Source organism: Arthrobacter sp. 05T45 (assembly GCF_056395875.1).
Genome location: NZ_JBFTKI010000032.1, coordinates 1 through 49923 on the forward strand (window position 1 = coordinate 1; position 49923 = coordinate 49923).

The 49923-nt window shown below is 67.4% G+C and carries 46 protein-coding genes, 1 tRNA gene and 2 riboswitches; of the genes, 28 read left to right on the forward strand and 19 right to left on the reverse strand.

Going from position 1 to position 49923, the window contains the following annotated elements; all coding sequences use genetic code 11:
* Positions 1-159: L-serine ammonia-lyase, iron-sulfur-dependent, subunit alpha (locus AC1DGD_RS20210; protein ID WP_476858039.1), on the forward strand; the 159-nt coding region annotated here is incomplete at its 5' end.
* A 108-nt stretch (positions 160-267) separates the two neighbouring features.
* On the opposite strand, the gene AC1DGD_RS20215 is transcribed toward AC1DGD_RS20210, so the two are convergent.
* Positions 268-837 (reverse strand): TspO/MBR family protein, encoded by a 570-nt coding sequence (locus tag AC1DGD_RS20215; protein WP_476858011.1) that lies wholly within the window; start codon positions 835-837, stop codon positions 268-270.
* Positions 838-951: 114 nt separating this feature from the next.
* On the opposite strand from AC1DGD_RS20215, the gene AC1DGD_RS20220 reads away from it, so the two are divergent.
* Together AC1DGD_RS20220 and AC1DGD_RS20225 are read left to right on the forward strand one after the other, a co-directional pair.
* Positions 952-2025: a lipid II:glycine glycyltransferase FemX gene (locus AC1DGD_RS20220; protein WP_476858012.1), complete on the forward strand. Its 1074-nt coding sequence runs from the start codon at positions 952-954 to the stop codon at positions 2023-2025.
* A gap of 30 nt (positions 2026-2055) precedes the next feature.
* Positions 2056-3552 carry a threonine/serine exporter family protein gene (locus AC1DGD_RS20225; protein WP_476858013.1) on the forward strand — a complete coding sequence of 499 codons (1497 nt, stop codon included), beginning with the start codon at positions 2056-2058 and terminating at the stop codon, positions 3550-3552.
* A 166-nt stretch (positions 3553-3718) separates the two neighbouring features.
* Here the strand turns inward: AC1DGD_RS20225 and AC1DGD_RS20230 are convergent, their stop codons facing one another.
* Positions 3719-4558, reverse strand: coding sequence for a siderophore-interacting protein (locus tag AC1DGD_RS20230; RefSeq protein WP_476858014.1), 840 nt, complete (start codon positions 4556-4558; stop codon positions 3719-3721).
* 51 nt (positions 4559-4609) lie between these two features.
* On the reverse strand, positions 4610-5416 hold the full coding sequence (locus AC1DGD_RS20235; RefSeq protein WP_476858015.1) for a uracil-DNA glycosylase: 807 nt from the start codon (positions 5414-5416) through the stop codon (positions 4610-4612).
* A 203-nt stretch (positions 5417-5619) separates the two neighbouring features.
* Between AC1DGD_RS20235 and AC1DGD_RS20240 the strand changes: the two genes are divergently transcribed.
* From AC1DGD_RS20240 to AC1DGD_RS20265, 6 genes are all read left to right on the forward strand, one after another.
* The gene (locus tag AC1DGD_RS20240) at positions 5620-5883 is read left to right on the forward strand and encodes a DUF3263 domain-containing protein (RefSeq protein WP_476858040.1); all 264 of its coding nucleotides are present in this window, start codon (positions 5620-5622) and stop codon (positions 5881-5883) included.
* 93 nt (positions 5884-5976) lie between these two features.
* On the forward strand, positions 5977-6612 hold the full coding sequence (locus AC1DGD_RS20245) for a LytR C-terminal domain-containing protein (protein ID WP_476858016.1): 636 nt from the start codon (positions 5977-5979) through the stop codon (positions 6610-6612).
* A 158-nt stretch (positions 6613-6770) separates the two neighbouring features.
* On the forward strand, positions 6771-6974 hold the full coding sequence (locus AC1DGD_RS20250; protein ID WP_230008017.1) for a cold-shock protein: 204 nt from the start codon (positions 6771-6773) through the stop codon (positions 6972-6974).
* 59 nt (positions 6975-7033) lie between these two features.
* On the forward strand, positions 7034-8302 hold the full coding sequence (locus AC1DGD_RS20255) for an ABC transporter substrate-binding protein (protein ID WP_476858041.1): 1269 nt from the start codon (positions 7034-7036) through the stop codon (positions 8300-8302).
* 295 nt (positions 8303-8597) lie between these two features.
* On the forward strand, positions 8598-10235 hold the full coding sequence (gene groL, locus AC1DGD_RS20260) for a chaperonin GroEL (protein ID WP_079555368.1): 1638 nt from the start codon (positions 8598-8600) through the stop codon (positions 10233-10235).
* A gap of 135 nt (positions 10236-10370) precedes the next feature.
* Positions 10371-11441 (forward strand): RNase H family protein, encoded by a 1071-nt coding sequence (locus AC1DGD_RS20265; protein ID WP_476858017.1) that lies wholly within the window; start codon positions 10371-10373, stop codon positions 11439-11441.
* Positions 11442-11454: 13 nt separating this feature from the next.
* Here the strand turns inward: AC1DGD_RS20265 and AC1DGD_RS20270 are convergent, their stop codons facing one another.
* The 6 genes from AC1DGD_RS20270 to AC1DGD_RS20295 all read right to left on the reverse strand — a co-directional run bounded on the left by AC1DGD_RS20270 (position 11455) and on the right by AC1DGD_RS20295 (position 18570).
* Positions 11455-11742 carry a WXG100 family type VII secretion target gene (locus AC1DGD_RS20270; protein WP_026538909.1) on the reverse strand — a complete coding sequence of 96 codons (288 nt, stop codon included), beginning with the start codon at positions 11740-11742 and terminating at the stop codon, positions 11455-11457.
* Positions 11743-11932: 190 nt separating this feature from the next.
* The gene (locus AC1DGD_RS20275; protein ID WP_476858018.1) at positions 11933-13399 is read right to left on the reverse strand and encodes a sensor histidine kinase; all 1467 of its coding nucleotides are present in this window, start codon (positions 13397-13399) and stop codon (positions 11933-11935) included.
* Between the two features lie 2 nt (positions 13400-13401).
* Entirely contained in the window at positions 13402-14112 is a 711-nt protein-coding gene (locus tag AC1DGD_RS20280) for a response regulator transcription factor (RefSeq protein WP_018775770.1), read from the reverse strand.
* Between the two features lie 78 nt (positions 14113-14190).
* A complete protein-coding gene (locus AC1DGD_RS20285) occupies positions 14191-15837 on the reverse strand; it encodes a DNA repair helicase XPB (RefSeq protein WP_476858019.1) in 1647 nt (548 codons plus the stop codon).
* The gene (locus tag AC1DGD_RS20290) at positions 15834-18326 is read right to left on the reverse strand and encodes a helicase-associated domain-containing protein (protein ID WP_476858020.1); all 2493 of its coding nucleotides are present in this window, start codon (positions 18324-18326) and stop codon (positions 15834-15836) included. Before AC1DGD_RS20290 ends, AC1DGD_RS20285 begins: the two co-directional genes overlap by 4 nt.
* Before the next feature lie 10 nt (positions 18327-18336).
* A complete protein-coding gene (locus tag AC1DGD_RS20295) occupies positions 18337-18570 on the reverse strand; it encodes a hypothetical protein (RefSeq protein WP_079555362.1) in 234 nt (77 codons plus the stop codon).
* A gap of 177 nt (positions 18571-18747) precedes the next feature.
* Here AC1DGD_RS20295 and AC1DGD_RS20300 point away from each other — a divergent pair, with 177 nt between their 5' ends.
* The 3 genes from AC1DGD_RS20300 to AC1DGD_RS20310 are packed head-to-tail and all read left to right on the forward strand — an operon-like array spanning position 18748 to position 21103.
* A complete protein-coding gene (locus AC1DGD_RS20300; protein ID WP_018776003.1) occupies positions 18748-19131 on the forward strand; it encodes a cold-shock protein in 384 nt (127 codons plus the stop codon).
* Positions 19132-19139: 8 nt separating this feature from the next.
* Complete coding sequence (locus AC1DGD_RS20305; RefSeq protein WP_476858021.1) at positions 19140-19739, forward strand: DUF3027 domain-containing protein; 600 nt, start codon at positions 19140-19142, stop codon at positions 19737-19739.
* Positions 19740-19783: 44 nt separating this feature from the next.
* On the forward strand, positions 19784-21103 hold the full coding sequence (locus AC1DGD_RS20310; protein WP_476858022.1) for an MFS transporter: 1320 nt from the start codon (positions 19784-19786) through the stop codon (positions 21101-21103).
* A gap of 60 nt (positions 21104-21163) precedes the next feature.
* Here AC1DGD_RS20310 and serC read toward each other — a convergent pair whose 3' ends face one another.
* On the reverse strand, positions 21164-22294 hold the full coding sequence (serC, locus tag AC1DGD_RS20315; protein WP_476858023.1) for a phosphoserine transaminase: 1131 nt from the start codon (positions 22292-22294) through the stop codon (positions 21164-21166).
* Positions 22295-22653: 359 nt separating this feature from the next.
* Here serC and AC1DGD_RS20320 point away from each other — a divergent pair, with 359 nt between their 5' ends.
* From AC1DGD_RS20320 to AC1DGD_RS20360, 9 genes are all read left to right on the forward strand, one after another.
* Positions 22654-23349, forward strand: a complete 696-nt coding sequence (locus AC1DGD_RS20320) for an iron-dependent transcriptional repressor DtxR (RefSeq protein WP_476858024.1) — start codon at positions 22654-22656, stop codon at positions 23347-23349.
* A gap of 150 nt (positions 23350-23499) precedes the next feature.
* Positions 23500-23714, forward strand: a riboswitch (cyclic di-AMP (ydaO/yuaA leader).
* A 4-nt stretch (positions 23715-23718) separates the two neighbouring features.
* A complete protein-coding gene (locus tag AC1DGD_RS20325; RefSeq protein WP_476851273.1) occupies positions 23719-24540 on the forward strand; it encodes a M23 family metallopeptidase in 822 nt (273 codons plus the stop codon).
* 136 nt (positions 24541-24676) lie between these two features.
* Positions 24677-24846, forward strand: a riboswitch (cyclic di-AMP (ydaO/yuaA leader).
* 295 nt (positions 24847-25141) lie between these two features.
* The gene (locus AC1DGD_RS20330; protein ID WP_230009730.1) at positions 25142-25900 is read left to right on the forward strand and encodes an NlpC/P60 family protein; all 759 of its coding nucleotides are present in this window, start codon (positions 25142-25144) and stop codon (positions 25898-25900) included.
* Positions 25901-26119: 219 nt separating this feature from the next.
* The gene (locus AC1DGD_RS20335) at positions 26120-26620 is read left to right on the forward strand and encodes an HNH endonuclease (protein ID WP_026266867.1); all 501 of its coding nucleotides are present in this window, start codon (positions 26120-26122) and stop codon (positions 26618-26620) included.
* Positions 26621-26714: 94 nt separating this feature from the next.
* On the forward strand, positions 26715-27386 hold the full coding sequence (mobA, locus tag AC1DGD_RS20340) for a molybdenum cofactor guanylyltransferase (protein ID WP_476858025.1): 672 nt from the start codon (positions 26715-26717) through the stop codon (positions 27384-27386).
* Positions 27387-27407: 21 nt separating this feature from the next.
* The gene (locus AC1DGD_RS20345) at positions 27408-27695 is read left to right on the forward strand and encodes a DUF6457 domain-containing protein (protein WP_079555354.1); all 288 of its coding nucleotides are present in this window, start codon (positions 27408-27410) and stop codon (positions 27693-27695) included.
* Positions 27692-29263 (forward strand): molybdopterin molybdotransferase MoeA, encoded by a 1572-nt coding sequence (locus AC1DGD_RS20350; protein WP_476858026.1) that lies wholly within the window; start codon positions 27692-27694, stop codon positions 29261-29263. Before AC1DGD_RS20345 ends, AC1DGD_RS20350 begins: the two co-directional genes overlap by 4 nt.
* A 134-nt stretch (positions 29264-29397) precedes the next feature.
* Complete coding sequence (gene fdhD / locus AC1DGD_RS20355) at positions 29398-30270, forward strand: formate dehydrogenase accessory sulfurtransferase FdhD (protein ID WP_223914284.1); 873 nt, start codon at positions 29398-29400, stop codon at positions 30268-30270.
* Between the two features lie 90 nt (positions 30271-30360).
* On the forward strand, positions 30361-33396 hold the full coding sequence (locus AC1DGD_RS20360; protein WP_476858027.1) for an alpha-mannosidase: 3036 nt from the start codon (positions 30361-30363) through the stop codon (positions 33394-33396).
* A gap of 258 nt (positions 33397-33654) precedes the next feature.
* Here AC1DGD_RS20360 and AC1DGD_RS20365 read toward each other — a convergent pair whose 3' ends face one another.
* The 3 genes from AC1DGD_RS20365 to AC1DGD_RS20375 are packed head-to-tail and all read right to left on the reverse strand — an operon-like array spanning position 33655 to position 35916.
* Positions 33655-34398 (reverse strand): hypothetical protein, encoded by a 744-nt coding sequence (locus AC1DGD_RS20365; RefSeq protein ID WP_476858028.1) that lies wholly within the window; start codon positions 34396-34398, stop codon positions 33655-33657.
* Positions 34399-34441: 43 nt separating this feature from the next.
* Positions 34442-35173, reverse strand: a complete 732-nt coding sequence (locus tag AC1DGD_RS20370; RefSeq protein WP_476858029.1) for a hypothetical protein — start codon at positions 35171-35173, stop codon at positions 34442-34444.
* Positions 35170-35916 carry a hypothetical protein gene (locus tag AC1DGD_RS20375; RefSeq protein ID WP_476851279.1) on the reverse strand — a complete coding sequence of 249 codons (747 nt, stop codon included), beginning with the start codon at positions 35914-35916 and terminating at the stop codon, positions 35170-35172. The genes AC1DGD_RS20370 and AC1DGD_RS20375 overlap by 4 nt, the downstream gene beginning before the upstream one ends.
* Positions 35917-36194: 278 nt before the next feature.
* Here AC1DGD_RS20375 and AC1DGD_RS20380 point away from each other — a divergent pair, with 278 nt between their 5' ends.
* Positions 36195-37862 carry an ABC-F family ATP-binding cassette domain-containing protein gene (locus tag AC1DGD_RS20380; RefSeq protein WP_476858030.1) on the forward strand — a complete coding sequence of 556 codons (1668 nt, stop codon included), beginning with the start codon at positions 36195-36197 and terminating at the stop codon, positions 37860-37862.
* Entirely contained in the window at positions 37859-39772 is a 1914-nt protein-coding gene (locus AC1DGD_RS20385; RefSeq protein WP_476858031.1) for an ABC transporter ATP-binding protein, read from the forward strand. The genes AC1DGD_RS20380 and AC1DGD_RS20385 overlap by 4 nt, the downstream gene beginning before the upstream one ends.
* Before the next feature lie 46 nt (positions 39773-39818).
* On the opposite strand, the gene AC1DGD_RS20390 is transcribed toward AC1DGD_RS20385, so the two are convergent.
* The 3 genes from AC1DGD_RS20390 to AC1DGD_RS20400 form a co-directional block, all read right to left on the reverse strand.
* Complete coding sequence (locus tag AC1DGD_RS20390) at positions 39819-40226, reverse strand: NUDIX hydrolase (protein ID WP_223914278.1); 408 nt, start codon at positions 40224-40226, stop codon at positions 39819-39821.
* The gene (locus AC1DGD_RS20395) at positions 40223-40840 is read right to left on the reverse strand and encodes a DUF6314 family protein (RefSeq protein WP_476858032.1); all 618 of its coding nucleotides are present in this window, start codon (positions 40838-40840) and stop codon (positions 40223-40225) included. Before AC1DGD_RS20395 ends, AC1DGD_RS20390 begins: the two co-directional genes overlap by 4 nt.
* Position 40841: 1 nt before the next feature.
* Positions 40842-40914 (reverse strand) — tRNA-Arg (locus tag AC1DGD_RS20400).
* Between the two features lie 82 nt (positions 40915-40996).
* On the opposite strand from AC1DGD_RS20400, the gene AC1DGD_RS20405 reads away from it, so the two are divergent.
* Positions 40997-41794 (forward strand): DUF998 domain-containing protein, encoded by a 798-nt coding sequence (locus AC1DGD_RS20405; RefSeq protein WP_476858033.1) that lies wholly within the window; start codon positions 40997-40999, stop codon positions 41792-41794.
* Between the two features lie 75 nt (positions 41795-41869).
* On the opposite strand, the gene AC1DGD_RS20410 is transcribed toward AC1DGD_RS20405, so the two are convergent.
* The gene (locus tag AC1DGD_RS20410; RefSeq protein ID WP_476858034.1) at positions 41870-43471 is read right to left on the reverse strand and encodes a chitinase; all 1602 of its coding nucleotides are present in this window, start codon (positions 43469-43471) and stop codon (positions 41870-41872) included.
* A gap of 519 nt (positions 43472-43990) precedes the next feature.
* On the opposite strand from AC1DGD_RS20410, the gene AC1DGD_RS20415 reads away from it, so the two are divergent.
* From AC1DGD_RS20415 to AC1DGD_RS20425, 3 genes are read left to right on the forward strand one after another with little or no spacing between them, the layout of a single operon-like run.
* On the forward strand, positions 43991-46024 hold the full coding sequence (locus AC1DGD_RS20415; RefSeq protein ID WP_476858035.1) for a glycosyltransferase family 2 protein: 2034 nt from the start codon (positions 43991-43993) through the stop codon (positions 46022-46024).
* The gene (locus tag AC1DGD_RS20420) at positions 46021-46530 is read left to right on the forward strand and encodes a DUF7793 family protein (protein ID WP_476858036.1); all 510 of its coding nucleotides are present in this window, start codon (positions 46021-46023) and stop codon (positions 46528-46530) included. Before AC1DGD_RS20415 ends, AC1DGD_RS20420 begins: the two co-directional genes overlap by 4 nt.
* On the forward strand, positions 46520-48043 hold the full coding sequence (locus AC1DGD_RS20425; RefSeq protein WP_476858037.1) for a putative bifunctional diguanylate cyclase/phosphodiesterase: 1524 nt from the start codon (positions 46520-46522) through the stop codon (positions 48041-48043). The genes AC1DGD_RS20420 and AC1DGD_RS20425 overlap by 11 nt, the downstream gene beginning before the upstream one ends.
* Positions 48044-48144: 101 nt before the next feature.
* Here AC1DGD_RS20425 and AC1DGD_RS20430 read toward each other — a convergent pair whose 3' ends face one another.
* The gene (locus tag AC1DGD_RS20430; protein WP_223914272.1) at positions 48145-48294 is read right to left on the reverse strand and encodes a hypothetical protein; all 150 of its coding nucleotides are present in this window, start codon (positions 48292-48294) and stop codon (positions 48145-48147) included.
* A 217-nt stretch (positions 48295-48511) separates the two neighbouring features.
* On the opposite strand from AC1DGD_RS20430, the gene AC1DGD_RS20435 reads away from it, so the two are divergent.
* Positions 48512-49534, forward strand: coding sequence for a tetratricopeptide repeat protein (locus AC1DGD_RS20435; RefSeq protein ID WP_476858038.1), 1023 nt, complete (start codon positions 48512-48514; stop codon positions 49532-49534).
* Positions 49535-49774: 240 nt separating this feature from the next.
* Here the strand turns inward: AC1DGD_RS20435 and AC1DGD_RS20440 are convergent.
* Positions 49775-49923 (reverse strand): integrase core domain-containing protein (locus AC1DGD_RS20440; protein WP_476857091.1); only part of this gene is annotated, 149 nt, incomplete at its 5' end.

Consider the following 49923-nt stretch of genomic DNA (forward strand, 5'->3'; position numbering starts at 1 on the left):
GCCATCAACGCCGCCAAAATGGCGCTCTGGGGCGACGGCACGCACCGGGTCTCCCTGGACGAAGTCATCGTGACCATGCGCGAAACCGGCAAGGACATGAGCTCCAAATACAAGGAAACCGCAATGGGCGGCCTCGCCGTCAACGTCGTGGAGTGCTAGGAAGCTGACCGCCGCCGGCCGGGGCTGACGTGGCGCTGGCCGGCTGCTCCGGCCATGCGGCCTACAGCCATGCGGCCTACAGTTGTGCGGCCTGCAGCTGTGCAGGCGCTAGTTGTGCAGTGCCGCCCACAGGTTCAGCGAGGATGCGTACACGATCCACGACAGGTAGGGCAGCATCAGCAGTCCTGCCGCCCGGCTGATCGGTCCGAAGAGCACCACCGTCACGGCCACGGCCACGGCCAAAGCCACGATGATCCCGAACGCGATCCACAGCGCCGGCGTCCCGAGCGCCGGGTACAAGGCGAAGAAGACCGGCGTCCAGAGCAGGTTCAGCCCCAACTGCACGCCGTAGGCTGTCAGGGCCGCTTTGGACCCCGGGGCGCGGCTGCGCCAGACCAGCCACGCCGCGACGGCCATGGCGGCGTACAGGACCGTCCAGACGGGCCCGAAAACCCAGTTCGGCGGGGACCACGGGGCCTTGTCCGCGGTGGCGTACCAGCCGTTGACGTGGTTGGCCGTGGCCAGGCCGCCCAAGGCCGCAACGAGCGCCGACGCGCCGAGGAACAGCAGCAGCGCGACCACGTGGGAGAAGCCGCTGCCCGCGCCGCTTCCAACGCCCTTAGAGTGGCCGCCGGGCGCCCCGGGACGGCCTTCCAGCGGTTGTTGCTGAGCCTGCATGAGACCAGCCTAACCGCCTGACCCGGACCGGCGGCAGGGTGCGGACCGATAGACTTGGGGCTGCATGTCCGCATGCCGCCGAAGCTCGTACCGCAATGATTGGATACCGCACCCTTGCGAGAATTCACTGCCCGTTTTGCCTCTGCCGAAGAGATTGCCAACTGGGATGCCCACGTCACGGCGAACCCCAACGGCGGCAATCTCCTGCAATCGGAAGCCTTCGCCGAGGTCAAACAGCACTTTGGCTGGAAGCCCTTGCACCTGGTGTACGAGTCGGCCGATTACACGAGCTACAACCTGATCCTGGAGAAGTCCTTTCCGGTCCTCGGCAAGCTCTGGTACCTGATCAAGGGACCCGACGTGGCGTCGGTCGAGGACATCCCCGGGATCGTCGCGGCGAACGCGGACTTCGTCAAAAGGGCCAAGCTGGGCGTCTTCGCGATCAAGATCGAACCGGATGTTGTCTTGTCCGACGACGCCGCGCGGATCCTTGAGGCCGCCGGACTGGTCAAGACCCACAACCTGCAGCCGAACGACTCCACGGCGCTGCTCGATATTGCGCCCGAGGAAAACCAGCTGCTGCGCAACCTGCACTCCCGGGGCCGCAACGCCGTGCGCCGCGCCATCCGCGAGGGCGTGGAAGTCCACAACGTCGAGCCCACGGAAGAGAACTTCCGGGCCATGTATGCCCTAATGACCACCACGGTGGAAGCCAAGTCCCAGGTCCGGGTGCGCGAGTACGAGTACTACCGCCAGTTCTGGACCAACTTTCTGAAGCGGGATCAGGGCAGGCTGCTCTTCGTGTACGAAAACGGGGTGCCCTCGGTGGGCGCATTCGTGATCAACTACGGCCGCAAGGGAACGTACAAGGACGGCGGCTCCCTGCAGAAGCGTGGCCAGTACGGCGACTCGCACCTGGTGCAGTGGACCGCAATCAACCAGGTCAAGGACCTTGGCTGCACCGAATACGACTTCTGCGGCACGCCGCCGAGCGACAAGCTCAAGGACACCTCAAACCCGTTCCATGGCCTGGGCCTGTTCAAGACCAGCTTCAGCAAAACCGTGACCGACTTTGTCGGCTGCTATGACCAGGTCCTGAGCCCGCTGAAGTACAAGGCCTGGATGATGGCGGGGGAGCGCGTGGCCCGCCAGGTCTACACCCGGCGCACGGGCCAGCAGTTTTACTAAACAGCCGACGAGGACAGTGAGGAGGCCGGAATGAATAACGGATACAGCGGCCACCGCAGGCCGCCCACGGACGGCCTGCCCCGAACGCAGCCGATGTCGCCGGTGGAGGTGCGCCAGAACGCCGCCGCGAAGCGCATGTTGCGCAGGTTGGTACAGGGCGAGAACCCGCCGACGGCGCCCATGAGCATCGTTGACCGGCTCGCCGGCAGCCCCTATGCGAACCCGATGATCCAGGTCGGCGGCGTCGACGCCTCGGCCCGCAAGACGATCGACTTTGCCTTGCATCTGGCGGAATCGATGTTCCGTTACGGCGCCGGAGCCCTGGAAGTTGAGACCAGCATCATCGCCATCACGGCCGCCCTGGGACTGAAGAACATCGAAGTGGACATCACCAACCAGTCGGTGGCCATCAACTATGCCCCCAAGGACCAGACGCCCATCACGTTGCTTCGTGTCGTGCGGTCCTGGACCAACAACTACGCGGGCTTGGCCAAGGTGCACCAGCTCGTCACGGACATCGTCTCCGGCGGCGTGGGACGTGAGGAGGCTGTGCGACGGCTTGAGGACATCACCCACAGTTCCAAGCCATTCCCGCGCTGGATGGTCACCGTGGCATTCGGCGTGTTCTCGGCCGTCTTCGTCGGTGTTCTCGGCGGCGACCTCGGAGCCTCTGCGGTCGCTTTCGTCTCCAACCTGCTGGTGAGCCTGCTGGCCAGGCAGCTAGGGCGGTGGCGCACACCTGACTTCTTCGTCACCGCCTCGTGTTCCTTCCTGGTCACCTTCATCGCCCTGCTGTTATGGCGTTTCGGCGGCATGGTAGGAATCCAGATACCGCCGGCCATCGTGGTGGTCGGCGGAATCCTGCTGCTACTGCCGACCGGCCGGCTCGTCTCCTCGGTGCAGGACGCGATCAACGGCTTCCCCGTCACGGCGGCCGGCCGTTTCCTCTCCACCATGCTGACCTTCGGCGCGCTCGTTGCCGGCATTGCCGTCGGCTTCGTAGTCGGGGATATGACCGGCATGGAGGCGATCAATGTCACCGAAACATTCCCTCCGGCGTATCCGTGGTGGGCCGTGGTCATCCTGATCGCCATCGCGGTGCTGATGATCGGCATCACGGAACAGACCAGCTGGAAGCTGCTGCTGCCGACGGCGGCCGTGGGGGTGGTGGGCTACCTGGTCCTCATCGGCGGCGACGCCCTGGGCATCGGATCCCGCTTCGCCCCGGCCCTCGCTGCCGTGGTGATCGGCCTGCTGGCCCGCGTCGTGGCCCTCCGGATGGGCGCCCCACAGTTGGTTGTGGCCGTTCCCGCCGCGCTGATTCTGCTCCCGGGGCTCACTATATTCCGGTCGATGTATGTATTGACCATCGAGGAATCGGAGATTCTCATGGGCGCCGGCGGCATGCTCAACGCCGGGGCCATCGTGCTCGGTGTCGCTGCCGGCGTCGTGCTCGGCGACACCCTGGCGCGGCCCCTGACGCGGAGCCTGGCGAGCAACGAACGGCGCAGGGCCCGCCGCCGCTAGACCTTGCGAGGAATGCCCGTCCGGCTCCCCTAAGGCGCCGGGTTTCCCCACTTTTGCCGGGACGCGACGGCGTGTCAGCCCGCCGCGCCGGCGTGTCCCGGCGTCGTGGTGGCAAAGGTGGGGAAACTCCGCAGCGCCAGATCTTGCCCCGCTAGATCTTGCCCCGCTAGATCTTGCCTATCGGCAGCTTCTTCTCCGCCTGGAAGTCGTCCTCCATCCGGCCCTTGGCCCAGTAGCCCGAGAGGGACACCTGGGCCCGCTCCAGCCCGCGCTGCACGTGGAACACGTCCCGGAGGCCCTTCATGTAGCCCCGCTCGCCGTGGGCGAAGACCTGCACCCGGCCCTCGGGCCACTCGGCGTCGCGCACCGCCGTGACCAGCAGTTCGCTCTCACCGGCGGGTGCGCCGCCGCGCAGCAGCCAGCGCAATTCGACGCCGGCCGGCCCGGCGATGGCCTGGACGTCGGCGTCGCTGTGCACTTCGAGCAGGGCGAGGCCGCGGGCATCTTCCGGCAGGGATTCGATCGCCGCGCCGATGGCCGGCAACGCTGATTCATCGCCGGCAAACAGGTACCAGTCCGCGGCCGGATCCGGGTTGTACCCGCCGCCGGGGCCGGTGAAAGTCAGGCGATCGCCGGGCTGGGCCGAGGCCGCCCAGGGGCCGGCGAGCCCCTCGTCGCCGTGGATCACAAAGTCAATGGCCAGTTCCTGCGCCTCCGGGTCCACCCAGCGGACCGTGTAGGTCCGCGTATGCGGCCACTGACTGCGCGGCATGGTTTCCCGGATGGCCCACAAATCCAGCGGATCCGGGTATTCGACGCCGGGTTGCGGAAAGACGATCTTGACGTACCGGTCCACATAGTCGTTGTTGACGAACCCGGCGAAGCCGGGGCCCCCGGCGATGATCCGGACCATGTGCGGGGAGAGCTGCTCCCTGCGCAGGACCGTCAGATCGGTCTGGGGGCGCGAGTTCCGGGTGGCGGTGGTGGCTGCGGGGACGGATGTCATGCAGCTAAGCCTAACCAAGAACCCCCGGCGGGAGCTTTGCGCGGGGGCCTGTTACGGCAACGGCGGAAGCTCCCAGTCGACCGTCCCGTTGCCTTGTTGCAGCAGCAGGGCGTTGGCCCGGCTGAACGGCCGGGACCCGAAGAAGCCGCGCGAGGCCGAGAGCGGGCTGGGGTGGGCGCTGGCGATCACGGCTGCGGACCCCAGCAGCGGCCGCACGGACTCGGCATCCTTCCCCCACAGGATCGCCACCAGGGGGGCATGGCCCGCGCCGGATACGGACGAGCGGCCGGCGACTGCCCGGATGGCCGCCGCCGTCACAGCCTCCCAGCCCTTGTTCCGGTGCGAGCCCGCCGCGCCGGCACGGACGCTGAGCACCCTGTTGAGCAGCAGTACGCCTTGGTCCGCCCAGTGGCTGAGGTCCCCGTGGACGCGCGGGGGGAAGCCGAGATCGGCCTGAAGTTCCTTGTAGATGTTTGCCAGGCTGCGGGGGATCGGCCGGGTGGCGCCGTCCACGGCGAAGGACAACCCCACGGCGTGCCCCGGCGTCGGATACGGGTCCTGGCCCACCACCAGCACGCGGACGCCGGCCAGGGGCTGCCGGAAAGCCCGCAGCAGGTTTGCCGGCGATGGCAGAACGCCATGCCCGGCGGCCACTTCGCCCGCGACAAAGGCGAGGGCTTCGCGCAACTGCGCCTCCACCGGCGCCAGCGGTCCCGCCCAGTCCGGAGCAACCAGCGCGTCCAGCGGCCTGCGTGCCAGGTCCGCGAAGCTAAGGGTGTCCGCGGCTGCGGGCTCCAGCTCGAACAGCCCGTCGGGTTCACTGGCGGGGTCAAACTCGGCATCAAACACAGCACCCATTCTTCCCCAGCTAAGGCCCGTTTCTGCGCCCGCCCGAATGACAACCCTGTCATTCGGCCGTAGCATTGGGACTGACTTTTTAACGGATACCAGCCAGGTTTTTCGGAATCAACCAGGAGTGTGTCGTGGCCGAAACAGCGCAAGAGCACGTGCTCGCGGGGGATTCTGCCGGATTCCCAACCGCCGGCGCGGGCCCGGACGGGGTGTCCGCGGAGTCTGCGCTGAGCGCCCGCGACCAGCAGATGCTGGCCTTGGAGCGGCAATGGTGGAAGTACGCCGGGGCCAAGGAACAGGCCATCCGTGAGCTGTTCGATCTGTCCGCCACGCACTACTACCAGATCCTCAATGCCCTCATCGATACCGAGGATGCGCTGGCCCAGGATCCCATGCTGGTCAAGAGATTGCGTAGACTACGTACATCACGCCAACGTGCCCGCACTGCCCGTCGTCTGGGAACAGATTCGTAAAGTCGCGTCACGAGCAGCCGGATGCGCACGTCCTGTTGCGTCCGTTCCGGCCTCGGGCACCCCGTATGAAATCAGCAAGGACGTCGTTTTACCATGACCAAATACGCTCGGGATGAATTTGATCGGGTCCCGGAGACCTCTACCCGGCAGGGAGTCCACCGGGCCGTCGCGGCATCGCGGCGGCGGAGTCTGGCGCCGATCCTGGCGGCCGGCTGCGTAGCCCTGGCCATCGGCCTGGTGGCCTTCCTGATCCTGCCGAAGCTCGGCTTCTCCGCAGGCCAGGCCGCGGCAGTGACCGCCGGTGGCAGCGCGTCCGCATCTGCCAGCAGCAGCCCGTTCGCCACGAGCACCGTGAGCCCCAGTCCCACGCCGACGAGTCCGGAGCCGGCCGGCACGGACGCCGCCGCGCCGGCGGCTTCGCCGTCAGCTACGCCGGGCGCCACAGCCGCCGCTGTCGACAAGACGCAGCCGGTGACGATCTACAACGCGACCACCACCGCCGGCCTCGCCACCCGCGTCGGCGGCACCGTCACCTCCGACGGCTGGGTCCTGGGCGAGACCGGCAACTGGGGCGGTGTCCCGCAACAGACGTCGGTGATCTTCTACAGCGGCGTCGAGCAGAAGGGCAATGCGGAGGCACTCGGAGCCCTCCTCGGCGTCGACACCCTCGTGGACTCTGCCGAGTTCAACATGCCCCTTGTCGTCGTGCTCGGCCCCGGCTACCAGTAGCCAATCCGGTTACGCCTCAATAACTATTAGGCGGGGGCCCTGCCCGCCGCCGGCGTTCCTGGGGGACGCTGTGGGTACAGTATCTGCGGATTTCTTTTCGCAGTCCGCGGCGCACATCGAGGTGGGCCGCACGCAAGCTAGCTGAAAGTGTGGACACCATGGCACTGGGAACCGTCAAATGGTTCAACGCCGAAAAGGGCTACGGCTTCATCGCCGTGGACGGTTCCGAGAACGACGTCTTCGTGCACTGGTCCGCGATCGTCGGGGAAGGCTACCGCGCCCTGGACGAGGGCCAGCGGGTGGAACTGGAAGTCGGCGAGGGCGAAAAGGGCCCGCAGGCCGAAAGCGTCCGGCCCGCCTAGTGGTACTGGCTGCCGTCACGAACGCCCCAAGGAACGCGGCCGGGCGCCGCGGAGGACATTTGCCGCTGGGCCGCGCCCTGGCGGCGGGCACCGTAGCGGCCCTGGCCCTGACGGGCTGCCTGGGCCCCGCGGGCAGTGCCCGCGTGGCCAGCGCCGACGCCAGCGGTGACGGCACCCTGCGCATCGGCCTGATCCTGGACAACACGGGCAAGCAGAACTTCCTCAACGCCTCCGAGCTCGCGGCGGCCAAACTTGCCGTCAAGGAGATCAACGCTGCCGGCGGGCACAAAGGCAAACCGGTGGAGCTGCTGCCGGAAACCATCAGCACGGACACCGCCGCCCAGGCGAAAGCGCTGGTTGCCGCCAAGGCCGACGTCGTGATCGGCCCGACCGATTCCAGCCGTGCCCCGGCCGCCATCGACGTGCTCGCCAACGCCAAGGTAGCCGTGATCTCCCCGGCCAACACCGCCGCCGCGCTCAGCAACTACAAGAGCGGCGGCTACTATTTCCGCACCTCGGCCGCCGACATCGCCCAGGCATCCGTCCTCGCCAAACTGGTCAAAGACGGCGGCGCCAGGACCCTGGCCGTCCTGCATGAGGAAGGCGACTACGGCAAAGACGTCGCCGCCGCCGTCGGCGGCGCGGCGAAACAGTCCGGACTGGAGGTCGTGGCGGACTCGGAGTTCACCCCCGGCCAGGCGCAGCAGGCTGTCGCCGCCGCTAAGGCCGCCAACCCCGACGCCGTCATCCTGGTCTCGCGCGACGGCGCACAGGGCGCCATCGCCGAGCTGAACAACGCCGGCCTCGCCGGCAAGAAGCTGGTCCTCAGTGACGGAGCAGTCAGCAAGTACGGCTCTGGCCTGGGCGCCCGGGCGCTCGAGGGTGCACGCGGGATCCTGCCCGGCGTGTTTCCCTCCGCAGCCTTCCAGGCGGACCTCGTGGCCGTTGATCCCGGGCTGAAGGACATGGTGTTCGCCGCCGAGACGTACGACGCCGTCGTCCTGGCCGCCGTCGCCGCCGCCGCCGCAGAGGACGACGCCGGCACCTCCATCGCGGCGTCCCTCGTCGCGGTCTCCGGCGGAACCCCGGCAGCAGGCGGAACCGGGGCCGCCGGCAGCCAGCCGCCCAGCGAGTCATGCACGAGCTACAAGGACTGCGTCGGCGTCCTCCGGGCAGGCCAGCGGCCGGACTACGACGGCCAGTCCGGACGGATCAACTTTGATGCCCACGGCGACATCACCGAAGCGAACTACATGGTTTCGACCTACGGCGAGGACAACCTGCCCACGGTGGACGGCAAAGAAGCCGCGAGCAGCAGCGGCGGCTGATCGCTCGTAGCGTATTGTGCCCGCGTGGCGGCCGGTTCCGGCCGGCCACTGCTTGCACTCTCCCCGGGGGAGTGCTAATTATTGATTTAGCACTCCAGCGCACTGACTGCTAACACGACGCCCGGTCCGCCCGGCCGCGAAGTGGGGCAGTCGGTCCAGGAGCTAAAGAAACACCTTGCTGGGGTGAGATCCCGGACCCGGCGGCATACAGAGGCCGCGGGGTTGGGATCGTCCGTCGCGGGCACCACAGCGAAGGTTCATTCTTAACGACTGTCCCGAAAGGACTACTGCCGTTATGGCCAAGATCATTGCATTTGATGAAGAGGCACGCCGCGGTCTTGAGCGGGGCCTGAACATCCTCGCCGACGCCGTCAAGGTCACCCTCGGCCCGCGGGGACGCAACGTCGTCCTCGAAAAGAAGTGGGGCGCCCCCACGATCACCAACGATGGTGTTTCCATCGCCAAGGAGATCGAGCTGGACGATCCCTACGAAAAGATCGGCGCCGAGCTGGTCAAGGAAGTTGCCAAGAAGACGGATGACGTCGCAGGCGACGGCACCACCACGGCAACCGTGCTGGCACAGGCCCTGGTCAAGGAAGGCCTGCGCAACGTCGCGGCCGGCGCTGACCCGCTGTCCCTCAAGCGCGGCATCGAGAAGGCTGTTGACGCGGTCACCGTCGAGCTCCTGGCCTCCGCCAAGGAAATCGAGACCAAGGAAGAGATCGCCGCCACCGCGTCCATCTCCGCCGGCGACAACGAGATCGGCGCCCTGATCGCCGAAGCCCTCGACAAGGTCGGCAAGGAAGGCGTCATCACCGTCGAGGAGTCGAACACGTTCGGCCTCGAGCTGGAGCTGACCGAAGGCATGCGCTTCGACAAGGGCTACATCTCCGCCTACTTCGTCACCGACGCTGAGCGCCAGGAAACGGTCCTTGAGGATCCGTACATCCTGATCGTCAACTCCAAGATCTCCAACGTCAAGGAACTGGTTGCTGTCCTGGAAAAGGTCATGCAGTCCAACAAGCCGCTGCTGATCATTGCCGAAGACATCGAGGGCGAGGCCCTGGCCACTCTGATCGTCAACAAGATCCGCGGCACCTTCAAGTCCGTCGCCGTCAAGGCTCCGGGCTTCGGCGACCGCCGCAAGGCGCAGCTGGCCGACATCGCCATCCTCACCGGTGGCCAGGTCATCTCCGAGGAAGTCGGCCTCAAGCTTGAGACCGCCGGACTCGAACTCCTTGGCAAGGCCCGCAAGGTTGTTGTCACCAAGGACGAGACCACGATCGTCGAGGGTGCAGGCGACGCCGACCAGATCGCCGGCCGCGTGTCCCAGATCCGCGCCGAGATCGAGAACTCCGATTCCGACTACGACCGCGAGAAGCTGCAGGAGCGCTTGGCCAAGCTGGCCGGCGGCGTTGCAGTCATCAAGGCCGGCGCCGCAACCGAGGTCGAGCTCAAGGAACGCAAGCACCGCATTGAGGACGCCGTCCGCAACGCCAAGGCTGCTGTCGAAGAGGGCATCGTCGCCGGCGGTGGCGTTGCCCTGATCCAGGCCGGTGCCAAGGCATTCGCGAACCTGCAGCTCTCCGGTGACGAAGCAACGGGCGCGAACATCGTCCGCGTTGCCATCGACGCCCCGCTGAAGCAGATCGCCTTCAACGCCGGCCTCGAGCCCGGCGTCGTCGTGGACAAGGTCCGCGGCCTGCCCGCAGGCCACGGCCTCAACGCCGCCACCGGCGAGTACGTCGACCTGCTGGCCGCCGGCATCAACGACCCGGTCAAGGTAACCCGCTCTGCCCTGCAGAACGCGGCTTCCATCGCCGGCCTGTTCCTCACCACCGAGGCCGTTGTAGCCGACAAGCCCGAGAAGGGTGGCGCCCCGATGGGCGGCGGCGACGACATGGGCGGCATGGGCGGCATGGGCGGTTTCTAACCACCCGCGCCAGCCATCATCGGCTGTTCGACGACGGCGGTCCCACCTTCGGGTGGGGCCGCCGTCGCCGGTTAAGCGCGGCCCCTGTCCAAGGGGGCGTCGGTGGGCGTCGGCGGGTTCTGGCAGGATGGGTCAGTGACGATTACAGCAGCGGCCGACGGTTCGGCCTTAGGAAATCCTGGCCCGGCCGGCTGGGCCTGGTACGTGAATGACGACTGCTGGCGGGCCGGGGGGTGGCCCCACGGCACGAACAACCAGGGCGAACTGATGGCGGTGCTGGACCTGTTCCGGGCAACGGCGCACATGCCCGGGGAAGACCTGCTGATCCTCTGCGACAGCCAGTACGTCATCAACGCCGTGACCAAGTGGATGCCCGGCTGGAAACGCAAGGGCTGGCGCAAAGCCGACGGCAAGCCGGTGCTGAACGTGGACCTCCTCAAGGACATCGACCAGGCGCTCGTGGGCCGCAAGTACACCTTCGAGTGGGTGCGGGGCCACGCGGGGCACGAGCTCAACGAGGCGGCGGACGTCCGCGCCCGGGCTGCGGCCACGGCGTACCAGCAGGGCGTGGCCGTCCGGCAGGGTCCCGGGTTCGGCACCCCGGAGGGCGAACCGCCAGCGGGCGAACCGCCAGCGGGCAAAACACAGCAGGACATGACACAGCAGGGCATGACACAGCAGGACAAGATGCAGCCCGCCGCCCAGTCCGCCGCCCCACCCGCAGCCGCCCCTGCGGCCGCGACCCGGCCGCAGGCAGCCCCGGCGCCAGCCGGCCAGCAGGAACTCTTTGGCGCGCCGGGGACCTACGACGAACCGGACCTCTTCAGCGAACTCGAAGAAGAACCTGCCGTAGACCGGGCGGGGGCCAGCGCCGAAGCCGTCGTCGAGTCCCTCGAACGCGAACTGCTCCGCCCCGAAACCCGGGCGGATCTTGGCCGTACGGGCGTGCTGCTCCATCCGGACTTCACCGAAATCGGCAGCTCCGGCCGGATCTGGACCCGCGACGCCATGATGATGTCACTCGAGGACAACCCGGGCGGAGCCGTGGAGCTGGAACTGTTGGGCGCGGACCGGCTGGGTGAGAAGACCATCCTGCTGACCTACCGCAGCCACACCCGTGAGGGATCAGCCCTGCGCAGCTCCCTGTGGGTCCTTGAAGGCGCCCAATGGCGCTTGCGCTTCCACCAGGGCACACCCGAGGCCTGAGGGCGCGTGCGGCTCACGTGAAGCGCTGCGCATTGCCCAGTTCCGCCTGCGCATAGGTGGCGGCAGCGGAGTTCAGCGCGAGGTTGATGGACGCCAGGGACGCCTCGACCCTGCCCTGGGTCAGCGTCCACTCGGCCACGAGGGTTTGGAAATTAGTCGCCGCGGAGCCCCGCCAGCTGCCCTGGAGCTCGTCCAGCCCCCGTTTCATGGCGTGGACGTCCGCGCTGATCCTCTCCACCGTGGCCTGCACGTTGGCGGACTTTAGCTGGAGGAGTTCGGTATCGACGGAGATGATGCTCATGGAAATGCCTCTCGAATGCTCGGGAGGCGGCCGCGGCCCGGCGGAGCACGGTGAACGTCAGCGGGTCTGCGGTGAGGTATTGCGGTGACATTTTCGGTGAGAGCTTGCGGGGAGCGGCTGCCTCATCCGGATCTTCCGGACACCTCGAGCGTAGGCGGGCGGCGTGCCGGCCGGACACCGCCGTCGGCCCCTATGTGGATAAGTCCGCTGTGGACCGTTCCGTGGCCTCTTCGTCCAGGAGCGGGATGCTGACCACCAGCGTGGCACCGCCGCCGTCGGTCTTCCCGACCCGCACGGACCCGGAATGCGAGCCGACGATGGCGGCCACGATCGCCAGGCCAAGTCCGCTGCCGCCGGTCTCTCTGGTCCGGGAGGTGTCGGCCCGGTAGAAGCGCTCGAAAATACGGGCCGCCTCCTCATCCGGAACCCCCGGTCCGTGGTCCCGGACCTCGATCACGGACTGCCGTGTTCCGTCCGGTGCGGTCCGGACCCCGACGCCAATTTCGACTGGGGTGCCCTCCGGCGTGTAGCGCAGGGCATTGCCGACCAGGTTGCTGACCACTTGGCGCAGTTTGGCTTCGTCGCCCAGCACCGGGGCGGCGGCCGGGGCCGCGCCGTCAATCCCGGTGAGGGTGATGGTGCGGCTGCGGTCGCTCGCCTGGGTGTCCACCACGGCGTCGTTGGCCAGCAGTAGCAGGTCTGCGGGCTTCTGCTGCAACGGCCGCTGTTCGTCGATCCTGGCCAGCAGCAGCAGGTCTTCGACCATGGCTCCCATGCGTTTGGCTTCGCTTTCGATCCGCCCCATCGCCGTGGCCACGTCTTCCGGGGTGGACAACGCCCCGTGCCGGTACAGCTCGGAGAACCCGCGGATGGTCACCAGCGGGGTTCTCAGTTCGTGCGAGGCGTCGGCGGCGAAGCGCCGCATCCGCGCCTCGGACGCCATCCTGGCGGCGAAGGCCGTCTCAATGTGCGCGAGCATGGCATTGAGCGAGCTCCCAAGCCGGCCCACCTCAGTGCCCGGGTTCTCCACCTCCACACGCTGGGACAAGTCTCCCGCGGCGATCGCGGCGGCCGTCTTCTCCACCCGGGCCAGCGGCCGGAAGGACCGCGAAACAGTCCAGGTGGCAATGAAGAACGCCAGCACGAGCGTCAGCAGGCCCACACCCACCACCACCAGGGCAGCGTGTTCCATCACCGAATCCACGGGGTCCAGCGGCAGCCCGATCACGACGACGGCGCCGCGGTTGTTGTTGTCCACCACGCTGACGGCCACGACCCGCCAGCTGCCGCCCTCGGATCCGCGGACCTGGAAGGGCATCTGCTGGCGTTCCCGGGCCTCGACCGAGGAAAAGGTGCTGAGCGCGGGGTGGGATTCCTTGTCGCCGCCGAAGGTGTAGGGCGGAAGGCCGGGGCTGAAGAGCATCAGCGAGTAGTCGGTGGGAACGGTGGAGTTGGTCTCCTGCAACTGGCTGAAGGACTGCTGCTGCCGCGCGGATTCGACGGCGGCCCGGAGCTTGTCATCCACCTGGCCCTGCAGGAAGCTGTGCAGCAGCGTCAGCGTGCCCGCCCCGGTAGCCGTGAGGGCCACCAGCATGAGCGCCATCATGATGGCCACGAGCTGCGAGCGCAGCGACGCCGATTTCCAGCGGTTCAGCAAGATCAGCGCTTCTCGGCAGTCCGCAGAACGTAGCCGACGCCGCGCTTGGTCTGGATCAGTGCCGGGGCATCGGGATCGATATCCACTTTGCGGCGCAGGTAGGAGATATAGGACTCCACGATCGAGGCGTCGCCGTTGAAGTCGTACTCCCATACATGGTCGAGGATCTGGGCCTTGGACAGGACCCGGTTCGGATTGAGCATGAGGTAGCGCAGGAGCTTGAATTCCGTGGGCGAGAGCTCGATCACGGTCCCGCCGCGGCGGACCTCGTGGGCGTCGTCGTCGAGCTGTAGGTCATCGACCCGGATCACGGCGTCGTCGTCGACCTGGGGTTGCGTGCGCCGGAGTACGGCGCGGATGCGGGCCACCACCTCGTCGAGGCTGAACGGTTTGGTGACGTAATCGTCCCCGCCCACGGTCAAACCGGTGACTTTGTCCTCGGTGTCGTCCTTGGCCGTGAGGAACAGGACGGGGAAGTGCTTGCCGGCGGCGCGCAGGCGGCGGGTAACGGTGAAGCCGTCCATGTCCGGCAGCATGACGTCCAGCACCGCCAGATCGGGGGAGTGCAACTCAGCAGCAGCCAGTGCCTCGCGTCCGCTGCCGGCCGAGACGACTTCAAAACCAGCGAAGCGCAGGGACGTGGAGAGCAGCTCGCGGATGTTCGGTTCGTCATCGACGACGAGGAGCTTGGCTTCGGGACCGTTCTTCTTCATGTTCCCATGATGCTCCCAGACTCTGGGAGTTTTCTGAATGGAGGTTGTGTGTTGCATGGCCGCATCCCCGGCACCCGCCTAGCCCGCGGTGCCGACGTCCTTGGCGTCCATGATCCGGTAGGCGTACCCCTGCTCGGCGAGGAACCGCTGCCGCTTCGCGGCGAAATCCTGGTCCAGGGTGTCCCTGGCCACGAGCGAATAGAACCGGGCGGAGCGGCCGTCCTTCTTCGGGCGCAGCAGCCGGCCCAGGCGCTGGGCCTCCTCCTGGCGGGACCCGAATGAACCGGAGACCTGGATCGCGACCGACGCCTCGGGCAGGTCGATGGAGAAATTGGCGACCTTGGACACCACCAGGGTCTGCACCTCGCCGGCGCGGAACGCGTCGAACAGCCGCTGGCGCTCCTTCACCGACGTGTCGCCCTTGATCACGGGCGCGCCCAGGCGCTCGCCGATCTCGTCGAGCTGGTCGATGTACTGCCCGATCACCAGGAGCTGTTCCCCGGCGTGTTCGGCGACGAGTTCTTCGACCACCCGGGTCTTCGTCTCGGAGGTGGCACACAGCCGGTATTTGTCGGCGTCCTCGGCCATGGCATAGGCCACCCGTTCGTCGCGGGGCAGGTCCACCCGGACTTCCACGCAATCGGCCGGGGCGATGTAGCCCTGGGCCTCGATGTCCTTCCACGGCGCGTCGTAGCGTTTCGGCCCGATCAGGCTAAAGACCTCGCCCTCCCGGCCGTCCTCCCGCACCAACGTGGCGGTCAGCCCGAGCCGCCGGCGGGCCTGCAGGTCCGCCGTCATCCGGAAGATCGGCGCGGGCAGCAGGTGGACCTCGTCGTAGATGATCAGGCCCCAGTCGTTGCCGTCCACGAGCTCCAGGTGCGGGTACAGCCCGCCGCGCTTCGTGGTCAGGACCTGGTAGGTGGCGATCGTGACCGGCCGGACTTCCTTGACGGAGCCGGAGTACTCGCCGATCTCCTCCTCGGTCAGCGACGTGCGTTTGAGGAGCTCGTCCTTCCACTGCCGCGCGGCGACGGTGTTGGTCACCAGGATCAGTGTGGTGGTGGAGCTGGTGGCCATGGCGGCCGCGCCGACCAGCGTCTTGCCGGCGCCGCAGGGAAGGACGACGACGCCGCTGCCGCCGGCCCAGAAGTTCTCCGCGGCCAGTTGCTGGTAGGGCCGCAGCTTCCAGCCCGATTCGTTGAGCATGATGGGGTGCGGGGTGCCGTCCACGTAGCCGGCCAGGTCCTCGGCCGGCCAGCCAAGCTTGAGCAGCAGCTGCTTGAGCTGGCCGCGCTGGGAGGAATGCACCACCACCGTCTCGCCGTCGATCCGTGGCCCGAGCAGCGGGGCGATCTTCTTGGCGCGGCTGATTTCCTCGAGCACCGGGTAGTCGGAGGTGCGCATGACCAGGCCGTGCTGCGGGTCCTTCTCCAGCCGGAGCCGGCCGTACCGGGACATGGTCTCTTCGACGTCGATCAGCAGGGAATGGGGCACGGGGAAACGGGAGTACGTGAGCAGGGTGTCCAGCACTTTTTCGGCGTCCAGCCCGGCCGCCCGGGCGTTCCAGAGCCCCAGCGGCGTCAGCCGGTAGCTGTGCACATGCTCCGGGGCCCGTTCCAGCTCGGCGAACGCCGCGATGGCGTGCCGGGCCTCCGTTGCGAGTTCGTGGTCGACCTCCAGCAGGATGGTCTTGTCACTCTGGACGATCAGGGGCCCGTCATTCACTGGAACAATTCCTCTGTAGCTTCTACGTCGATAATGCGGTGGATGGACAGGACCCGCTCGATTTCCTTGTCCGGATCGAACACCCGCACCCGCCCGCCATTCACAGCTACCGGAACAACCGTCTCGCGGGTGGCATTCCCCATGCTGTCCACGACGTTCATGATGACCCGCTGCCTGAGGCGGATCGCCTTCAGCAGGGTCTCGAGGCCCAACTGGGTCGCTTCCTCGCTGCCCGGTGCCGCGGGCGGGTGGGCGCCGGAGCCCGGCGCCCGGGACCCGTTGGTGCGCAGCACGGCGAGCTGGGCCTCGATGTCGGCCTCCGGCGGAGCGGTCCGCGGGGCGGTGTAGACCGGCCGGCCGCTGCCGGGCGCAGGGGTGCTGCGGCGCAGCCGGACGATGGCGGAGGCAGCTTCCTCCAGGACCGGGGCGAGCCCCAGACCCCGGAGGGCCTGGGCGGTTTCCCGGGGCGCGGCGTGGGAGACGACCACGGTGGGCGCGATGCGCACCAGCCCGAGGCCAGCCGCGGCCGGGGCGTTGAGCAGTTCCAGCAGGGCAGCCTCGTCCTCGCTTTGGATAAAGCTGGCCGCGGCCCCCACCCGGAGCCGGGAATGGCGCGCGGCGGTGTCTTCGATGAGGTACTGGAGGGGCTGCGGGATGGCGGTGGCCGAATGCTGGCGCAGGAAGTCCAGCATCGCCGCGGCGTCCTGGCCGGTGTCGAGGGCCCGGCGCACGGAGGTGACGGAGAACCGGTAGATGGTGGCCGGTCCCTGCCCTTCGGCCGTGGCCATGGTCAGGAGCCGTTCGCTCAGTTCGGGGTCGAGGTAGCCCGGCGCCACCGCCGTCAGGTCCGCCTGCAGCAACACGTGCTGCAGGGCCGCCGGCAGGTGTTCGCCCAGGATCCCCAGGGCGTCGTCCGGCTGCTCGGCGGCGATCGCGGCGCCCAGCTGGCTCAGCGCCCCGGAGCCGATCAGGCCAAGCATCTCGGCCTCCGCGAGGATGCCGCGGATCAGCGAGCTGAAGCGCCTGGCCATCCGGGGCTGCGTCCACTCGGCACGCTCCAGCACGGCGGCGGCATCGAGGACGGGGGCCTGCCCGTCGGGCGCCACGGCCTCAAGGGTGAGTTCGTGCAGGATTTCCAGGACCCTTTTCCGGACCACCGGGGCGTCCGGCCGCTGCGCCTCGGCGGAGAGCGCATTGATGGTGGTCCCGGCCGGGCCCCGGTGCCCGGCCGGGCCCGGGGCGGCAGCATTCACCGGCTGGCCCACGAGGGACGGTGCGCGCTCGCTGGCCAGCCAGGCGTTGACCAGCCACAGCCACTGCTCCTGCCGCGGCAGCGACAGCCACTCCAGCTGCGGCGGCTGCACCCACGCAGAACTGTCGACGTCCAGCCGCAGCAGACCGGCCATTCCGCAGAGCTCCGCGAGGACGCCGGCCTCGTGCACGTCCATCCGCAGGGAATCCGCCAGCCGCTTCATCTCCCGGACCCCGACGCCCCCGCTTCGCAGCGTCGCCAGCGGCTGTTCGCGCACGGTGTAGAGCACTTCGCCGACGAGCCGCAGCGTCTCGGCGATGGCGCCCAGCGCGGCGTTTCGGCGCAGCCCCGCGCTCGTGTTGCCCAGCCGGGGGACGGGCGGCGTGAGCGAAAAGTTCTCGATGACAAACCCGCCGCGCAGCGACACTCCGACGCTGTGCGGCAGTTCGACGTGCGCGGCGTCCAGCGGTACCAGCAGCCCGCGCGCCAGCAGCCAGTCCACGGGGCCGACGTCGGCGCCTTCGTGGAGCACGGACGCCCGGCGCTGCGCCTGCGGGACGGCGCCCATGGCCCAGTTCCCGAACCGGGCCAGAAGGGCGGCGGTCCGGTCCGGTGCGGTGGCCAGGATTTGCTGGAGCGATTCGGGTGTTGCCGTCCAGTGCTGCAGGGACAGGGCGGCTTCCATCGGCGTCGGGGCGGGGGAGATGGACGCCCCGGCGCGGTGAAGTTCCCCCACCAGCTGCACCACGCGCTGTGCAAAAGCAGGCTGGAGCCGCACCAGCTCGGTGTAGCTGCGCCCCAGCCCGGCAGGGTAGATGCCAATCACGTCCTTGAGGCTGCCGACCGGAAGGTAGTGGCGCTGTTTGGCGGCGGCGGGGGTCGCGCCGTGCGGCGGATCTGCGCGGTGGACGAGGGCCAGTTCCTGCAGGGAATGGAGGAGCCGGTCGACGGCGGCAACCGAGGAGCCGTTGATCAGTTTCTTCAGCATCGCCGCCGACGCGCTGTGCCCGGTATCGGCGTTGGTGCACAGGTGCAGGGTTTCCAGGACCTGCATCTGCGGGCGGTTGAGCCGTTCGAGTGCCCGCTGGACGCTGACGCGTCCGCTGGCGCGGGCGGCGAGGGCGGCGAAGTCCGGGACGCCGGGAGAAATCAGGTCCGGCCGCGCGGAGAACAGGGCCCGCAACGATTCGTCGCTTCGTGCCTGAAGTTCCTTGCTGAGCGCGCGGATGAGGGACATCGCTCCAACGTTACCTTTCGCCGGGCCCGCGCGGGCGGCGCCGGGCTGCCACCGCGTCGACAACGAGGGCCAGCATGAGCAGGAATGCCACCGGGAGGCCGTAGAGGGCCGTCGAGGTAATCCAGGCGGGCGCCACGGCATTGTTGAAGGCCATCGCCATGACAGCGCCGACGGCAACGAGGGACAGTACAGCAAGGGTGGCCGCTACGATCATCAAAGGCCGCCGGTAACGCGTCAGTGTCATGGGGGCAACGCTAACAGTCCGGCATCGCCCGCGCCTCAAGCCGTTAAAGTGAACCAGGCAGGATAACCTTGGAGATACAGACCAACACGGTCCGGGCAGTCATACCCTGAACCCGCGTATCCATGCGGATGCGGTGACCGCCGGCCGTGTCCCCGCAGAACGAAGAAGGTTGATTACGTGCCTACCGGCAAGGTCAAGTGGTATGACAAGGAAAAAGGCTTCGGATTCCTCGCGGGCGAGGACGGCCAGGAAGTCTTCCTGCCCAAGTCCGCGCTGCCCGAAGGCATCACGGAGCTCAAGGCCGGCACGCGTGTTGAATTTGGTGTAGCCGACGGACGCAAGGGTGCCCAGGCCCTGGGCCTGCGCGTGCTGGACAAGACGCCGTCCATCGCCAAGGCAAAGCGGCCCAGCGCCAGGGACCTTGCCCCGCTGGTCCAGGACCTCGTCAGCGTGCTGGATAACCTGTCCGGGACCCTGTCCGCGGGCAAGTACCCGGAAGGCAACAAGGGCAAGGCGATCGCAGCGGCCCTCCGTAAGGTTGCCGACGAGCTGGACGTATAAGGCTTTTGATGACTCAGGAACCTGATCAGTTGCCGGCGCCGGATGCCGGAACCGCAGCGCCCGCCGGGGCCAAAGCAACCGGCTCCAAGCAGGGAATCCGCCCGCGCGCCGGCGTGCCCGTCTGGCGCACCGGTAAGCCTGACGCCTTCCTGGCCGCCGCCGTCGACGTCGCCCGCACCGCGGTGGAGGGCATTGCCCCCGCCGAGCAGATCGGCGAGCACATCGGTGCCCGGAGCGAGGGCGACCGCCTGGTGACCCACCTGTTCGAATCCAGGCTCCCCGGATACCTGGGCTGGCAGTGGTACGCCGTGCTGACACGCAACTCGCGCTCCAAGGTGGTCACGGTGGACGAACTTGGGCTCCTGCCCTCCGAGGACTCCATCCTGGCACCGGCCTGGGTTCCGTGGGCCGAACGGGTCCGCCCGGAAGACGCGCAGGCTGACGAGGCTGCCGAGGCTGCCGAGGCTGCCGAGGCGCCGTCCGGTTCCGAAGCGCCGTCCGGTTCCGAAGCGCCGTCACAGGCGTCCGACGCCGACCAGCAGGATGACGCCGACGACGCTGACACCGACGACGACGAGCGCGAACGCTCAACGGGCGAGGCCGACTAGCGGTTGGAAGCGTCCGGGAGCGTGTCTGGGGAGGGCTGGGGCTGATGTCCACGTTCAAATCCCTGCACATCCTGAACTACCGGATCTGGTTCGTCGGCGCCCTCATTTCCAACGTTGGCACCTGGATGCAGCGCACAGCCCAGGACTGGCTGGTGTTCGCCCACCTGACGGCGCACGATGCCGGGGCGGTGGGAATCACGATGGCCCTGCAGCTGGGCCCGCAACTCTTCCTGGCACCCGTGGCCGGACTGGTCGCCGACCGGTTCAACCGCAAGCGGCTCCTAGTGCTGACGCAGTCCGCCATGGCGCTACTGAGCGCGGGGCTGGGCATCCTGGTGGTCACGGGCGCGGCGCAGCTCTGGCACGTCTACGCCTTTGCCCTGATGCTCGGGGTGGTCTCCGCCCTGGACGCCCCCGTCCGGCAGACCTTCGTCTCGGAACTCGTCCAGGACGACTACCTGCCCAACGCCGTGGCCCTAAACAGCGCGTCTTTCAATGTTGCCCGGATGATCGGTCCGGCCGTCGCCGGCGTGCTCACGGCCGTCGTCGGGCCCGGCTGGGTCTTCCTCATTAATACGCTCACCTTTGTGCCCCTGTTGCTGAGCCTGGCGAAAATCCCGTCGTCGTCGCTGCGCCGGCTGCCGCGGGCACCGGCGGGCAAGGGCAGGATCCGGGAGGGGCTGCGCTATGTGAGGTACCGTCCGGATTTGGTCGTGGTGCTGGTGGCGATCTTCATCGTGGGAACCCTGGGGCTGAATTTCGCCCTGTTCATCGCGGCCATGGTGGGGACCGAATTCGGCCTGGACGCGGGGGCCTTCGGCCTGATGAATTCGATCATGGCCATCGGATCCGTCGCCGGGGCCCTGCTGTCCGCCGGGCGCGGCAAGCCACGGCTGCGGGTCATCTTCGGGGCGGCCGCCGCCTTCGGAGTAACCTCGGGCATCGCAGCGATGGCCCCGAACTACTTCTGGTACGGCGTCGCACTTGTGCCCGTGGGGCTGTTCGCGATCACCATGATGACGAGCGCCAACGGGTACGTCCAGACCACCACAGAGCCCGTAATGCGGGGCCGGGTGATGGCCCTCTACATGGCGATCTTCATGGGCGGAACCCCCCTTGGTGCGCCGCTCGTCGGCTGGGTGGCAAACACCGCCGGCCCCCGCTGGTCCATGGCGGTCGCGGCGGGCGCCGGCCTGCTGGCGGCCCTGATCGGGCTGGTGTGGATCATCCGCGCGAAGCACCTGCGGCTCCACTTCAACCGCCGCGCCCACGGGATGCGGTACTTCCGCGTCGAAAGCCGGACCGGGGCGGCCGGTGCCGGCAGGGACGCGCTGCCGGAGGCACAGCAGGGCGGACGGACCTGAAACGACGATGGCGCCGTCACGGCTTAGGTTCTCAGGGCCGTGACGACGCCGGACGCGGGGCTACTTCTTCAGTTCCGCCACGACGAAATCGATGCACTCGAGCAGTGCCGAGACATCGTCGGGCTCGATCGCCACGAAGGTGGCGATGCGCAGCTGGTTGCGGCCCAGCTTGCGGTACGGCTCGGTGTCGACGACGCCGTTGGCGCGGAGCACCTTGGCGATGGCCGCGGCGTCGATCGAGTCATCGAAGTCGATCGTGGCGATCACGTTCGAGCGGTCCTCGGCCTTGGCCACGAACGGCGTGGCGTATTCGGACGCTTCGGCCCAGCGGTAGATGCGGCCGGCAGAATCCGCGGTCCGGCCGGCGGCGAAGTCCAGGCCGCCGTTGGCGTTGAGCCACTGCACCTGGGCGTCCAGGGTCACCAGCGTGGCCAGTGCGGGGGTGTTGTAGGTCTGGTTCAGCCGGGAATTGTCGATCGCCGTCTGGAGGTCAAGGAAGTCGGGAATCCAGCGGTTGCCGGCCTTGATCCGTGCCGCCCGTTCCAGCGCGGCCGGGGAGAACAGGCCCAGCCACAGGCCGCCGTCGGACGCGAAGTTCTTCTGCGGCGCGAAGTAGTACACGTCCGACTCCGCCACGTCCACGTCCAGCCCGCCCGCGGCCGAGGTCGCGTCCACGAGCACCAGCGACCCCTCGTCGGCGCCGGCCACCCGCTGGACGGGGGCGGCTACGCCGGTTGAGGTCTCGTTCTGCGGCCACGCATAGACGTCGACGCCGGCCTCCGCCCGGGCGGTGGGGCGGGTGCCGGGTTCGGCCTTGATGATGGAGGACTCGGCAAGGAACGGCGCCTTGTTGGTGGCGGAGGCGAACTTCGAGCCGAACTCGCCGAAGGACAGGTGCTGCGCTTTGTTCTCCACGAGCCCGAAGCCGGCAATGTCCCAGAACGCGGTAGATCCGCCGACGCCCAGCACGACTTCATAGCCTTCCGGTGCCCGGAAGAATTCGCTGAGGCCGCTGCGCACCGAGCCGACCAGGTTCTTCACGGGTGCCTGGCGGTGCGAGGTCCCCAGCAGCTTCGACGATGCCGCGGCCAGGGCGTCCATCTGTTCCGGCCGGACTTTGGACGGGCCGGCGCCGAACCGTCCGTCCTTGGGCAGGAGGTTGGCGGGGATCGTGATGCTGGTGTCGCTCACAGTGGCTCCAATTTTCGGCTGGTTCGTAGCGTGGCTGGGAGGTGGCGGGCAGGGATGGCTACCACGGACACCCCTTTTCATTCTGCCTGTTTCATTCTGCCGGTTTTATTTTGCCTGACAGCTCCCGGCGATACGGAAAAAGGCCTGTCATAGTCCGGTCATTGAGACGCCGGGGACGGCCGGCCGGCTGGGGCTGGGACAATAGCTCCAGATCGACCGAAAGATTATCCGGAGTAATTCAAAATAGGCTAGGCTGGCATGCGAACGTACGGCGGTTCCCGCCTGGGCGCATCCTGCATGCAGCCCGCACGCGGTACGGTGGGAATGACGCTAGGACTGCGCTCGAGGAGCTGAGCTGAATGACGGATCTGATCGACACCACGGAGATGTATCTTCGGACCATTCTGGAACTTGAAGAAGAAAACATCGTTGCCCTCCGCGCCCGCATCGCCGAACGGCTCCGCCACTCCGGCCCCACTGTGTCCCAGACGATCGGCCGGATGGAGCGCGACGGGCTTGTGGTTGTTTCCGGCGACCGGCACCTTGAACTGACGGAAACCGGACGGAAACGTGCAATCGGTGTCATGCGCAAGCACCGTCTGGCCGAACGCCTCCTCGCGGACGTGATCGGGCTCGACTGGGCCTACGTCCACGAGGAAGCGTGCCGCTGGGAACATGTCATGAGCGAACGCGTCGAGCGCAGAATCTTCGAGATGCTCAACCACCCGACGGTCTCGCCCTACGGAAACCCTATTCCGGGGCTTGCGGATCTTGGCGGCGTGCCCAATGGCGCCCCCGTGGACAGGCCTGTGAACCTGCTGGAGGCCATGGCCGGCTACGGGGTAAGTTCCCGGGTTACGGTCAACCGGCTCGCGGAGCCGATCCAGGTCGAGCCGGAGCTTCTGGCCCAGCTCGACGAGGGCGGAATCAGGCCTGGCGCGCTTGTCTCGCTGGAGCGGGTGGGGGAGTACATCTCGGTCCGCGTCCCCGATATCGAAGGTGCCCTGGAACTGCCGCCCGAGGTTGCCGCGCACGTCTTTGTAACAGTCGCCTGACCAGCCACTACGCGCCGGTCATGGGACGACCCATGAGTTGTCCACAATTGCGGTTACGGATTTATTACCGGGCGGCTTAATCGCCTATAGTTAGTGCCCAGTACCGATACCAAAGCGTTACCTGATCCGAAGCCGAGCCCTGCCAGCGGATCAGTCGCAGAACTACCTCCTGGCAGGGGCGGGGGAACCACTTTCGGCTGCTACTTCGGCAGCCTTGGGGTGAAGTCCGTCAGCGGCAAGCAGCTTCCACCGAAGGATCCCCTGGGGATGCATCTGTGCGTGGCTGCTTGCAACGGCGGACCGGGTCTTTGATCTCTCTGACCCGAATCCGACAGCTAACTTCGCAGGCCATCCAGAGAGGAACCGTTCTTGACCACCCAGACCTCGAGGGGCCGTCGCCGCGCGACCGGTCCCGCTCCGGAGCCGCGTCCCGTCGTCGCACACACGGCCGAACGCCCGCGGGACGTGCACCGGGATGAACGCCGTCGCCGTCGCAGTCCGTTCCGCCAGGTCACGGACTTTGCCGCGGCCAGCGGGGTCGGGCAGAAGGCCGGGATCGCCCTGGCCGCAACTGGTCTGGTTCTGACCGTGACGGTCCCCGTCACGAGCCCGGTGATGGCTTCGAATCCGGGCGGGTCCGGCGCACTCTCCGCTGCCGTGCAGCCGGATGTCACCGCTGCTGCCGCCGCCAAAGTCGACTTCAACCGCACGGCCGTCACCACGAAGGGCGATCCGGACGGGAAACTCAAGCAGCTGCTGAGCGCCCAGTCTGTGGGCACCATCACCCGCGCGGCATCGGCCGGCACCCTGGGTGCGCCGCTCGACCAGCTGGTCACGGCCTCGCCCTTCGGCTACCGTGTCAGCCCCATTACCGGGGGCGCGGGGGAGTTCCACCGCGGCCAGGATTTCGCCGCCCAGTGCGGCACGGCGGTCCACGCGGCCGCCAGCGGCACCGTGACCTTCAACGGCTGGCATCCCTTCGGCGGGGGGAACCGCGTGGTCATCGATCACGGCAACGGCCTGGAGACCACGTACAACCACCTGTCCTCGGCCTCGGTCAAGGTCGGCCAGAAGGTTTCCCGCGGTGACGTCGTCGCCATGAGCGGAACCACCGGCGCCTCCACGGGCTGCCACCTCCACTTTGAAGTGATGGTCAACGGCGATGTCGTTGACCCGCTCGGCTGGCTCTAAAAAGCCGATGGGCTGCTCTCAACTTCCTGTGACACGCCGTGATCTGAATGTGACATTGGATCCGGACTGCTGTAGGGTTTGAAGCACGCCAACTTTTCCGAAGTTGGCGCTCTTGAGTGGATTGCCTAGCTCTGCCACCGCTCAAGGTCCGTTCGCATTACATCGTCTGGCAGGGGCGGGGGAACCAATTTTGGCCTTCGAAAGAAGGCCTTGGGGTTAAGTCGTAAAGCTTCCCAGGAAGCAGCGCGGCCGGGTGACTCCCATCCGAATCCGACAGCTCACCTCGTAGGCATTGGGAGAGGCTACTTTCGTGTCTTCACGCCACAATTCTGCGCGCATGCGCACCGGCGAGGCTCTGTCGAGCCCGCTGGAATCCACATCACGTGCCGCCCTTGCCGGCGCCCGGATTGGATCACGTTCCGCAGGCTCAATCTCTAGCGAGCCCGGACAGCATGCAGTTTCCGCTTTTGGCGCGTCTTCGCAGTACACCCTTCGCTAAGTAACCCATTTCGGGGCGATCCGGCGTACCCCCAAGATGCCGGAGCGTCCTCAGTCCGTGCCCGAAAGCGCGCGGTCCAAGGATCACGAAAGAGAGAACTTAATGACTACTCGTGCAAACGTTGCACGGCACCGCGCCGAGGTCACCAAGACCAACTCGCTGGCTGTTATTGCTAAGGCTGTCGGCGACAACGCCGGCGGCGTGGGCCGTCAGGCTGCGGTCATCGCCGCAGCTTCCGGTCTGGTTCTGACCAGCGGAATCGCAGCCAACGCTGCTGAAACCAATGTTCAGCGCGAATCCACCTCCGCTTCGGCCCTGGAAGTCCAGTCCGCAGCTCCGGCCACCATCTCGGCCGCTTCCACCATCGCGATCTCCTACGAGAAGCCCGCCGTGACCACCACGCCGGCTCCCGTCGTCGAGGCTCCCAAGCCCGTCGTCAAGGTCCAGGACGCCACGGCCACCCGCGCCGGCGGCACCGAGCTTGGCGTCAGCGGCGGCGTCGCTGCCCAGGCCCCCGCCGGCATCGGAAGCGGCGCAGGCGCGACCATCGCCGCCGCTGCCTACGCACAGATCGGCGTGGCGCAGGACTGCACCGCCCTCGCCACCAACGCCCTGGCCGCGGCAGGCATCCACTACCACGGCTGGCCGGCAGGTTACCTGTCCCTGGGCCGCACCGTGAGCGCCGCCGAGGCACGCCCGGGCGACCTCGCTTACTACCAGAACGGCGGCGTGGGCATGGCTCACATCGCGGTCTACGTCGGCAACGGCATGGCAGTGCACGGCGGCTGGAACGGCGGCACCACCGCGCTGTACAGCGTCAACGTCGGCTCCGGCCCGGTCTTCATCCGCGTCGGCGCCTAAGCACCAACCCCAGCATTCCGAAAGACCCCCGCCTGCAGGCGGGGGTCTTTTGCGTTGCCGCGCAGTGAACTTTCCGCGCCGGGGACCGCGCCGGTGAAAAAATATTCGGTGATCCGGCACTTGAGTGTTTACTCTTGTGTTGTCGATCCATAGCCCGACCATGCAGAGGGCAGCCGGCCCTCGTGCCGCTGGCGGGTGCGGCCGTGAAGAGGTATGCGGATGCGCACTCTCGTTCTGAATGCTGGATATGAACCGCTGGCGGTCATCACCTTCCGCCGGGCGCTCGTCCTTGTCCTGACCGGAAAGGCCAGCGTGGTGGCCGAAGGGGACGACCCCGTGGTCGGCCCCCAGGACATTTTGGGCCGCCCGTCCGTGATCCTGCTGAACCGCTACATCCGGCCCAGGTACAACACGATGACTGCGGTGAGCCGCCGCGGCGTGCTGCGCCGGGATGCCCACCGCTGCGCGTACTGCGGCAAGGCTGCCCACACCATCGACCACATCCAGCCCAAATCGCGGGGCGGGGCCGACTCCTGGGAGAATCTGGTGGCGGCGTGCCTGCGGTGCAACAACGCCAAGAGCGACCATACGCCGGCGGAGATGGGCTGGAAGATCGGTTTTGTTCCGGGCCCGCCAAAGGGTGCCATCTGGCAGATCAAGGAACTCGAGAAGCCGACGCCGGCCTGGGATCCGTTCCTGCTGCCTGAATCGGCTGCCTGATCTGCCCCCTTGCTGATTGATCAGCCGGTGAAGACGCTGCCGGCGCACGTGACGGCTTGTTCGGTGGCCGCTGGCGCCGCGCTAGGCTGAAACGATGGAGTTCGATGCCATCATTCTCGCCGGGGGCCGGTCCTCACGCCTCGGCGGCGTGCCCAAATCCGGGCTGGTCTACGACGGCGCCACCCTCCTGGAGCGGTCACTGCGGGCCGCCGGCGCGGCGGGGCGCACCGTCGTCGTCGGCCCCGACCCCGGGGGCCTGCCCGGCGGCGTCCTGACCTGCCGGGAAGAGCCGCCCTTCGCGGGTCCGGCCGCAGCCATCGCGGCGGGGCTGGCCGCCCTGGCCGCCGATCACGCGAGCCGGCACGCAGCAGCCGCGCCCTATACCCTCGTCCTGGCGTGTGACATGCCCCGGTCGGAAGGCGCGGTCCATGCCCTGGCCGAGGCGCTGGCCGCGTCCGGTGCAGGCACGCCGGAAAGGGACGCGGCCGACGGCGTCATGGCCGTCTCGGCCGACGGCCGGAAACAGCCGCTCGCGGGCTTTTATGGCACGGCCGTGCTACATCGTTCTGTCGCGGACGCCGCGTCCCGGGACCGGCTGGAAAACGCGTCGGTGTTCGCCCTTCTTGCTAGGCTGGACGTGCGGGAAGTTCGCGTTCCCCCGGGTTCCACGGATGACGTCGACACCTGGGATGACGCGTCCGCACTGGGGGTATCCGGCAGGATTCCCGACGGCGGTCCGGGCTCCGGCCCGGCTCTGCACAGCTGAACTCGACCATGGAGGCAAACGGTGAAAAGCCAGGACGAAACACTGGAAGACTGGTGCCGTGCCCTGCTCCAGGCCCTGGAGCTGGACGACGTTGAGATTGACGTGAATGAGGTCCTCGCCCTGGCCGGCGTGGCCGCCCATTCCGTGGTGCGCCCGGCGGCACCGCTGACCACATTCATTGCCGGCTTTGCGGCCGGCCTGGCCTCAGGCTCCGGGCAGGCCACGGACTCCGTGTCCATGGAGTCCGCGATGGCCGTGGCCCGCCGGCTCGCCAAGGACTACGCAGCCGCCGAAACTTCCGGGGCATGACGGCTGCGGCCCCGGACGGCAACGGCCCCACCACCGCCGCAGGTGGAGATGGCGTCAGAGATGGCGGTGAAGATGGCGTCAACGATACCGGCGGAAATGGCGTCGGAACTGGCGATGGAGAGGCTCCCGTAGACGGCCCTGGTGGCCCTCACATCGCGGCGCACCAGGATGCAGCGGGCGAAGACACTGCGGACCAGGATGCAGCGGACGAGGAGGCAGGGGACCAGGGCGCCGCGGACCAGGACGCCGCGGAGCCGCACAGGCACCTGGCCCACACGTGGCAGGAGGCCCGGCAACTCGCGTTCGAGTGCGCCGTTCCCATCCCGGCCGCCCCTGTTCCGCTGCGGCAGGCGCTCGGCCGGACGCTCGCGGCGGACGTCGTTGCCCGGCAGGACATGCCCCATTACGCTTCCTCTGCCATGGACGGCTGGGCCGTCAACGGCAGCGGCCCCTGGATCCTGGCCGAACCCGGCCAGCGTCTGGCACCACATCAGGCCAGCCCGATTGCCACCGGCGGCCTCATCCCGCCCGGGGCCAAGGCCGTGTTGCGCAGCGAAAGCGGCATCATCGACGTCGACGAGGACGGCCTGCCCGTCCTGAAGCTGGGCGGCACCGCGAAGCCGGGAGACCCGCGCAACGGCGACCACATCAGGAAGGCCGGGGAGGAAGCCGCCGCCGGGGACGTACTGATCAAGCGCGGCACGGTCCTGAACCCGGCCCATCTGGCCCTCGCCGCGCTGGCCGGAAGTGACACCCTTCCCGTGCTCGGCAAGGCCGTGGTCCGCCTCGTTTTCACTGGCTCCGAGGTCGTGACGAGCGGGATACCGGCACCCGGGCAGGTCCGCGACACCTTCGGACCCCAACTGGCCGCCGTGGTGGGAATGCTCGGCGGGATCTGTACCGAAGAAGTGAAAGTCGGCGACACCTACGCCGAGTGGCTCGCCGCCCTCGAGGACACCGATCCTGCCGGTGAAAACCTGCCTGCCGACGTCGTGGTCACCACCGGCGGCACGGGGCGCTCCGGGACAGACCACCTCAGGCGCTCGGTCGCCGAGCTCGGCGGCCGCCTTCTGATCGACGGAATCGCCATGCGCCCGGGCCACCCCGCCGTGCTGGCCGAGCTGCCGGACGGCCGTTACATCCTCGGCCTGCCAGGAAACCCGCTAGCGGCCATGATGGCGCTGTCCACGATCGGTGCCCCACTCCTGGCGGCACTCGGGCACAGCGCGATCCCCCCGCTCAGCGAGGTGCCCTGCGGCTCGACAATTGACGCCGACCCGGGCCGGACCCGGCTCATGCCCTTCCGGCTGCTCTATGGCATGGCATCGCCGGCGCAGCACACCGGCCCGGGAATGATGCGGGGGCTGGCCGCCGCCGACGGTGTGCTGGTGGTCCCGCCCCATGGCGTGCAGCTGGGGGAACTGGTCCCCGCCTTCGCCCTCCCATGGGGTGCGCCGTTGCCTGACGCGTCGGCAACGGCCGCCGAACAGAAGCCGGCGGCGAAGCGGACCGCCAGGAAAACCTCGGCCAGTGACGGGCCGGTGGACTGGAGTGCCCTTTTGGGCTGAGTCCTGGCCCGCTGCGCCGGCGCGGAGACAAGGCACGCCGCCAGGATCAGGCACTTACAATGATGGAACCAGCCAAAGATTCAAACAGCCGCTAGCTTCAAACAGCGGCACACTATGTTGCTTAGGAGCACCGGATGGGCCGTGTGACACAGCGCCGCAAGGTGCACAAGATCGTCCTGGACGGGTCCCCGCAGGCCCTCGAATTCCCGGTCCGGCACCGAGAGGACGTCCTTGCCGTCGAGGAACCGCTGGAAATCCGGCTCGGCAACATGTCATTCTCCGTCACCATGCGAACGCCGGGCAATGACTTCGACCTCGTCGCAGGCTTCCTCGTCTCGGAGGGGATCATCTGGGCTCCCGAACAGCTGGTCTCGCTCAGGTTCTGCGCCGGCGAAGACGCCGACGGCATGCAGACGTTCAACGTGGTGGAGGCGCAGCTCAGGCCCGACGTCGTACGACCCGATACCGGACGCAACGTCTTCACCTCCAGTTCCTGCGGCATCTGCGGCACTGACTCGATCGATGCCGTACGGAAGTCCTCGCACTACAGCCCGGCACACGATCCGCTGACCGTCCCCGTCGAAACACTCGCGGCCCTCCCGGACGCCCTGCGGTCCGCCCAGGAGGTCTTCGAAGTCACCGGCGGCGTGCACGCCGCCGGGCTCTTCAGGATCTCCGACGACGGCTCGGCCGAATTGCTGTGCCTGCGCGAAGACGTGGGCCGGCACAACGCGGTGGACAAGGTGGTGGGCTGGGCGCTCCGCGAAGGCCTGCTCCCGCTCCGGGGCACCGTACTGCAGGTGTCCGGCCGTGCATCGTTCGAGCTCGTCCAAAAGGCTGCCCTCGCCGGCATCCCGGTCCTCGCCGCTGTCAGTGCCCCCTCCAGCCTGGCCGTCGAGCTCGCCGAGGCCAGCGGGATGACACTGGCCGGGTTCAGCCGCGGGACCAGCCTGAACGTGTACGCGGGCCAGCAACGCGTAGCCGTTCCGGCGCCCGCGGCCGGCTAGGGGCAACAGTTGGCCAACGGGTTCTCCGCGGCGTAAGTTTTATCCATCGATTGGAGTCGATCGGACCCCCCAGCGCTGAAGAGGATCACATTGCACGACGACCGCCGTCTTACGGAAGTCCGGCTGGACCGCTTTCTGCGTGACCGGATCGGCCCGGCCGTCTACCCGCGCAGCGTGCCGCTGACGCTAAGCAACTGGGACGCGCCGGACGAACCCGTGGCAGTGCTCGAGGCCCTGCGGCAGGAGTTCACGCCCCAGGAACACGGCGTGGCCTGGGGCCGGCCCTGGAGCACCAAGTGGCTCCGGCTCCGGGGTGAGGTGCCGGACGCCTGGGGAACCGCGGTCGGAACCTCCGTGGAAGTCCTCGTGGACCTCGGCTTCAGCGGCGACCTCCCGGGATTCCAGTGCGAAGGCATTGCCTGGCGGTCCGACGGGACCATCATCAAGGCGATCTCGCCGCGGAACCAGTACATCCCGCTCAAGCTCCTGGGCAGTGGCATGGCCGTTGACTTCTACGTCGAAGCCGCGGCCAATCCCGACTTGTCCCAGAACTGGACTTTCGCCGCCACCCCCTACGGCGACAAGGCGACGTCGGGCAGCGAGCCGAAGTACCGCCTCGGCAGGATCGCCATCGCCGAACGCAACCAGACCGTCTGGGAACTGCAGCAGGACATCCTCACGCTCAGCGGGCTGATGCACGAACTGCCCATGGACCTGCCCCGCCGCCACGACATCCTGCGGTCGCTCGAACGCATGCTGGACATCATGGACCCCGACGACGTTGCCGGGACCGCGGAGGCCGGACGGGCCGCCTTGGCCGGAGCCCTGTCCCGGCCGGCCTATGCCTCGGCGCACCAGCTCGTGGCCACGGGCCACGCCCACATCGATTCGGCCTGGTTGTGGCCGGTCCGGGAAACCATCCGCAAGTGCGCCCGGACGTTCTCCAACGTCGTCGCCCTGATGGACGAGAATCCCGATTTCATCTTTTCGTGCTCCTCCGCCCAGCAGCTCGCGTGGATGAAGGAGTACTATCCGGAGCTCTTCGGGCGCATCCGGGACAAGGTCCGCGCCGGCCAGTTCGTTCCCGTCGGTGGGATGTGGGTCGAATCCGACTCCAACATGCCCGGCGGCGAGGCCATGGCACGGCAGTTCCTCGAGGGTAAAAGCTTCTTCCTGGCCGAATTCGGGGTCGATTGCCAGGAGGCGTGGCTGCCGGACACCTTCGGGTATTCCGCCGCCCTGCCGCAGATCATCAAGGCCGCAGGCAGCCGCTGGTTCCTGACCCAGAAGATCTCCTGGAACCAGGTCAACAGGATGCCTCACCACACCTTCAACTGGGAAGGAATCGACGGCACCCGCATCTTCACCCATTTCCCACCGGTGGACAGCTACAACTCCGACCTCAGTGCCCGGGACCTGGCGCACGCAGAACGGAACTACCGGGACCACGGACGCGGAGGCACGTCGCTGGTTCCGTTCGGGTACGGCGACGGCGGCGGGGGCCCAACCCGCGAGATGCTGGCCGCAGCGCAGCGAACGGCGGATCTGGAAGGATCCCCGAAGGTGCGGGTCGGCTCGGCGGCCAGCTTCTTCAGCCAGGCCCAGGCCGAGTATGAGCCCCTTCCGGTCTGGGTGGGGGAGATGTACCTGGAACTGCACCGCGGCACCTACACCAGCCAGGCCAAGACCAAGCTGGGGAACAGGCGCAGCGAGCACCTCCTCCGGGAAGCCGAGCTCTGGAGTGCCACCGCGGCTGTGCGGACCGGGCACCGCTACCCGGCTGCGGAGCTCAAGCGCCTCTGGCGGCTGGTCCTGCTGCAGCAGTTTCACGACATCCTGCCGGGAAGTTCCATCGCCTGGGTCCACCAGGACGCCGAACGGAACTACGCCGCCGTCGAACGGGGACTGGAAGCGATCATCACGAACGCCGCGGCGGCGGCCCTCGGCACCGGCAGCCGGAAATTCCTGCTCAACGCCGCCCCGCACGAGCGCCTGGGCGTGCCTGCCCTGGCGGCTGCTGAACCGGTCCGGCCCGGGCAGCCGGTAGAGGTCACTGAGGACGGCGGCGGCTACATCCTGGACAATGGCATCATCCGTGCCGTGGTGGATGCCCGCGGACTGCTGGTCTCCCTCACGGACCGGGCCACCGGACGCGAGGCGATTGCTCCCGGCGAGGTGGGAAACCTCCTGGAGCTGCACCGGGACACGCCCAATGAATGGGACGCGTGGGACATCGACGCCTTCTACCGCAGGAACGTCGTCCGTCTGGAACAGGCGCTTTCGGTGGCGCTGGAGCGCGACCCCCGGGGCGAAAACCCGGCCGCCGTCGTGGTGGTGGAGCGGATGGCCGGGTCCTCCGCGGTGACCCAACGGATTACACTAGCGCCGGGTGCAGACTCGCTCGCGATCACTACGGCCGTGGACTGGCAGGAGAGCGAAAAGCTGCTCAAGCTGGGTTTTGCATTGGATGTCAGGGCCGACCGGTCGGCGGCGGAGACGCAGTTCGGGCACGTGTTCCGCCCGACCCATGTCAACACGTCCTGGGAGGCCGCGAAATTCGAAATCTGCGCCCACCGCTGGATCCACGTCGCCGAGCCGGGCTATGGGGTGGCGATCTCCAACGCTTCCAGCTATGGCCACGACGTCACCCGCAATGTCCGGGAGGACGACGGCGGCACCACCACCACAGTGCGGCTCTCGCTCCTGCGGGCACCGAAGTTTCCGGATCCCGGCGCGGACCAGGGCAGGCACGAGCTGCACGTCACGGTCCGTCCGGGCGCCACGATCGCCGACGCCGTCGAAGAGGGCTACCGCACCAACCTGGCGCCGCGGATGGTGCACGGGGCGCACGGGGTGGAACCGCTGGTCACGGTGGTCAATCAGGCCCTTGTCATTGAAGCGGTCAAACTCGCTGAAGACGGTTCCGGGGATGTGATTGTCCGGTTCTACGAAGCACTGGGGGAGCGGTCCACCGGCGCGGTGAAGGCCAATTTCCCGGTCCGCGGGCTGCACGCCGTGGATCTGTTGGAACGGCCCGTCGATGCCCCGGGAGTGACGGCGGGCGGCAATTCCGCCGAGCTGACGTTGCGGCCCTTCCAGCTGGTCACGCTGAGGTTTGTGCGCTAACAGGCAGGGCCGCCTGACGCCGCCTTTCCCGCAGGGGAATCCGGCCGGCAGTGTCGGGGAATCCGAATACTGTCGGGAACAACCGGAAAACCCCTTAAACAGGCTGAGTGGGAGCGGTCCTACCGGACCGCTACCACTCATCCCCCCAATGGCGCTTGGACGGCTGCCTCTGCTTCGCACGGCTGACTTCCGTACACGAAGCGATTGCCGCATTCACACATTCATGATTCTCTCACGGTCTAATGATTTTGTGAATGCCTACTTTTGGTTCTTGCGAAATGTTGCGCGAGCGTTATGAGATTCTTTGGCGGCGAGCCCGGAAGCCCAGAACAGTCCCAGGCCCAGGACATAGCCCAGGACGGCCAAATAGTTGACCGTCTGCTGAGCGAGGGTCCACGCTTTCGGGGCGAAGGAGGCAGGTACGCTGCAGGCGGTGGCGAGGGCGCCGAGGCATGTCAGGAGGGCCGCGGCACGCACCAGCCGCGGCAGCTGGCTCCTGGTGGTGGCCACCAATGCCGGCAGCAGGGCGAGGGAGACGAAAGCAGGATAGGTGCGGCCGGCCGCGGCGTAGAACGGCGCCAGGGCGGCATTGCGTCCCCCGTTGTCCGCGATGTCCAGCATGCCGGCCGAGGACCCGCGGGTGTCCATGAAGAAGAAGGTCACCGCCACGACGACGGCGCTGAGGGCCAGGGCCCAGCGCCCTGCCGGCCCAGCGATGAGGCGGTAGCCGGGCTCGTCTGCCAGGCCCCGCGCCACGCGCAGACCGACCAGCAGGACCGCGGCGAATACGAGGAAGCGCAAGATCAGGTGGGCGAGGTTCCATCCCCCCAGCGCCCCATCGATCGCCTCATAGGGGCCGGGCACCGAGAGCAGGCTGCACAGGGTCGCGAGCACCAGGATCCAGAAGACGGTCCTGTTCCGCCCCTGGAACGCATCCGGAACGCGGAGGAGGAGCACCACGGTGCAGATGATCAGCGTGCCCCACTGGAGGGTTGCAATCATTCCCGGTTCTCCCACATCGCTTGCCTGCTCAGCCCCAAAGTGGTCAGATCATGCCAGCATGCTTCTTCGGCGCACGCTTCGCAAGCGTCTTAGCCAGCCAGATCATGCACAGTCCCAGGACCAGGCACAGGACCGCCGAGTAGTTGATGACGAACCGCATGAACCCGAGGGGCGGAGGGATGACCGGGGAGAGCAGGCTGAGGCAGATGGCCACGGTGCCCACGGCCAGCAACCCGGCGCTGGACCGGACAAGGGCCGGAAGTCCGCTGCGCAGGGTCCGCAGCATCGCCGGAAACAGGGCCGCGGTGATGAACGCGGGGTACAGGCGCCCGGCGGCCCCGTAATACTCCACCAGGGCGGCATTGCGGCCGTCCTTGGCGAACACGGCGACCAAACCCGCCGAGGAGCCGGCGGTATCCATCATGAGGAAGACCACCACCACCACAGCCGAGGCGGCAGCGGCTACTGCGATGCCGATGGGGCCGGTGATGAGCCGCAGGGCGTCACACGCGCTGAAGCCCCGGGCCATCCGGAGACCAAGGAAGAAGATGACGGCGAAAATGACGAAGCGCAGCAGCAGGTTGGCGACGTTCATGCCTCCCAGGGCTTGGTCCACGGCCAGATACGGGGCATCGATGCTGAGCAGGATCGCCAGGGTCATCAGCGCAAGGATCCAGAACAGGGACCGGTTTTCACCCCGCAGGACACTGGGCACGCGGACGAGCGTGGCGACGCAGCACATCGCCAGTGTGGTCCACTGCAGGATCGCGATCATCCGAGGTTCTCCCAAATCGTTTGTGTTTGTGCCTGCTCCTGCTCATGGCGCCGCAGCGATTTTCCGAGCGCCTGAAGACGTTCCCCGGCCAGGGCGCTAAGGTCGCCGTCGGAAAGAGCGTCCAACGCGGCTTGCTTCGCTCCGGCCGTCCAGCCGGCCTCAGCCTCAGTTATCAGGCCCGTGGCGACGAGCCCGCCCGTGAAGCCTACGCCCGCCGCGCGGGCCGTCGCGACCGCAAGCTCGGGGGACAGCCGGTTTGCCGTGAGCTGCGCGGAGTAATTTTGCGGTGCCACCCCGGTGGCGGCCGAAACCCGGTGGCGCAATTCACCATCGTCAATCGCATCCACCCAGTTCCGGACCGACGTGGCGTGCGGTGCGGGGCTCAGAGCCGGGGTCATTGAGCTGCCCTGGTCACCGTAGCCGCCGTAGGCCGGGGAAGAACGCGAAATGACGGCGCGCAACAGGTCCATAGTGGCGACCTGGCTGACGAGTTCGGCCGGGGTCGGCGGCTGCGGCGGGGCGGCCAGCTCCGCATAGTGCTCGAAGGAAGCGAGTTCCGCCAGCGGACTCAAATCCAGGGCCCGGCTGATGCTGACCAGGGTGGTTTCGGCCACCTTCCCGCGGACCAACTGCTGGGCGAAGGTGGTGCGCTTGATCCCGGAGATCCGGCAGAGATCGGCTGTGCTCGCGGACGGGGCAACCCGATGAAGCCAGAGTTGGAACGCCTTTGCGGGTAGTGGCATCTAGGGCTTCCTGCGGAGTCGACGGGCAGTATGGCTACTGGCATGCGGTGGGGCAGCGGCGATTGAGGCGGGGGGTGGCGGCGGTGTGGCGGTGTTGGCTGGGATTTTGCGTGAGGTCCTAATTCAACTATGCTAAATGGTCGAACCCGCTGGTCCGTACACCCCCCAAGTCCGGACCGGCGGGTTCTTCTATGCCCGGCCGGTTTTCTGTCCCGTCCGGACCCGCAGTTTCTCCCAGACGGGAGGCCCGTTTTGGGCCGCAGTGAGAGGATGAAGTAATGACTGCAACCCTTGTTGCCAAGGATCTTTCCGGTGGACACGATCACCGCACACTCTTCTCGAAGCTGTCCCTGACCGTAGCCCCCGGCGACGTCGTCGGCGTCGTCGGCGCCAATGGTGCCGGCAAATCAACCCTGCTGCGGCTGCTGGCCGGCGTCGACGGTCCGCAGGAAGGCACCGTGAGCCTGGCCCCCGCCGACGCCTTTGTCGGCTGGCTGCCGCAGGAACACGAACGGATTGCCGGCGAAACGGTCGCGGGCTACATCGCCCGGCGCACCGGCTGTGCCCAGGCGACCCTGGAGATGGAATCCACCGCGGAGGCGCTGGGCTCCGGCGCTCCGGGCTCCGACGACGCCTACTCCCTGGCCTTCGACCGCTGGATGGCCTCCGGCGCCGCTGACCTGGAGGACCGCATCCCGTCCGTCCTGGCGGACCTTGGCCTCGACGTGGGCCCGGACGCCGGAATGACTGGCCTGTCCGGTGGCCAAGCGGCCCGCGTGGCGCTCGCCGCCCTGCTGCTGAGCCGGTTCGACATCGTGCTCCTGGACGAACCCACCAACGACCTGGACCTCAACGGCCTGGCCAAGCTCGAGGCCTTCGTGCAGGGCCTGCGCGGCGGCGCCGTCCTGGTCTCGCATGACCGCGAGTTCCTGGCGCGCTGCGTCACCACGATCGTGGAACTGGATCTGGCCCAGAACTCGGTGGCGGTATACGACGGCGGCTACGAGGCCTACCTGGAGGAACGCGCCGTTGCCCGCCGGCACGCCCGGGAACGTTTCGAGGAGTACGCGAACACCAAGGCGGACCTCGTCTCCCGGGCCCGCACCCAGCGCGAATGGAGCTCCCAGGGCGTCCGCAACGCCATGAAGAAGAACCCGGACAACGACAAGATCCGCCGGGCGGCCAGCACCGAGTCCTCCGAGAAGCAGGGCCAGAAGGTCCGGCAGATGGAGTCCCGCATCGCCCGGCTCGAAGAAGTGGAAGAGCCGCGCAAGGAGTGGCAGCTGCAGTTCAGCATCGGGGCGGCACCCCGCTCCAGCGCCGTCGTGGCCACCTTGCGCGACGCCGTCGCGGTACAGGGCGACTTCACTCTCGGCCCGGTGAACCTGCAGCTGAATGCGGGGGAGCGGATCGGGATCACGGGTCCGAACGGCGCCGGCAAATCCACCCTGCTCCGGCTCCTGCTCGGCGTCCAGCAGCCCGACTCCGGTGACGCGTCCATGGGCGCGTCCGTGGCCGTCGGCGAGATCGACCAGGCGCGCGGGCTGTTGGCCGGTGAGCTGTTGCTCGCAGACGCCGTTGAGGCCGTCCTGACGGAGCAGACCCCGGCCGAGGTGCGCACCCTGTTGGCCAAATTCGGCCTCAAAGCCGATCACACCAACCGGGCCGTGGACTCCCTCTCCCCGGGGGAACGGACCCGGGCAGCCCTGGCGCTGCTGCAGGCCCGCGGCGTGAACCTGCTCGTTCTGGACGAACCCACCAACCACCTTGACCTGCCCGCCATCGAACAGCTCGAGGAAGCCCTCGACAGCTATGACGGCGCGCTGCTGCTGGTCACCCACGACCGCCGGCTGCTGGAAAACGTCCGCCTGGACGTGCGCTGGAACGTCGAGAACGGCGTCGTCACCGAACTGCACGCCGATGCCCCGAAAGGCAACACCAAATGAGCATGGACCGGGTCGCCTGGAGCTCCCTCTACAACATCACCCGCGCCTCCAGCGGGTCCAAGCCGTTCTCGAAGGAGACCCTGAAGCGCGTCTTCAGTTTTGCCCGCCCCCACCGCGGCAAACTGATCGCCTTCGTGCTGCTGTCCATCGTGATGGCCTTCCTGGCCGTCGCCACCCCGGTCCTCGCCGGGCAGGTGGTCGACGCGATCATCGCCCACGCGGATGCCGGAACCGTGATCTGGCTCGCCGTCCTGATCGCCGTCGTCGCGATCGCCGAGGCCGGAATCGGCTTGGTGACGCGCTGGATGTCCTCCACTATCGGCGAAGGCGTGATCGTGGACCTGCGCACGAAGGTCTTCGACCACGTCCAAAAGATGCCGATCGCGTTCTTCACCCGGACCCGGACCGGGGCCCTCGTCAGCCGGCTGAACAACGATGTCATTGGCGCGCAGTCAGCCTTCGCCGGCACGCTCTCCGGCGTGGTCAGCAACGTCGTGGCCCTGGCGCTGACCCTCGCGGTGATGCTGAATAAATCGTGGCTTGTGACCGTGCTCGCCATGATCCTGCTGCCGATCTTCCTGATCCCGGCCCGCCGGATGGGCTCCAAGCTGGCCGATCTGCGGCGCGAAGCCGCCGAACACAACGCCACCATGGGCACCCAGATGACCGAGCGCTTCTCCGCGCCCGGCGCCACGCTGGTCAAGCTCTTCGGCCGCCCCGACGAGGAATCCCGCGAGTTCGCCCTCCGGGCCGGCCGCGTCCGGGACATCGGCGTCCGCACCGCCATGCTGCAGTTCACCTTCGTCACGGCGCTGACACTGGTCTCGGCCTTGGCACTGGCACTGGTCTACGGCCTGGGCGGCTGGCTCGCGCTCGCCGGGCAGTTGAACGCGGGCGACGTCGTCGTGCTGGCACTGCTGCTCACCCGCCTGTACGCGCCGCTCACGGCACTTTCAAACGCGCGGGTCGAGATCATGAGCGCCCTGGTCAGCTTCGAACGCGTCTTCGAGATCCTGGACCTCAAGCCGCTCATCCAGCAGAAGCCGGACGCGGTGGCCTCCCCGTCCGGTCCGCTCTCGGTGGAGTTCGACAACGTCCGCTTCGCCTACCCCTCGGCTGACAAAGTCTCGCTGGCCTCCCTGGAGGACGTGCTGACCCTGGACACCCGCGGCGGCGAGGAAGTGCTGCACGGCATCAGCTTCCGGGTGGAGCCGGGCCAGACTGTGGCCCTCGTCGGCTCCTCCGGGGCGGGCAAGTCCACCATTGCGCAGCTCCTGTCACGCCTGTACGACGTCGACTCCGGCGCCATCCGCTTCGGCGGCACGACGCCCGGCGCGGGCGTGGACGTCCGTGACCTCACGTTCGACTCGATGCGCGCGACCCTCGGCATGGTGACGCAGGACGGTCACCTGTTCCATGAGAGCATCGCCTCCAACCTGCGCCTGGCCCGGCCGGAGGCCACCGAAGAGCAGATGTGGGATGCGCTGCGCCGCGCCCGGCTCGAAGACATGATCCGGTCCCTGCCCGATGGGCTGGACACTGTGGTGGGGGAGCGCGGCTACCGGCTCTCCGGCGGCGAGCGGCAACGCCTGACGATCGCCCGCCTGCTGATCGCCCAGCCGCGGGTGGTCATCCTCGACGAAGCCACCGCCGCGCTGGATTCGACCAACGAGGCCGCCGTCCAGGAGGCGCTGGGCGCCGCGCTGGAAGGCCGTACCGCCGTCGTGATCGCCCACCGTCTCTCGACGATCCGTGCGGCGGACGCGATCCTGGTGGTGGAGGACGGCTCGATCGTGGAGCGCGGTACCCACCGGGAGCTTCTTGCCGCCGAGGGCCGCTATGCGGAGCTGTACCGGACGCAGTTCTCCGAGGCCAGCGCGGTGGCCCAGGAATCCGTGCCCGGTTACTGAGCCGCCGTTTGGAAGCCGGCGTTGGAGGTCCTGGCCGGTGGAGGTCCTAGCAGGACGGCTTGGCGGACAGGGCCGGCAGCACATGGTCCGTCAGCAGCGGGGCGAGGTCGCCGGGCAGTTCGGCGGACAGGTCCAGCCAGCGGATCTCGGCGATTTCCGCCGAGGGCCGGGCGCTCCACACCCCGGGCGCCGTGAAGACCGTGGCCTCGATCTGGGTGGCCGCCTCGTTGGCGGCATCCGCCAGCCAGCAACCCAGCAGGTCCAGGCGGTCCGGGGCCAGCACGATCCCCACTTCCTCCTGGAGCTCGCGCGCCGCTGCCTGGGCCGCTGTTTCGCCGGCCTCGGGTTTGCCGCCGGGGTGCATGAACTTGTCCGTGCCGCGTTTGCGGACGGTCAGGAGGCGTCCGGAGCGATCGAAAACGCAGACGGCGGAGACGACGATGCGCGGGTTCACCCGGCGCGCCCTGAATCCGGCGCGGCATCCGGCGTCGCATCGGGGGTCATATCCGGCATCACGCGTGGCTTTGTCTCCGGATCCGGATCCGGGCCTGTTCCTGGTCGTGCCTCTGGTCTTGCGTCTGGTTTTGCTTTCAGCCGTCGCAGGACCGACTCCAGCAGCTGGTCCTTGGCCGGCCCGGTGACGTCCCAGCGGTAGCCGCATTGGTCCGGACCGCGGAAGGTGTACGTCACGCGGTACGTGTCAGGGTCGCACCAGTGCTCGTCCTGATTGGTTTGCCCGGCGAAGCCCATGCGGTGGAAGGGACGGCCGTCCGGGAAGTACACGTCCAGGACATCGGGGGTGTCCGCCGGCTGCAACAGATATTCCCGGCTCGCCGGGCCGGAGAACGGCGCGCCGCCCGGGGGTGCCCAGCGCACGGTGCCTTCTTCACGCCACCACAGGCCGCCGTCGTCGTCGGCAGTGAAGCGTACGACGCCGGTGAAGGTTCCGCTGGTGCCGGTGCTGCGGTCCAGCAGGGTGCGGTCGACGGACCAGGAGCCGCGCAGGTAGGCGCGGAGGTCAAAGCCCGGACCCGTGTCCGGGGTTTCGTCCGGGGCAGGAATGTTCAAGTGCCCTCGATTGGAATCGAACCAACGACACCGGCTTTAGGAGAGCCGTGCTCTATCCACTGAGCTACGAGGGCGGGTATCCGCGGGCGGCCGGGGCCGGTCCGGTCGGACACGGATATAAGCATACAAGGTGAGCGCGCGTACTACGCTCTTGGCATGACTGCAGGAACCACCGAGCTTTCCGCCGGAGCCCTCTACTACCCCGATGTGGCCGCGACCAGGTTTTACGTCGGGGCCCTGGCGAAGCTGAGCGTGCTGCAGTATTTCGTGGCCGAGTCGGCTGTGATCGGTGCCTGGGCGGGAGCGGAGCCATACAGCCGCCGCACGGGCTACATCAGCGACCTCGGCGCCGTGGCGTGCGGAGAGTTCTCCGGCCGGGACGTCTGCTCGCCGGCGCACCTGCTGATGAACGCGTCATTTGTGGTCCAAGGCCTTGGCATGGTGGTCGGCGCGTTGCTGCTCGGCTCGGCGCTCCTGTGCTGTGCCGCGCGGACCGCAGTGCCAGTCGGGCGCGGCCGGGTACCGGGGCGGCCGCACGGCCGCGCGCGGTGGGCTGCAGGGGTGGTGGCAGCGGCCGCCGCGCGGCTGCTGACCGGCGCCGCCGGGGCAGGAACGGTCATCGTGGGGCTGGTGCCCGAGGACACGGGATCGGCCTGGCACCTGGCCGGCGCCCTGATGTACTTCGCCGCCGGCGCCCTGGCGCTCCTGATTCTCGGTTGGCTTTGGCTCCGGCAGACGCCGCTCGGGTGGTTCATCCTGGGCTGCGGGGCGGTGTCCTTGGCGGCGCTCATTGCGGGCGGGCTGACAGGCATGCACGTGCCGGAACCCGGTGCCCTGGAACGGCTCATGGGCTATCCCATCACCGTCGGCGTCGCCGCGGCCGGCCTTGTCATCGCCCAGCGGGTCCAGCACGAACGCACGGCGCGCAAGCTCGCCCGGGCCCAGGCCCGCTGAGGCAGGCACGTTGAGGCGGGCCCGTGCAGGCCACAAGGCCCGGGCTGGAGGGCCCGGGCCCGGTGAAGCGGGCCCTTAGGGCGCCGGCGCGGACGCCGTCGCGCTGGGAAGCGGGGTGGCAGTCGCCGTCGCCGGGGCCATGAGCTTCATCAGTTCCTCGTCCCGCAGCTTTGACCACGGCGACTCCGGCGATCCCTGCAGCGCAGCTTCGGGGCTGTCGGTCTGGGTCCACCATTTTGCTTCGAAGACCCGACCTTCGAAGAGCACCCGTGCGCCCTTGCGGTAGACCGTGGCGGGCTGCCACGCCGGGGCGGTCCCGGCCGGTGCCGTCAGCTGCGGGGTAGGCCGGTCAGCGGCCAGGACCGGACCGATAATGCGCCAGGGGGTCGCGGTGCCCTGGAGGACGGGATCATCCGGGGTGTCGGCGCGGGTCCACCATTTGGCCTCGTAGACGTTCGAATGCCATACGATCCGCTCCCCGGCGGTGTAGGCGGTGTTCTCGGACCACACCGGGTACGGGCTGGTGGAGGGATTGTCGCTGACGGCCGGGACCGGCGTCGGCGCAGCCGCGGCGGCAGGCGCAGACGACGGGCTGGCCATGACACCCGCGCCGAGGATCGTGGCGAAGGACGAGCTTCCCTGGTCCACGCCGCTGCAGCCATCGGAAACCTTCGTGACGTCCGGGAAGTTCTGGCTGCAGGTGCGGTCACGGTTCAGGGACCACATGGAAAGCCGGCCGATGCCGCGGGCACTGGCGTAGGCGCTGAGTTCCTGGGCGTCCTTGAGGGTGAAAATTTCGCCGGCGACGTCGTTCTGGCCGATCATCGGCGTCAACCCGACTTTGCGCCACACCGTTCCGCTGCCGAGTTCGGTGCCGGCGGCCCGGTACAGGCCGGTCAGTTGCTGATGGGTGGCTTCCGCGGCGGATACCGCGTTCTCGTACATCGACCGGCCCGGCAGCATGCTTCCGCCGTAGTCCATGGTCATGGCGTTCACGCCGGTGAGGTCGACCCCCGCAGCGATCATCTTCTGGACAGCGTCGCTGCCGGTCGCCGTGAGGCCGTTGGGATCCGCCGGCAGCGTCAGCCAGACGCTCAGGGACTTGCCCTCGCGCTGGCGCTCCTGCTGGAGCGCGGCGATGGCCACTGAGCGCCGCTGAAGGGCCGCGGGGTCGGACAGGGCCTCGCCTTCCACGTCCAGATCGATGCTGCTGACCTGGTAGCGGTCGACGACGGTCCGGTACGCCGACTTGAGCTGGGCAGGATCGGTGCACGTGACGGCCAACTCCTGGTTGGCCAGCCCGCCGAAGGACACCGCCACGCTGCCGCCGAGCTGCTGAAGCCGGGCCACCCGCCGGTCCAGGTCCAGTGAGGCCGCGGCGTCGGAGAGGGAGTAGGCCGCCCCCCAGGAAGGTGAGCACGGCTCCTTGGGATCAGCCACCACGAAGGACAGCACGACCTTTTCGGCTTCCTTGGACGCCGGGTCCTCGAATGCGTACCGGGGCGTGGCCGTGACATCGACATATCCCGAGAAAACGGACGGGATGGCCTCGGCCGCCCGGACGTCCTGGAAGTTGCCCCATGCGACAACGCCGCCGCCGGCGGCCGCCACCACGGCGCCGATGAGTACACCCAGCCGGACCACAGATAGTTTGCGGCCTGGGAATCGTTCGGACACGGGGCCCCCCTTGTGCGTCTTTCGTTGGGCAGCCGGGCACGCGCCGGCAGCCGGCATCAGCTCGTGAAATTTCCGGGGTGTCTGATGTCCGGCAAGCCTCTGACCTTGCATTATCATAAGGGCACTCACCGGAACATTCCGGTGCGGCGTGCGGGTTTTGCCGTAGGCGCGCGCCAATATGCCGACTTTGCAGTCTTATGGGGACTAATGCCAGATCAGCTTGTCTTGCCGCGCTTGGATTCGGAAAGCGCGACCACCGAACAAAAAGGTGCGGTCCGGCGCCGTCAATGGGGAGCAGAGCGGCGTTCCGAGCCGCTGTCAATTGTTCATCCGAGACCGTCCCGGCGCAAAATAATCCTTGGCCGCCTGGGAATTCTCACGACGCTGGCGGCCTGGGTAACATACGTTATTTCCACCATTCTGAAAGAGCTCGCGGACAACCCCAATGCGGGTTTCCGGTTTCAGTTTGAGACGGTCTCCTACCTAATCGTCGTAACATTCCTGACGTTTTCCGCCCTCATGTACCTGATGGCCCGGCAGGGCGCCCTGTACCGGTTCCGGGACCATGCCAGGGTGCCGCGCGGCGAGCTTGACCGGCACTTCGCCGAGTACGCCGAGGGCATCACCGTGCTGGTGCCCTCCTACGCCGAAGAACCCCAGGTGGTGCGGGCGACGCTGTGGTCCGCGGCGCTGCAGGAGTTCCCGGACCTCAAAGTGGTGTTGCTGCTCGATGACCCGCCGCATCCCTCAGACCTTGGTGACCGGGTCCGGTTGGACAAGACCCGCGCACTGACCGCGGAGATCGCCGCAGAACTCAGTGTCCCGGCGTCGCGCTTCAATGCTGCCCTGGCCGATTTCCGCAACCGGGAAAAGGCGCACGGGCGCGGCACTGCCGCCGAGGTGGCCCTGCTGATCGCCGAATATGAGGCAGCCGCCGAATGGCTTGAATCGATGGCTGCTGCCGAAACGGTGGAGGACCACGTCGACGAGTTCTTCGTCGACCTCGTCCTGATGGGCCTGGCCCGCGAGCTGAGGCTCGTACTCCTGGGACTGAACGCTGCCCTGGCCCAGCAGACCTCGCCGCCGCGCACCCGGATCGAAGAGCTGTACCTCCGGCTGACCTGGATCTTCAACGTCTCCACCGAAACGTTCGAACGCAAAAAATACGCGAGCCTTTCCCACGAGGCGAACAAGGCCATGAACCTCAATGCCTACATTTCCCTGATGGGCCACACCTGGCAGAAGGAAACCACCGCCGACGGCGTGATCCTGCGCAAGGTGGGCGCCGGCGTCGCCCCGGAAGTGGACTGCGAGATCATGGACGTCCGGGACACGACTTACCTGTTGACGCTCGACGCCGACTCGCTGCTTTTGCGCGACTACTGCCTCCGGCTGGTCTACTTCCTGGAATCGGCCGGCAACGAGCGCGTCGCGGTCACCCAGACGCCGTATTCCTCCTTCCGTGGTGCCCCCACCCGCATCGAGCGGGTCGCCGGAGCCACCACCGACCTCCAGCACATCCTCCACCAGGGCATGACCTACTACGGTGCGACGTTCTGGGTGGGCGCTAACGCCGTCATCCGCAAACGCGCCCTGGAGGACATCGTCGAGGTGGAAACCAACGGAGCCTTCGAGATCCGGACGTACATCCAGGACCGAACCGTCATCGAAGATACCGAATCCAGCATCGATCTCGGCCAGCACGGCTGGACCCTGGTGAACTATCCGGAGCGGCTCAGCTACAGCGCCACGCCCCCGGACTTCGGCTCCCTCGTAGTCCAGCGTCGGCGCTGGGCGAACGGCGGCCTGCTGATCCTGCCCAAGCTGTGGGTCCAGCTCCGCCAACACCGGTCCGAGCGCCGCGCGATCCTGTTCCGGGAGGTGCTGCTGCGGGTGAACTACATGGCCTCCATCGCGTGGGCCAGCTTTGGCCTCGTCTTCCTCCTGGCGTACCCCTATGACAGCCGGCTGCTGAGCCCGATCGTATTCATCGCCGCCCTGCCGTACTTCCTGGCCATGGGCAGCGACCTGCGCGACTGCGGCCACCGCTTCAGCGACATCCTCCGGATCTACGGCTTCAACCTCGTGCTGCTGCCGGTCAACCTGGCGGGCGTGCTGAAATCGCTGCAGCAGGCCGTCACAGGCGACAAGATTCCCTTCGCCCGCACGCCCAAGGTCAAGGACCGCACCGCCGCCCCGGCGATCTACGTCCTGACCCCGTACGCGATCGTCGCCTTCTCGCTGCTGACCGTATGGCGGGACGCGCAAGTGGGGAACTGGGGCAATGTGGCCTTCGCCTCCGTCAACGCCATCCTCGCTGCCGGCGCGATCCGCGCCTACATCGGAGTCTTCAACTCCGCGGTGGATGTCTTCCTCGGGGTGGTTAACTGGCTGTATGTCAGTCCCAGGCCCAAGAAAGCGAAGGAGAGTCCCGTGATTGCCAAGACAGCCGAGGAAGTCGACTGGGAAACGATTCTCTATCACGGCGACCGACGGCTGAACCGTGACCTCCGGGGCTCCGCGGACCGCCGCCGTCGAATTGCGGTCCGATGACGCTCGAGGCCCTGGCCGGGCCCGAGGGGCGGTTGCCGGAGGGCCTGCCGGACACGGCAGCGGCCGCGGCCGGCGTCGTTCTGGGGGCGGCGGCGGTCACCGCGGCCCGGGCGGCCGACGGTGCGCTCGCCGACGGCGGTGCCGCCCGTAGCATCGGGGTGCGGATGATCGACGGCGGAATCATCGAGGTCCTGTTGCCCGCCAACCAGGAGATCGAGGGTCCGGAGGCGCGCATCGCCGGCGACATCGTCCGCACGCTCGCCGCGGGACGGCGGATGCCGGTGCTCCTGGTGATCACCGGCGTCGTCGGTGTCAGCATGGAGGCCCGCCGGGTCTACAGCGGTTCCATAGCGGCGACAGCGTTCGCCCTGGTGGGCGAGAGCCCGGTGGACCGGGTCATTGCCCACTACCTCCTGCGGTCCCGAAGCGAGACGATCCCGGCCCAGTTCTTCACCTCCGAATCCGCGGCCGTTGAGTGGCTAAGGCAGTACACCCGTGAAGAATGAATCACCGGACCCCAGGCTGCACGCCCTCGTGGAAGGCATCGTGCGGATCGCCGGCGGCGATCTGAGCACCCGGATCCCGCATTCGGGAGCCCGCGACGACGTCGCCGCCGTCATCGCCGGCATCAACCTGATGGCCGATGACCTGCAGACCATCTACCAGGAGCTGGAAGAGCGGGTCGAAAGCCGCACGGCAATGCTGCGCGAGGCACAGGTGGAGCTCGAACGCATGGCGCTGACCGACCCACTGACCCAACTCGCCAACCGGACGGCACTGAACTCGGTCCTGAGCCATGCCCTCGCGGAGTCCTCGCGCGGCGAAATGCCGCCGGCCCTCCTGATTCTGGATCTTGATTCCTTCAAGGGCATTAACGACACCCTGGGGCACAGCGCCGGCGACGACGTCCTGCGGGCCATCGCACGCCGGCTCCAGGACGCCGTCCGCGAGACTGACACCGTGGCGCGCCTTGGCGGCGACGAATTCGCCGTCATGCTGCCGAAGTCCAATCTGGTCCGGGCACGCAGGGTGGCGAACAGGATCCTCAAGGCACTCAGTGAGAGCCTCGACGTCGGGGACCTGAAAGTCACCTGCGGAACGAGCATCGGCCTGCGGATCGCGGAACCCGGCCAGTCCGTCGATGACCTGGTCATGGAGGCCGACACGGCCATGTACGCGGCCAAGGCGCAGCAGCACAGCAGCATCAAAGTCTTCGAGCCGGCCCTGCTGTACGCGCGCCGGCTGCAGAGCGTCATGATTACGGAAATGCGCGAAGCCATCCGGCAGGACCAGCTGACCCTGCACTACCAGCCGGTGGTAGACCTCGCGACCGGCAGGATCGAGGGTGTGGAGGCGCTGGTCCGGTGGAACCACCCGGAGCGCGGTCTGCTCATGCCGGACCAGTTCATTCCCCTGGCCGAGGAAACCGGCATGATCGTGGACCTGGGCCACTGGGTGCTGCGCAATGCAGTGCGCCAATTGCGCAAATGGCAGCAGGACTTGCAGGTGGACAGCACCTTTAACGTCCGGGTCAACATTTCCACCACCGAACTGCAAAACCTCGAGCTGATCGAACATGTGCGGGACATCCTCAGGGAGACCGGCGTGGATGCATCAAACCTGATCGTGGAACTGACCGAGTCCATGGCGGTCAACGGCGGCGACGTCGACCAGTATTCGCTCAACGGCCTTCGCCGGCTCGGCGTCCAACTCGAGATCGATGACTTCGGGACCGGCTATTCCTCCATCAGCTACCTGCGCAAGCTGCCGGTGAACGTGGTCAAGATCGACCGAAGCCTGATCAGCGGCCTCGGCGACGACGAGCAACAGCGGGACTTCGTAGCCGCTGTGCTGCACCTCATCCACGCCTGCGGCCTAAAGGCGCTGGCCGAGGGGATCGAGACGGCGGAACAGGCGGAAGTCCTGCGCGAGATGGGCTGCGGCAGCGGGCAGGGCTACTACTTTGGCCGGCCCGCGCCGGCGGGCGAGATTGTGGCGTTGTTTGCGGGGGACAAGTGAGTTCAAGGAAGATGACCCGTTGGTTACTTCCGAAAGTTTAAATAGCGACGGCGGGTGTTGGAATCACTTCCGACACCCGCCGCCTGTCAATGCAGTCTCCGTTACTTCTTGATGGAGTCCGGCCACCAGCCGACGGCTACGACTGAGCTCTGGCCGGAGGTGTCAGCTGCAGCAGAAATCGCTGCGGAGGCGGACATTCCAGCGGCGGCCAGCGCACCGGCGACGAGGAGTGTTGCAAGGGTCTTCTTCATTAGGACTCCTGATACGTAAGAGGCTGATGTGACTCATGTGACTTGTGGTGCAGATTTAGTATAGGGCCAAACGACACGCCGCTGTATAACGATTCGCTCTGTAATGGATGGTTTCGTGTTATCCGCGCGAAGCTTCGGAAGACCTGAGTCAATATTGCGCAGGTCTTGCTTGCGCGGTTTGTTCGTTTCCGCTCCCGCGGCAACGGATAATTGAGATATGCAACAAAGCTCCGTTTCACCCTCGTACGCTGCTGCAGAGCTGCAGGCGCGCGAACACCGGTCCAACCACGAGTTCGGGCAGGCGGCCATCGCTGCGCAGGCGGCCGCGGACATTGCCAATGCCGAAGGCGATTCGTCCTCGTGGTGGCACATGACCTTGTTCCGGGCGGAGAGCCTCCTTGCCGCCGGTGACTTCGAAGCCTGCGCGGAGGTTGCCAGTGCGCTAGTTGCTGAACCCTGGGACGGGAACTTGCAGCTTCAGGCCCAAGTGCACATCCTCCTGGCCAAGAGCCGTCAGGGCCTGGGGTTGCTCGAACAGGCCGCCGACGAGGCCAGAATTGCAGCGGACCTCATGGTTGACGAGGACGACGTCGAAATTGCAGTCAAGGCCAGGCAGGCCCTCATTGCGGCGCTTGCCGATAGTGGAAGGCTTGACGAAGCGTGGGCGGAAAGCCTCATCATGGCCGACATCATTTCGGGCGAAGTCGATGACCAGCTGGTGGGCAAGGCGTATTGGGTCATTGGGAACGTCGCGTTTCTTTGCAGCAAAGTCGCCGAGGGGCTGCACTATCACGAACTCGCCGCTGGCACCTTTTCACCGGCACGGAACCTCACTGTTTGGGCCAAATTCAACAAGGCTTCCGCTGCCATGCGGCTCGCCGCGGATGTTGCGGACGCGGACACCCTGCGTTGCATTGAACGCGCGGAACTAGCCACGGATGTCATTGGCGGCACCGAAGAAGATCACATATTGCTCAAGCTGAACCGCGGCCACTGGAATTTCCTGGCGGGGGATCAAAAATCGGCAGTCGATACTCTAGTTGACATTTTTCCGGTCCCCGAAAAGACGTCACCGCAAATATTCGGCGAGGCGTATCTTCTTCTGGGCCGGTCGCACGCCGCTTTGGGAAACGGGGCCGAAGCCCGGAAGTACCTGATGGAGGCCGCCGACTACTTTGAGAAAGCAGGAGCCTCCCAACGTGCGGAACAGGCCCTTGAATTCCTGACCGAAGTACCCTGACTTCGCACTGAACTGGACATGCTCTCCGCTGGACTTGAGGGATGGACATAATGGCAAGATGTCCACCGGCCGGGCCGAACGCTGGACATGTCCCGCGCTCGGGGCCGGGTGCGAGGGACGACTCCAGCCACCGCAACCAAGAATGGACATGTCCCGTGTCCTATGCCGCGGATCGGGAAACAGCCCTGCCGCCGCGACCAGGAATGGACATGTCCGGTGTCCTAAGCCGGGAATAGAGAACTAGCTGTACTGCCCAGGGAGGTTGGTTAAGCGGCTGATGGGCGGCTGGCCTCCGATTGCGGTGTGGGGCCTATGGTGATTGTAGTGGTGCAGCCATGCCGGGAGGGCGTTTCTGCGGGCTGATTCCGTGGCGTAGAAGCGTTGGAAGG

Bases quoted from the DNA above. Each gene is read 5' to 3' on its own strand.
- AC1DGD_RS20215 (WP_476858011.1), bottom strand. From the start codon at position 837: ATGCAGGCTCAGCAACAACCGCTGGAAGGCCGTCCCGGGGCGCCCGGC.
- AC1DGD_RS20225 (WP_476858013.1), top strand. From the start codon at position 2,056: ATGAATAACGGATACAGCGGCCACCGCAGGCCGCCCACGGACGGCCTG.
- AC1DGD_RS20230 (WP_476858014.1), bottom strand. From the start codon at position 4,558: ATGACATCCGTCCCCGCAGCCACCACCGCCACCCGGAACTCGCGCCCC.
- AC1DGD_RS20235 (WP_476858015.1), bottom strand. From the start codon at position 5,416: ATGGGTGCTGTGTTTGATGCCGAGTTTGACCCCGCCAGTGAACCCGAC.
- AC1DGD_RS20245 (WP_476858016.1), top strand. From the start codon at position 5,977: ATGACCAAATACGCTCGGGATGAATTTGATCGGGTCCCGGAGACCTCT.
- AC1DGD_RS20250 (WP_230008017.1), top strand. From the start codon at position 6,771: ATGGCACTGGGAACCGTCAAATGGTTCAACGCCGAAAAGGGCTACGGC.
- groL (WP_079555368.1), top strand. From the start codon at position 8,598: ATGGCCAAGATCATTGCATTTGATGAAGAGGCACGCCGCGGTCTTGAG.
- AC1DGD_RS20270 (WP_026538909.1), bottom strand. From the start codon at position 11,742: ATGAGCATCATCTCCGTCGATACCGAACTCCTCCAGCTAAAGTCCGCC.
- AC1DGD_RS20280 (WP_018775770.1), bottom strand. From the start codon at position 14,112: ATGAAGAAGAACGGTCCCGAAGCCAAGCTCCTCGTCGTCGATGACGAA.
- AC1DGD_RS20290 (WP_476858020.1), bottom strand. From the start codon at position 18,326: ATGTCCCTCATCCGCGCGCTCAGCAAGGAACTTCAGGCACGAAGCGAC.
- AC1DGD_RS20295 (WP_079555362.1), bottom strand. From the start codon at position 18,570: ATGACACTGACGCGTTACCGGCGGCCTTTGATGATCGTAGCGGCCACC.
- AC1DGD_RS20305 (WP_476858021.1), top strand. From the start codon at position 19,140: ATGACTCAGGAACCTGATCAGTTGCCGGCGCCGGATGCCGGAACCGCA.
- AC1DGD_RS20310 (WP_476858022.1), top strand. From the start codon at position 19,784: ATGTCCACGTTCAAATCCCTGCACATCCTGAACTACCGGATCTGGTTC.
- AC1DGD_RS20320 (WP_476858024.1), top strand. From the start codon at position 22,654: ATGACGGATCTGATCGACACCACGGAGATGTATCTTCGGACCATTCTG.
- AC1DGD_RS20330 (WP_230009730.1), top strand. From the start codon at position 25,142: ATGACTACTCGTGCAAACGTTGCACGGCACCGCGCCGAGGTCACCAAG.
- AC1DGD_RS20335 (WP_026266867.1), top strand. From the start codon at position 26,120: ATGCGCACTCTCGTTCTGAATGCTGGATATGAACCGCTGGCGGTCATC.
- mobA (WP_476858025.1), top strand. From the start codon at position 26,715: ATGGAGTTCGATGCCATCATTCTCGCCGGGGGCCGGTCCTCACGCCTC.
- AC1DGD_RS20350 (WP_476858026.1), top strand. From the start codon at position 27,692: ATGACGGCTGCGGCCCCGGACGGCAACGGCCCCACCACCGCCGCAGGT.
- fdhD (WP_223914284.1), top strand. From the start codon at position 29,398: ATGGGCCGTGTGACACAGCGCCGCAAGGTGCACAAGATCGTCCTGGAC.
- AC1DGD_RS20365 (WP_476858028.1), bottom strand. From the start codon at position 34,398: ATGATTGCAACCCTCCAGTGGGGCACGCTGATCATCTGCACCGTGGTG.
- AC1DGD_RS20370 (WP_476858029.1), bottom strand. From the start codon at position 35,173: ATGATCGCGATCCTGCAGTGGACCACACTGGCGATGTGCTGCGTCGCC.
- AC1DGD_RS20375 (WP_476851279.1), bottom strand. From the start codon at position 35,916: ATGCCACTACCCGCAAAGGCGTTCCAACTCTGGCTTCATCGGGTTGCC.
- AC1DGD_RS20380 (WP_476858030.1), top strand. From the start codon at position 36,195: ATGACTGCAACCCTTGTTGCCAAGGATCTTTCCGGTGGACACGATCAC.
- AC1DGD_RS20385 (WP_476858031.1), top strand. From the start codon at position 37,859: ATGAGCATGGACCGGGTCGCCTGGAGCTCCCTCTACAACATCACCCGC.
- AC1DGD_RS20405 (WP_476858033.1), top strand. From the start codon at position 40,997: ATGACTGCAGGAACCACCGAGCTTTCCGCCGGAGCCCTCTACTACCCC.
- AC1DGD_RS20415 (WP_476858035.1), top strand. From the start codon at position 43,991: ATGTACCTGATGGCCCGGCAGGGCGCCCTGTACCGGTTCCGGGACCAT.
- AC1DGD_RS20420 (WP_476858036.1), top strand. From the start codon at position 46,021: ATGACGCTCGAGGCCCTGGCCGGGCCCGAGGGGCGGTTGCCGGAGGGC.
- AC1DGD_RS20430 (WP_223914272.1), bottom strand. From the start codon at position 48,294: ATGAAGAAGACCCTTGCAACACTCCTCGTCGCCGGTGCGCTGGCCGCC.
- AC1DGD_RS20435 (WP_476858038.1), top strand. From the start codon at position 48,512: ATGCAACAAAGCTCCGTTTCACCCTCGTACGCTGCTGCAGAGCTGCAG.